The 57,435-nt window shown below is 42.4% G+C and carries 56 protein-coding genes (1 of these 56 only partly in view); 24 read left to right on the top strand and 32 right to left on the bottom strand.

Annotated features, from left to right (window positions below; all coding sequences use genetic code 11):
- Together ACFQZS_RS13610 and ACFQZS_RS13605 are read left to right on the top strand one after the other, a co-directional pair.
- Nucleotides 1-71 carry the 3' portion of a hypothetical protein gene (locus ACFQZS_RS13610; protein ID WP_377101116.1) on the top strand. Its footprint begins 487 nt before the window's first position, so only the last 71 of its 558 coding nucleotides appear in the window; its start codon lies off the left edge, out of view; its stop codon occupies nt 69-71.
- Nucleotides 52-1,236: a hypothetical protein gene (locus ACFQZS_RS13605; protein ID WP_377101115.1), complete on the top strand. Its 1,185-nt coding sequence runs from the start codon at nt 52-54 to the stop codon at nt 1,234-1,236. Before ACFQZS_RS13610 ends, ACFQZS_RS13605 begins: the two co-directional genes overlap by 20 nt.
- Nucleotides 1,237-1,336: 100 nt before the next feature.
- Here the strand turns inward: ACFQZS_RS13605 and ACFQZS_RS13600 are convergent, their stop codons facing one another.
- The 5 genes from ACFQZS_RS13600 to ACFQZS_RS13580 form a co-directional block, all read right to left on the bottom strand.
- A complete protein-coding gene (locus ACFQZS_RS13600; RefSeq protein ID WP_377101113.1) occupies nt 1,337-2,521 on the bottom strand; it encodes a class I SAM-dependent rRNA methyltransferase in 1,185 nt (394 codons plus the stop codon).
- A gap of 115 nt (nt 2,522-2,636) precedes the next feature.
- The gene (gene trpC, locus ACFQZS_RS13595) at nt 2,637-3,461 is read right to left on the bottom strand and encodes an indole-3-glycerol phosphate synthase TrpC (RefSeq protein ID WP_377101111.1); all 825 of its coding nucleotides are present in this window, start codon (nt 3,459-3,461) and stop codon (nt 2,637-2,639) included.
- Nucleotides 3,462-3,529: 68 nt separating this feature from the next.
- A complete protein-coding gene (locus tag ACFQZS_RS13590; RefSeq protein WP_377101110.1) occupies nt 3,530-4,141 on the bottom strand; it encodes an anthranilate synthase component II in 612 nt (203 codons plus the stop codon).
- A gap of 107 nt (nt 4,142-4,248) precedes the next feature.
- Nucleotides 4,249-5,658 carry an anthranilate synthase component I family protein gene (locus tag ACFQZS_RS13585; protein WP_377101109.1) on the bottom strand — a complete coding sequence of 470 codons (1,410 nt, stop codon included), beginning with the start codon at nt 5,656-5,658 and terminating at the stop codon, nt 4,249-4,251.
- A 214-nt stretch (nt 5,659-5,872) separates the two neighbouring features.
- Nucleotides 5,873-6,310, bottom strand: a complete 438-nt coding sequence (locus ACFQZS_RS13580) for a cytochrome B (protein WP_377101107.1) — start codon at nt 6,308-6,310, stop codon at nt 5,873-5,875.
- 146 nt (nt 6,311-6,456) lie between these two features.
- On the opposite strand from ACFQZS_RS13580, the gene ACFQZS_RS13575 reads away from it, so the two are divergent.
- On the top strand, nt 6,457-7,107 hold the full coding sequence (locus ACFQZS_RS13575; RefSeq protein ID WP_377101105.1) for a hypothetical protein: 651 nt from the start codon (nt 6,457-6,459) through the stop codon (nt 7,105-7,107).
- Nucleotides 7,108-7,114: 7 nt separating this feature from the next.
- Here ACFQZS_RS13575 and ACFQZS_RS13570 read toward each other — a convergent pair whose 3' ends face one another.
- On the bottom strand, nt 7,115-8,305 hold the full coding sequence (locus ACFQZS_RS13570) for an anhydro-N-acetylmuramic acid kinase (RefSeq protein WP_377101103.1): 1,191 nt from the start codon (nt 8,303-8,305) through the stop codon (nt 7,115-7,117).
- Between the two features lie 223 nt (nt 8,306-8,528).
- Between ACFQZS_RS13570 and nagB the strand changes: the two genes are divergently transcribed.
- Both nagB and ACFQZS_RS13560 read left to right on the top strand, forming a co-directional pair.
- Nucleotides 8,529-10,448 (top strand): glucosamine-6-phosphate deaminase, encoded by a 1,920-nt coding sequence (nagB, locus tag ACFQZS_RS13565; protein ID WP_377101101.1) that lies wholly within the window; start codon nt 8,529-8,531, stop codon nt 10,446-10,448.
- 291 nt (nt 10,449-10,739) lie between these two features.
- Nucleotides 10,740-12,356, top strand: coding sequence for an alpha/beta hydrolase-fold protein (locus ACFQZS_RS13560; RefSeq protein ID WP_377101099.1), 1,617 nt, complete (start codon nt 10,740-10,742; stop codon nt 12,354-12,356).
- Nucleotides 12,357-12,382: 26 nt separating this feature from the next.
- Here the strand turns inward: ACFQZS_RS13560 and ACFQZS_RS13555 are convergent, their stop codons facing one another.
- Both ACFQZS_RS13555 and ACFQZS_RS13550 read right to left on the bottom strand, forming a co-directional pair.
- On the bottom strand, nt 12,383-13,609 hold the full coding sequence (locus ACFQZS_RS13555; RefSeq protein WP_377101097.1) for a zinc dependent phospholipase C family protein: 1,227 nt from the start codon (nt 13,607-13,609) through the stop codon (nt 12,383-12,385).
- A 306-nt stretch (nt 13,610-13,915) separates the two neighbouring features.
- Nucleotides 13,916-14,956 (bottom strand): carboxypeptidase-like regulatory domain-containing protein, encoded by a 1,041-nt coding sequence (locus ACFQZS_RS13550; protein WP_377101095.1) that lies wholly within the window; start codon nt 14,954-14,956, stop codon nt 13,916-13,918.
- 324 nt (nt 14,957-15,280) lie between these two features.
- Between ACFQZS_RS13550 and ACFQZS_RS13545 the strand changes: the two genes are divergently transcribed.
- On the top strand, nt 15,281-15,643 hold the full coding sequence (locus tag ACFQZS_RS13545; protein ID WP_377101093.1) for a hypothetical protein: 363 nt from the start codon (nt 15,281-15,283) through the stop codon (nt 15,641-15,643).
- Nucleotides 15,644-15,656: 13 nt separating this feature from the next.
- Here ACFQZS_RS13545 and ACFQZS_RS13540 read toward each other — a convergent pair whose 3' ends face one another.
- The 3 genes from ACFQZS_RS13540 to ACFQZS_RS13530 all read right to left on the bottom strand — a co-directional run bounded on the left by ACFQZS_RS13540 (nt 15,657) and on the right by ACFQZS_RS13530 (nt 17,021).
- Entirely contained in the window at nt 15,657-16,130 is a 474-nt protein-coding gene (locus ACFQZS_RS13540; protein WP_377101091.1) for a molybdopterin-dependent oxidoreductase, read from the bottom strand.
- Nucleotides 16,131-16,221: 91 nt separating this feature from the next.
- Entirely contained in the window at nt 16,222-16,569 is a 348-nt protein-coding gene (locus ACFQZS_RS13535; RefSeq protein ID WP_377101089.1) for a winged helix-turn-helix domain-containing protein, read from the bottom strand.
- Nucleotides 16,569-17,021 (bottom strand): VOC family protein, encoded by a 453-nt coding sequence (locus tag ACFQZS_RS13530; RefSeq protein WP_377101087.1) that lies wholly within the window; start codon nt 17,019-17,021, stop codon nt 16,569-16,571. The genes ACFQZS_RS13535 and ACFQZS_RS13530 overlap by 1 nt, the downstream gene beginning before the upstream one ends.
- A 136-nt stretch (nt 17,022-17,157) precedes the next feature.
- On the opposite strand from ACFQZS_RS13530, the gene ACFQZS_RS13525 reads away from it, so the two are divergent.
- Nucleotides 17,158-19,542 (top strand): DUF5686 family protein, encoded by a 2,385-nt coding sequence (locus ACFQZS_RS13525; RefSeq protein WP_377101085.1) that lies wholly within the window; start codon nt 17,158-17,160, stop codon nt 19,540-19,542.
- 50 nt (nt 19,543-19,592) lie between these two features.
- On the opposite strand, the gene ACFQZS_RS13520 is transcribed toward ACFQZS_RS13525, so the two are convergent.
- The 3 genes from ACFQZS_RS13520 to ACFQZS_RS13510 are packed head-to-tail and all read right to left on the bottom strand — an operon-like array spanning nt 19,593 to nt 23,858.
- The gene (locus ACFQZS_RS13520) at nt 19,593-20,285 is read right to left on the bottom strand and encodes a response regulator transcription factor (RefSeq protein WP_377101083.1); all 693 of its coding nucleotides are present in this window, start codon (nt 20,283-20,285) and stop codon (nt 19,593-19,595) included.
- Nucleotides 20,286-20,288: 3 nt separating this feature from the next.
- Nucleotides 20,289-21,935: a sensor histidine kinase gene (locus ACFQZS_RS13515; protein ID WP_377101081.1), complete on the bottom strand. Its 1,647-nt coding sequence runs from the start codon at nt 21,933-21,935 to the stop codon at nt 20,289-20,291.
- A 9-nt stretch (nt 21,936-21,944) separates the two neighbouring features.
- Nucleotides 21,945-23,858: an alpha/beta hydrolase family protein gene (locus tag ACFQZS_RS13510; protein ID WP_377101079.1), complete on the bottom strand. Its 1,914-nt coding sequence runs from the start codon at nt 23,856-23,858 to the stop codon at nt 21,945-21,947.
- 145 nt (nt 23,859-24,003) lie between these two features.
- Here ACFQZS_RS13510 and ACFQZS_RS13505 point away from each other — a divergent pair, with 145 nt between their 5' ends.
- Together ACFQZS_RS13505 and ACFQZS_RS13500 are read left to right on the top strand one after the other, a co-directional pair.
- Nucleotides 24,004-25,812: a tetratricopeptide repeat protein gene (locus ACFQZS_RS13505; protein WP_377101077.1), complete on the top strand. Its 1,809-nt coding sequence runs from the start codon at nt 24,004-24,006 to the stop codon at nt 25,810-25,812.
- 21 nt (nt 25,813-25,833) lie between these two features.
- Nucleotides 25,834-26,136: a DUF4286 family protein gene (locus ACFQZS_RS13500; protein WP_377101075.1), complete on the top strand. Its 303-nt coding sequence runs from the start codon at nt 25,834-25,836 to the stop codon at nt 26,134-26,136.
- Nucleotides 26,137-26,319: 183 nt separating this feature from the next.
- On the opposite strand, the gene ACFQZS_RS13495 is transcribed toward ACFQZS_RS13500, so the two are convergent.
- The 12 genes from ACFQZS_RS13495 to hemC all read right to left on the bottom strand — a co-directional run bounded on the left by ACFQZS_RS13495 (nt 26,320) and on the right by hemC (nt 36,799).
- Nucleotides 26,320-27,168, bottom strand: coding sequence for an OmpA family protein (locus ACFQZS_RS13495; RefSeq protein ID WP_377101073.1), 849 nt, complete (start codon nt 27,166-27,168; stop codon nt 26,320-26,322).
- A 17-nt stretch (nt 27,169-27,185) separates the two neighbouring features.
- Nucleotides 27,186-27,848: a DUF2461 domain-containing protein gene (locus ACFQZS_RS13490; protein ID WP_377101071.1), complete on the bottom strand. Its 663-nt coding sequence runs from the start codon at nt 27,846-27,848 to the stop codon at nt 27,186-27,188.
- On the bottom strand, nt 27,826-28,233 hold the full coding sequence (locus tag ACFQZS_RS13485; RefSeq protein WP_377101070.1) for a DUF983 domain-containing protein: 408 nt from the start codon (nt 28,231-28,233) through the stop codon (nt 27,826-27,828). The genes ACFQZS_RS13490 and ACFQZS_RS13485 overlap by 23 nt, the downstream gene beginning before the upstream one ends.
- Nucleotides 28,234-28,239: 6 nt before the next feature.
- Nucleotides 28,240-28,515 carry a hypothetical protein gene (locus tag ACFQZS_RS13480; protein WP_377101068.1) on the bottom strand — a complete coding sequence of 92 codons (276 nt, stop codon included), beginning with the start codon at nt 28,513-28,515 and terminating at the stop codon, nt 28,240-28,242.
- A 58-nt stretch (nt 28,516-28,573) separates the two neighbouring features.
- Complete coding sequence (locus ACFQZS_RS13475) at nt 28,574-29,113, bottom strand: CopD family protein (protein WP_377101067.1); 540 nt, start codon at nt 29,111-29,113, stop codon at nt 28,574-28,576.
- A gap of 77 nt (nt 29,114-29,190) precedes the next feature.
- Nucleotides 29,191-30,222, bottom strand: a complete 1,032-nt coding sequence (gene hemE, locus ACFQZS_RS13470) for a uroporphyrinogen decarboxylase (protein WP_377101065.1) — start codon at nt 30,220-30,222, stop codon at nt 29,191-29,193.
- A 100-nt stretch (nt 30,223-30,322) separates the two neighbouring features.
- Nucleotides 30,323-30,844 (bottom strand): tetratricopeptide repeat protein, encoded by a 522-nt coding sequence (locus ACFQZS_RS13465; RefSeq protein ID WP_377101063.1) that lies wholly within the window; start codon nt 30,842-30,844, stop codon nt 30,323-30,325.
- Nucleotides 30,844-31,548, bottom strand: coding sequence for a response regulator transcription factor (locus ACFQZS_RS13460; RefSeq protein ID WP_377101061.1), 705 nt, complete (start codon nt 31,546-31,548; stop codon nt 30,844-30,846). The genes ACFQZS_RS13465 and ACFQZS_RS13460 overlap by 1 nt, the downstream gene beginning before the upstream one ends.
- Nucleotides 31,549-31,747: 199 nt before the next feature.
- A complete protein-coding gene (locus ACFQZS_RS13455; RefSeq protein WP_377101059.1) occupies nt 31,748-32,617 on the bottom strand; it encodes a sensor histidine kinase in 870 nt (289 codons plus the stop codon).
- A gap of 78 nt (nt 32,618-32,695) precedes the next feature.
- Nucleotides 32,696-34,063: a glutamate-1-semialdehyde 2,1-aminomutase gene (gene hemL / locus ACFQZS_RS13450; protein WP_377101057.1), complete on the bottom strand. Its 1,368-nt coding sequence runs from the start codon at nt 34,061-34,063 to the stop codon at nt 32,696-32,698.
- Nucleotides 34,064-34,153: 90 nt separating this feature from the next.
- Nucleotides 34,154-35,125 (bottom strand): porphobilinogen synthase, encoded by a 972-nt coding sequence (hemB, locus tag ACFQZS_RS13445; RefSeq protein WP_377101055.1) that lies wholly within the window; start codon nt 35,123-35,125, stop codon nt 34,154-34,156.
- Between the two features lie 93 nt (nt 35,126-35,218).
- Nucleotides 35,219-36,799, bottom strand: coding sequence for a hydroxymethylbilane synthase (gene hemC, locus ACFQZS_RS13440; protein ID WP_377101053.1), 1,581 nt, complete (start codon nt 36,797-36,799; stop codon nt 35,219-35,221).
- 252 nt (nt 36,800-37,051) lie between these two features.
- Here hemC and ACFQZS_RS13435 point away from each other — a divergent pair, with 252 nt between their 5' ends.
- Nucleotides 37,052-39,451 (top strand): ABC transporter permease, encoded by a 2,400-nt coding sequence (locus ACFQZS_RS13435; protein ID WP_377101052.1) that lies wholly within the window; start codon nt 37,052-37,054, stop codon nt 39,449-39,451.
- An 89-nt stretch (nt 39,452-39,540) separates the two neighbouring features.
- Nucleotides 39,541-40,008: a carboxymuconolactone decarboxylase family protein gene (locus tag ACFQZS_RS13430; protein WP_377101051.1), complete on the top strand. Its 468-nt coding sequence runs from the start codon at nt 39,541-39,543 to the stop codon at nt 40,006-40,008.
- A 215-nt stretch (nt 40,009-40,223) separates the two neighbouring features.
- On the opposite strand, the gene hemA is transcribed toward ACFQZS_RS13430, so the two are convergent.
- Complete coding sequence (gene hemA / locus ACFQZS_RS13425) at nt 40,224-41,450, bottom strand: glutamyl-tRNA reductase (protein ID WP_377101049.1); 1,227 nt, start codon at nt 41,448-41,450, stop codon at nt 40,224-40,226.
- A 150-nt stretch (nt 41,451-41,600) separates the two neighbouring features.
- Between hemA and ACFQZS_RS13420 the strand changes: the two genes are divergently transcribed.
- Genes ACFQZS_RS13420 through ACFQZS_RS13405 form a run of 4 tightly spaced genes read left to right on the top strand, consistent with a single transcriptional unit; the run spans nt 41,601 to nt 44,360 of the window.
- Entirely contained in the window at nt 41,601-41,987 is a 387-nt protein-coding gene (locus ACFQZS_RS13420; protein ID WP_377101047.1) for a DoxX family protein, read from the top strand.
- 46 nt (nt 41,988-42,033) lie between these two features.
- On the top strand, nt 42,034-42,486 hold the full coding sequence (locus tag ACFQZS_RS13415; RefSeq protein WP_377101045.1) for an RDD family protein: 453 nt from the start codon (nt 42,034-42,036) through the stop codon (nt 42,484-42,486).
- A 2-nt stretch (nt 42,487-42,488) separates the two neighbouring features.
- The gene (locus ACFQZS_RS13410; protein WP_377101043.1) at nt 42,489-43,319 is read left to right on the top strand and encodes an alpha/beta hydrolase family protein; all 831 of its coding nucleotides are present in this window, start codon (nt 42,489-42,491) and stop codon (nt 43,317-43,319) included.
- Nucleotides 43,320-43,364: 45 nt separating this feature from the next.
- Nucleotides 43,365-44,360 carry an MBL fold metallo-hydrolase gene (locus ACFQZS_RS13405; protein WP_377101041.1) on the top strand — a complete coding sequence of 332 codons (996 nt, stop codon included), beginning with the start codon at nt 43,365-43,367 and terminating at the stop codon, nt 44,358-44,360.
- A gap of 62 nt (nt 44,361-44,422) precedes the next feature.
- Here ACFQZS_RS13405 and ispG read toward each other — a convergent pair whose 3' ends face one another.
- The 4 genes from ispG to ACFQZS_RS13385 all read right to left on the bottom strand — a co-directional run bounded on the left by ispG (nt 44,423) and on the right by ACFQZS_RS13385 (nt 49,554).
- The gene (gene ispG / locus ACFQZS_RS13400; protein ID WP_377101039.1) at nt 44,423-46,426 is read right to left on the bottom strand and encodes a (E)-4-hydroxy-3-methylbut-2-enyl-diphosphate synthase; all 2,004 of its coding nucleotides are present in this window, start codon (nt 46,424-46,426) and stop codon (nt 44,423-44,425) included.
- A 46-nt stretch (nt 46,427-46,472) separates the two neighbouring features.
- Entirely contained in the window at nt 46,473-47,162 is a 690-nt protein-coding gene (locus tag ACFQZS_RS13395; protein WP_377101037.1) for a response regulator transcription factor, read from the bottom strand.
- Nucleotides 47,163-47,249: 87 nt separating this feature from the next.
- Entirely contained in the window at nt 47,250-49,049 is a 1,800-nt protein-coding gene (locus ACFQZS_RS13390; protein ID WP_377101036.1) for a sensor histidine kinase, read from the bottom strand.
- Nucleotides 49,050-49,191: 142 nt separating this feature from the next.
- Nucleotides 49,192-49,554, bottom strand: coding sequence for a DUF3127 domain-containing protein (locus ACFQZS_RS13385; protein WP_377101034.1), 363 nt, complete (start codon nt 49,552-49,554; stop codon nt 49,192-49,194).
- 82 nt (nt 49,555-49,636) lie between these two features.
- Between ACFQZS_RS13385 and ACFQZS_RS13380 the strand changes: the two genes are divergently transcribed.
- From ACFQZS_RS13380 to ACFQZS_RS13365, 4 genes are all read left to right on the top strand, one after another.
- Nucleotides 49,637-50,833, top strand: coding sequence for a THUMP domain-containing class I SAM-dependent RNA methyltransferase (locus ACFQZS_RS13380; protein WP_377101032.1), 1,197 nt, complete (start codon nt 49,637-49,639; stop codon nt 50,831-50,833).
- A gap of 1 nt (nt 50,834) precedes the next feature.
- Nucleotides 50,835-51,329 carry a hypothetical protein gene (locus tag ACFQZS_RS13375; protein WP_377101030.1) on the top strand — a complete coding sequence of 165 codons (495 nt, stop codon included), beginning with the start codon at nt 50,835-50,837 and terminating at the stop codon, nt 51,327-51,329.
- Between the two features lie 72 nt (nt 51,330-51,401).
- On the top strand, nt 51,402-51,626 hold the full coding sequence (locus ACFQZS_RS13370) for a helix-turn-helix domain-containing protein (protein WP_377101028.1): 225 nt from the start codon (nt 51,402-51,404) through the stop codon (nt 51,624-51,626).
- Between the two features lie 56 nt (nt 51,627-51,682).
- Entirely contained in the window at nt 51,683-52,330 is a 648-nt protein-coding gene (locus ACFQZS_RS13365) for an HD domain-containing protein (RefSeq protein WP_377101026.1), read from the top strand.
- 15 nt (nt 52,331-52,345) lie between these two features.
- Here ACFQZS_RS13365 and ACFQZS_RS13360 read toward each other — a convergent pair whose 3' ends face one another.
- Nucleotides 52,346-52,858 (bottom strand): STM3941 family protein, encoded by a 513-nt coding sequence (locus ACFQZS_RS13360; RefSeq protein WP_377101025.1) that lies wholly within the window; start codon nt 52,856-52,858, stop codon nt 52,346-52,348.
- 60 nt (nt 52,859-52,918) lie between these two features.
- On the opposite strand from ACFQZS_RS13360, the gene ACFQZS_RS13355 reads away from it, so the two are divergent.
- The 5 genes from ACFQZS_RS13355 to ACFQZS_RS13335 all read left to right on the top strand — a co-directional run bounded on the left by ACFQZS_RS13355 (nt 52,919) and on the right by ACFQZS_RS13335 (nt 57,345).
- Nucleotides 52,919-53,455 (top strand): YceI family protein, encoded by a 537-nt coding sequence (locus ACFQZS_RS13355; protein ID WP_377101023.1) that lies wholly within the window; start codon nt 52,919-52,921, stop codon nt 53,453-53,455.
- Nucleotides 53,456-53,784: 329 nt separating this feature from the next.
- Nucleotides 53,785-54,849 (top strand): sensor histidine kinase, encoded by a 1,065-nt coding sequence (locus ACFQZS_RS13350; protein ID WP_377101018.1) that lies wholly within the window; start codon nt 53,785-53,787, stop codon nt 54,847-54,849.
- Nucleotides 54,850-54,896: 47 nt separating this feature from the next.
- Nucleotides 54,897-55,547: a DUF47 domain-containing protein gene (locus tag ACFQZS_RS13345; protein WP_377101016.1), complete on the top strand. Its 651-nt coding sequence runs from the start codon at nt 54,897-54,899 to the stop codon at nt 55,545-55,547.
- Nucleotides 55,548-55,562: 15 nt separating this feature from the next.
- Nucleotides 55,563-56,576, top strand: coding sequence for an inorganic phosphate transporter (locus ACFQZS_RS13340; protein WP_377101014.1), 1,014 nt, complete (start codon nt 55,563-55,565; stop codon nt 56,574-56,576).
- Nucleotides 56,577-56,607: 31 nt separating this feature from the next.
- A complete protein-coding gene (locus tag ACFQZS_RS13335) occupies nt 56,608-57,345 on the top strand; it encodes a DUF4197 domain-containing protein (protein WP_377101012.1) in 738 nt (245 codons plus the stop codon).
- Nucleotides 57,346-57,435: the final 90 nt, after the last annotated feature.

Below are 57,435 nucleotides of genomic sequence, written 5' to 3'. Positions count from 1 at the left end.
AGCAGTTAAATATGGTTGAGCAATACAACAAAATGAAATCAGCGCAAAAAAATGAGATCAAAAATATTTAAAGCGTTATCGCTGTGCCTGTTAAGCACCCTTCCTGCTGTTGTATTTGCCCAAGCCATTAATAAGAATGTAATGGCAAAGTATGTTACCATTATAAGTAACGGCTCAGGAGCAGACACAGATACAGGCAGCAACACTGTCTACATTTTTACCACGCCAGAAGTGGCTGATGTTAAAGAATCGGATCCTGATAATCCTGTTGTATACCTATACAATAACGAACGGTCTGTAGACGATAATAATATCGAACTAATAAAAAACTACACCAAAAGCTACACCGTTAGGCCTAATGATAAGCTGGAAATTGATAACCTGTACGGAAAAATAAGTGTAAATACCTGGAACAGGAATGAGATAAAGGTGGAGGTGCAGGTTAAGGTTGCAGCAAAAAACGATGCCGATGCCAGAATACTCCTCAATAAGGTGAGCATCAACAACAAAAAAACAGGCTCAAAGGTCTCGTTTAAAACCAACATAGCTAAAGAAGGTGTTTGGAACCTTATATCTGGTAACAACAAAAACATTTACCGGCGAATTGAGATCAACTACAATATTTACATGCCTACCCGCAACGCGCTCGACATTAGTAACCAATGGGGAATTATCGAGCTACCCGATTTTGAAGGGAAGGTGGTGATCAACTGCTCTTATACCAATCTGATAGCGCAATCGCTATCTAATACGGCCGAAATCCATATTAACAATGGCGACGCTAAGATCGCAAAGTTAAAAATGAGCGATCTGAATATTTCTTATGGCAATTTAAGTCTCGGATCGGCAGATAAGCTCACCGCAGTTGTAAACTTCAGTTCGGCAAAGATCGGGAAGATAAATACCTCGGGCGTAATCAGTATGCAATACGGCACCGGCCTGCAAATTGACGATCTGGATAAAAACATGAAAAATCTATCGGTAAACTCATCATTTTCTAACGTAAACCTGGGTGTAAGTGATACTAAGAACGCCAACTTTAACGTAACGGTGCGCAATGGTAGCTTTAGCTTTAATAATCCCGCAATAAATATGGCAACAAAAAGCCCCGCCGACTCCACCGCAAAAAGCGGGCAATGGCAGGCCGCGCAAAGCTACAGGGGCCATGTAGGTAAAGGCAGCACAACAAAAATTATCAAGATCAACTCAAGCTACGGAAGCGTGAAGTTTAATTAGCCCCCTCCGCCCCCTAAAGGGGGAACTTTTTAAAATTTAAAGACGGGTAAAATAAAGACGAGTTTTTAAAAGTCTCCCCTTTAGGGGAGATTTAGAGGGGCTAAAAAACTCTACAAAGTAACCCCTTCAAATACTCGCCTTCCGGGAATGACGATCTTACCGGATGATCTTCGGGCTGACAAAACTGATGGATAAATTGCACTTGCTTACCGGCATCTAAAGCGGCCCAGGCCAGCACCTGTTTAAAATTTTCCATGTCCATAGCGCCCGAGCAGGAAAAGGTGGCCAATAAGCCCCCGCTGTTAAGCAACAGCATTCCCACACGGTTTAAGTCTTTATAAGCGCGTGCGGCACGGTCAAGCGCTGAGCGCGATGGCGCATATTTGGGCGGATCAAGCACAATAATATCAAACTTCTCTCCGGCATCCTTAAAAGCACGCAATTGCTTGTTTACGTCTGATTGTATGGCAGAATGTATACTTGCATCCAGTTTATTTAGGCTGATGTTTTGCTTAAGCGTTTCAATGGCCAGGGCAGAACTATCTACGCTGGTTACTGATGCCGCACCGTTACGTAGGGCATTAAGTGTGAATCCGCCGGTATAACTAAAGCAATCCAACACTTTTTTACCGGCAGCATGCTCGGCCACAATCCGCCGGTTATCGCGTTGGTCACAGTAAAAGCCCGATTTTTGCCCCTCGGCTATATTGATACTATACACAATGCCGTTCTCTTTTACTTCAACAGAAGCAGGTGGCTCGTCGCCCCATAAAACAACATTATCCGTTTCAAGGCCTTCATGCTGGCGCGATGAGGCATCGCTTTTATCAAATATGCTTAAAGGGTTAAGCAACCGTCTTAGCTCGTCTATTACTACAGGCATCAGCTTTTCAATGCCAGATGTTAGTATTTGTACCGCTAAATGATCGGCGTATTTATCAACTATCAATCCGGGCAAGTAATCGGCCTCGCTAAAAATTAACCGGCAGGTATCGGTACCGGCATTTAATATATTGGCACGTGCATTTACTGCAGCAGCTACCTTCTGTTTTATCCAATCTTCATTAACAGCTGTGTTTTCATCCCACTCCAGTAAACGCAAGGCAACCCGCGATTGGTCGTTATAAAAACCAAAGGCCATAAAATCGCCTTTGTGGTTAAGCAAACGCACAATATCGCCGTTAACAGGCTTACCCTTAACACGGTCTATAGCCCCAGAAAACACCCAGGGATGCCTTTGATTTACAGCTTTCTCTTTATCCTTTTTTAATACAACATCCGTCATGGCTGCAAAAGTATTAATTTAGTTTTGCAAAGGAGTTGCATAACCATGTCAAGATTAACCACAAGCAAAAGGGCTGGTCTTCCGACCAGCCCTTTTTCATTTTCTTAGCCTCCCGTTAACTCAACCCCTTCACAAACTCTTTCATCGCGTCACCCGGATTTTCCTGCTTCATAAAGTTCTCACCTATCAAAAACCCGTTAAAACCGGCCTGCTTTAGCTCGTTAATTACTTTGGTATTGCTGATAGCGCTTTCCGATATCTTCATAAAATCATTAGGGATGTGATCTGCCAGATCAAAAGAAGTTTGTACTGATACGGTAAAATCGGCCAGGTTACGGTTGTTTACCCCTATAGCATCCAGCTTAGGATGAATACTGCGTTGCAATTCTTCCATGTTATGCACCTCCAATAATACATTAAGCCCAAGACTTTTAGCTAATGATGCCAGTGTATCAATTTCCTTAGGCGTAAGTATGGCCGCAATCAGTAATATAATATCAGCGCCCCAGGCTTTGGCTTCCAACACCTGGTACTCGTCTATCATAAAATCTTTACGTAAAATGGGTATCTGGTTTACCGCGCGGGCCTTAGCTATATCCTGCTGCGTACCCATAAAAAAGTCGGTATCTGTTAATACTGACAGTGCCGAAGCTCCCGCGGCCGCGTAGCCAGTAGTAACATCCTCAACACTAACCTTGTCATTTATAATTCCCTTTGACGGCGACCTGCGCTTAAACTCAGCAATAATCCCGGTACGGGCCGGGTCTAATAAAAAATCCTTAAACGAATAAGTTTCTCTATTAAATAAGGCACTGCTTTCCAGTTGTGTAACAGAAACATTTGCCTTTGCCGCCGCTACTTCTTCGCGTTTGCGCTCTACAATTTTATCGAGTATGGTTAGCCCCTTAACCCCCTGAAGGGGGGATGTTTGAATGCTCATTAATTATTAAATTTTTTCAAATATACTTATCCATTTAATATACTCCCCCTTTAGGGGGCCTGGGGGCGTTATTTTGAAATAACCTCTGCCGCTATGGTTTCATTACGTAGCGCCAGCCAGTTCTGCATCATTTCTTTGCCAAACTCAGTCAGGATAGACTCAGGGTGAAACTGAACGCCTCTAACATCATAGTATTTGTGTCTAAGGGCCATTGCAGAATTATCCCGCTCATCAACAGCAGTAACGGTCAATACATCAGGTAGATTTTTTTCGTCAACTACCCATGAGTGGTATCTGCCAACCTTAAATACGTGCGGTAAACCCTGAAAAAGTTTTTCGTTATAGTCTGTAACCTTTATTGGGGTTGCAATGCCGTGCATAGGCTGCTTTAAGTTATAAAGGCTGCCACCAAAGGCCTCGGCAATAGCCTGCTGACCTAAACACACACCGAATATGCTTTTTGTAGCTGCGTATGTTTTAATAACGTCTAACAGCAAGCCTGCTTCGGAGGGTATACCCGGTCCCGGCGAAAGTATGATCTTATCAAAGGCATCCACATCCTCTAACTTGAACTTATCATTGCGCCATACTTCGCATTGCAAGCCAAGTTCGTTAACCAAATGCACCAAATTGTAGGTAAATGAGTCGTAGTTGTCAATAATTAAAATTTTGTTATTCATTTTACACCTCCTGCCCGTCTTTTTATTTTTTAGGGGATTTATGCTTATTACGTTTTGTGATACTGTTAGTTCTGATAAGACATTTTTTATTAGCGATTGTTGCAATGCTACAACTCTGTGGCTAACTCAATTGCTTTTCTTAATGCTGCTATTTTATTATTTACCTCGTTCAGCTCGCTTTCGGCTACAGAACCGGCTACTATACCCGCACCGGCCTGGTAATGCAAAGTGTTATTCTTGCTCAGAAACGACCTGATCATGATGGCGTGATTAAAATCGCCGTTAAAGCCCAAATAGCCAATGGCACCGCTATAAAAACTGCGTTTTATATTCTCGTTCTCATCAATAATCTCCATGGCACGGTACTTTGGCGCGCCGCTCAGCGTTCCTGCCGGGAAGGTATCTGCCACAACATTAAAAGTAGGCACATTGGGCAGCAGCTGCCCGCTCACCTTTGATACCAGGTGTATAAGGTGCGAATAATATTGTACCTCTTTAAATGCTTTCACCTCAACATGATCGCAATGGCGGCTAAGGTCATTACGAGCCAGGTCAACCAGCATAACATGCTCAGATGATTCCTTCGGATCGTTTTTCAGGTTGAATGCAATTTCTGCATCTTTTTCATCATCGCCGCTGCGCTTAAATGTGCCTGCAATTGGGAATATGGTGGCATGCCGATCCTTTATAGTGATCTGCGCCTCCGGCGATGATCCGAAGATCCTGAAATCGCCAAAATCAAAATAGAACAGATAAGGCGATGGATTGATGGAGCGCAAGGCCCGATACACATTAAACTCGTCGCCGGTGAATTGTTTAGAAAAAGCACGAGACGGCACTATCTGGAAAACATCGCCCCGATAAATGTGCTGCTTCATCTTTTCAACTATGGCCATAAAACCTTCGTCGCTCAGATTGGAGCTTTCCTCGGCATTGCTTTGAAAGCTGTATTGCGGGAAGTTCTTATTCTTGATCAGATCCTCTATGCGCCTTATGCCCGATCCATCATTAACATCTTCGGTAGCGTTGTGGAATATATACAACTCGTTTTTAAAGTGATCTATAGCTATAATATACCTGTAAAGGTGATACTGCATAACGGGTATTTTCCGGCTGGTATCATCGCTCTTTTTTAAAGAGATGGTTTCAAAATGCTCAACCGCTTCATGAGTAAAATAACCGAACAAGCCGTTTGATGTTATTTTAAGTGGAATCTCCGTCGTTTCAAAACTCGAAATAAAGCCACTTATCCGGTCAATCAGTTCAAAGTCGCCTTGTTTTAATTCCTCTTTTGTTCCATCGGGATACGTGGTTGTTAGCGTGTCATCATTCAATAAAATGCCTGCAAATGGCTGGCAGCAAACAAAACTGTGGCTGTTTTCCCGGCTGTGATAGTCTGAGCTTTCCAGCAGCAGCGAATTAGGAAATACGTCGCGCAGGCGCAGGTATATGCTTACCGGCGTTGTGGTATCGGCAAGTAGCTTTTTATAAGTGGTTGTAATTTTAAATTTTTTCATTTGGTATTAAATATGACATAAAACAAAAAACCCGGCAGATTGGGGCTCGCCGGGTTTTTGTAATAGGTTTACAATTGATTAGTCTTGCTGATCACAACTAACTCCGGCTGCCCAATTTAATGGGTGCCACCAGTAGTTTCTATTGTTGTTTTTGATCATTGTGGTCACAAATTTATAAAGAAAATTGAATTAGCAAAATTTTTATGCGCTTTTTTTAACTGGTGCCAAATAATCCACGGCCACTTTGAAGTATTGCCACCACAATAACCAATAAGGCCAGCGAATACGAAATAGCTATAGCGCGGAATTTTGCTTCGTGCAATACCGCCTTTTTTGACCGGGAGTGGCCAACTGTTATTAATATAATGGCAAAGAGCATCATAACGGCATGTTCCATTGTCCAGTACCGGGCGGTAGCATCTTTCATGGTATTGCTTGTAAATTGTACAAACGGACTAACAAAATATAATATCAACCCGATTAAAAACTGCGTGTGCACAGATATCATAGCAAACAAATTTAACTTACGGTTGCCATCGATATATGATTTTTTACCAAACCAGCCAACAAAAGCTACCAATATAGCTACTACCACCAGCAGCATTACTAAATACCTGAACCCGGAGTGCAGATGTAAAAGGAAATTGTACATGATTTAAATTTTTTGCAATATACGAGAAAGGGAATTTGGTTGTATGTTGTAAGTTGTGGGTTTTCTTTTGTCGATTATATATCAAAGTTTAAGGACCTACTTAAAGTGGTGCTTAATTTTTAGTTTTATACCAACTTAAATAAACAATGCTCTCAAGTTTTATTTCTTACGATGGATTGCCTTTAAAATCAGGAGGTGCGCATATGATAAATAATGCAGATAGGCTGCAAACTTACAACACACTATCTGCTTTTTTTGAATCCATGACAACCAATCCATCTTGTGTTAATACTATCGAACTTGATATCTTCAGCAGAGAAGAAGAGTCAAAAGCCAAATTTTGGTACATGGTTAGAACATTCGGTTTGCCTAACTGGTCATTTTTTGGCAGCAGTAGGGGTGGATTCATTTGGACCTTTAATGTTGATGAAAAGCAAATGCTTAAAGCTATTGAATTAACCAAAAAATTTGGGAATGTAGCATTACGCCTTGTATGGCGTTTTCAATTTGTTGATATCGATACTAAAGAAATTCTTAACGGCCAAAATGAGATTCCTGTAATTGATGAAAGGAAATATAATTCTGAGATATATGTAAGATTGGCCAAAAACGCCTCGATTTCTTTATGGCTTACGCTACCATTTGGTCACCTTGACGAAAAAACTGCCAGTTACATTGATTTATTGAAAGCCAAATTACCAGTCAAACTCTCTAATAATCACTGGAAGATTTGGACTTTATCAAAAAACGGAACTTGGATGGGTCGCAAGTTAGATGTCTCGGGTATTGTGCAATAGATAAAACCTAGGACGCAAAACTAAACTTTCCCAAAAGCACCGACAAATTATTACCCACCGATAAAGGCTCACCCGCAAGCGCTTCGTTTCCTAACAAGGCGAATAATATAGCCTCTTTAGCGTCAGGATTGATTCCCAGGCTTTCGGTATCATTAATTTCTGTGCGATACAAACGCTTTTTCAAATAATCTACTACAAACGGGTTTTTTGCCCCGCCGCCACTCACAAACATTTTTGCTCCTTTGGGCATGTAAGCCCGTGTAAAATCGGCAATAGCTTTGGCGGTAAAGGCGCTTAGGGTGCTTATCACATCTTCGTGCGCTATATGGCTGGTGCCAGAACGTTCCTGAGCAGCGCGTACATATTCTTCATTAAACAATTCAGGTCCGGTGGTTTTAGGTGGCGTTTCCTGAAAGAAGGGATGCTTAAGCAAAGAATTTAGCAAGGCCTCATTTACCGTACCCGAATTAGCAATGGCCGAATCCTCATCAAAAGCCTTATTAAAAAACTTACGACTAAAGGTATCTATCAACGTATTACCCGGTCCAATGTCTGAGCAAAGTATCCTGTCGCTATCGCCATCTGCAGGCAGGTAAGTCAGATTGGATATTCCGCCAATATTAACAAGTATCCTATCCTCGCCCGGTTTACTACCTAATATCACATCACCATACAAAGCTAAAGGAGCACCTTCTCCACCAGCCGCAACATGTTTTTGCCTGAAATCTGATATGGTCAATATACCCGTTTTTATCGCCAGATGATCCCCATCCCCTATTTGCAGGGTAGCATTGGGGTAGCCATCCTGTTTGTGCAGCCGTTGCGGCGCATGGTAAATAGTTTGGCCATGACTGGCTATAAAATCTACATCGGTTGCTGCCACCTTCCAATTTCCTAAAGCTTCTAAAACTAAACCGGCGTGATAGCTGCCTATGTAAGCATTTAGTAAGCACACCTTCTCTAATTCAACCTGCTTTTTAGAGAAAACGGTGCGCACTTCATCTTTAAATTTATCGCCGTAAGGCACAGTAGTGAAGTTGAGCAGTTCAAACTGAGTTTCCAGACCGTTGCCGGTAAATTTACACAGGGCTATGTCTAAACCATCAAGCGAGGTGCCCGACATTAAACCTATGCCCAGCCGCGATGGCTTTTGAGCGATATCCACCAGTTGTTGCAAGTTTTTGTTCAGTAGCTGCATATAGCGTAGTTATAGTGAAGATGCAAGAATTAAGAGTCAGGATGCAAGAGTCAAGAACCAAGACTTAGCGTAAAAGAGATCTTGATTCTTGTTTCTTAACTCTTGATTCTAAAGAAAAGCTGTTGCTTTAAAATTAGCTATTTGCCCTTGCAACAACAAAAGTTAAATCAATAAATGTTGATATTTGTTGGAGCACATAGCTACCAATATAACCTGCTGCACCATGGCCCGATTGAATTTATTAGAAGAAACCCGTTACGAAAAGCTGCCTGTTACTGTTTATACCACACCTGCCGAAGCGTCTGTTGCTGTAGCTGCCCGAATTGCCCATCTGATACGCGATAAGCAAGCAAAAGGCGAAACCGCGGTGCTTGGCCTGGCAACCGGGGTAACACCAGTACGAGTTTATGCTGAGCTGGTGCGCCTGCATAAAGAGGAAGACCTGAGTTTTAAAAATGTCATCACCTTTAATCTGGATGAGTATTACCCAATGCAGCCGGGAGCAGCGCAAAGTTATGTGCGCTTTATGAATGAGCAGTTGTTTGATCATATAGATATCGATCGCGCCAATATTCATATACCCGATGGAACGCTTGCTGAGGGTGAGATAATAGACTTTTGCCTTAATTATGAAAGGCAGATAGAAGAACTGGGCGGCCTGGACCTGCAGATATTAGGCATAGGCCGTACAGGCCATATCGGCTTCAACGAACCCGGCTCGGCACCCAACTCAGGCACACGCCTGGTAACGCTGGATGATATGACCCGCGCCGATGCCGCCCGCGACTTTGGTGGCAAGCAGAACGTGCCCGCCAAGGCTATTACTATGGGCATAGGCACCATATTTAAGGCGCGGGAGATAATATTAATGGCTTGGAACAGCAAGAAAGCGCCAATTGTAAAAAAGGCGGTAGAGGGCGATATCTCATCAGAAGTGCCGGCCACCTACCTGCAGCTTTCTGATAATGTGGAGTTTATTTTAGATGAACCGGCCGCTTCTGAACTTACCCGCTTTAAAACGCCATGGCTGGTAAAGGATTGCGTGTGGGATGATGAACTAAAGAAAAAAGCCGTGATATGGCTGGCCGAACACGCAAGCAAGCCCATTTTAAAACTGGTTGCCGATGATTATAATAACAACGGTATGGCCCAATTAGCCGTGGCCCATGGCCCTGTTTACGATATTAACATTGCTGTTTTTAACCAGATACAACATACCATTACCGGTTGGCCGGGCGGCAAACCGGGTGCAGACGACAGTCAGCGGCCGGAGCGGGCTGAGCCGGCTAAAAAACGCACGGTGATCTTCTCTCCGCACCCTGATGATGATGTGATATCCATGGGCGGTACTTTTATGCGTTTGGTTGATCAGGGGAATGATGTGCATGTGGCTTACCAAACATCAGGCAATACGGCGGTTTGGGATGATGATGTACTACGCTACGTTGAGTTTGCCATTGACTTTGATGAGCGGATGGGAACCAATGCGGCTAAGCTGCACGCTACTTATGATGATATGCGCACCTTCATCGCTCAGAAACAACCTAACCAGCCTGACACCCCTGAAATACGTGATGTGAAGGGCTTTATACGCAAAACAGAAGCGATAGCAGGTGCCAGGTACGCGGGCTTAAATGACGATCATATCCATTTTATGGCGCTGCCGTTTTACGAGACGGGCAAGGTGAAAAAGAACCCTGTAAGCGATGAGGATATCCGCCTTACCATGGAACTGTTGCAGGAGATAAAGCCGCACCAGGTATTTGCAGCCGGCGACTTTGCCGACCCGCACGGCACCCACATTGTCTGCTTTAATATTGTTGTTGAGGCGTTGCGACGCCTGGCTAAAACCGAAGCCTGGGTGGCCGACTGCTGGCTGTGGATGTACCGCGGTGCCTGGTTCGAGTTTGATATCCACGAGATTGAGATGGCCGTTCCCATATCGCCTGATGAGGTTTTGCGGAAGCGTTATGCCATATTTAAGCACCAATCGCAGAAGGACCCGGCGGTTTTTCCGGGGGAGGACCGGCGCGAGTTTTGGGTACGCGCCGAGGACCGCAACCGCGAAACTGCTGAGCGCTACGACGGTTTAGGCTTTGCTGAATACGCGGCAATGGAGGCGTTTAAACGGTATCACTTTTAGCATGTTTGTCCCGCGTGGGTGTGAGACAAAGTGGGACAGGTTGGGACAAATTTTTTATTAATTGGTTGGCAGTAAGCAGTTTGCAGTTTTGCGGTGGGACAAAGTGAGACAACTTATAAGTCAGGAAAATTAGCTGTAAAATGCAATTAAATAACTCATAATCAATTAATTGCAAATTAGCTATTTTTTGTCTCGCTTTGTATATCTATTTCAGGACAAATCATTGTTACACTAAATGTTAAAGCATGTTAAAGTTTATGCTATGTTCTAACAGTTGCTCTACTTTTAGTTATGCAAGCAAAAGCCATAACTCTTCTTCTTTTCATTTTTGGATACACCCTTTCTGCATTTTGCCAGACTAAACTTGAAGGGCAAATAGTCAATTCAGCAAGTAAAAGTGGCCTGCGGTATGTTAATATTGGCATTAAAGGCAGGAATATCGGCACCATCTCTAAGGAAAATGGGTTCTTCGCTATTAACATACCTCCCGAAAATATAACAGATACGTTAACATTTTCGCTTATCGGCTATGGTGAACTTTCAATTCCCTTGCAGCAGTTAACTTCTAACGAAAAAATAAAGATTCAGTTAGTTGAGAACACCACCATGCTGAAAGAGGCATTGATCAGGAGTGATAAATTGGTAGAAAGGAAGTTTGGCATAAGGAATACCGGAGCACTTCTCCATTTTACAGATGGCATCTTCAAGAAAGATGATAGCTTTGAAATTGGGCAGGTAATTGATTTGGGTGCCAGGCCCGGCAAAATCACCTCTCTGAATATTCATATCAATTCATCCAGGCCGGATAGTGCCACTTTCAGGATAAATTTCTACCAATTTGATGAGGATCATAACACACCGGGGCCTCGCATATTTAATAAAAGCATTGTGCAAAGACACCCAATAAAAGAGGGTTGGCTGAAGTTTGATGTCTCAGAATATAACATCCGTTTGAAGGGGAAGGTATTTGCATCAATAGAGTTTATTCCTGAAAACAAAGATGTTAACAGGATAATATACGAAGTTAAACTTGGAGGTGCATCTAAAAGTTTCTTCCGGAAAAGCAGTCTTGGGCAATGGACCAGACCACCTCATCATTATTGCATCTATGTTACGGCTTTAACAGACAAGAATGTAACCGATGAATATGAAGTTAGTGAGACTGCTCCAACAATAGTATTACAGTCAGATTTTTCTGCAGAAAAATTCAACATCTATGTAAAATTACCTAAAGGATATGCAAAAGAAACGAAAGCCGCTTACCCTGTAATTTACCTTTTAGATGGCAATGCCTATTTTGATCAGATGGCCGTTTCAATAGACCAGCTTTTTAAAAAGAAGAAATTAAGAAGTGATGCTATACTGGTAGGTATTGGCTACGAGAATGCTTACGTTATGGATTCGCTGAGAGCAAGGGATTACACGTTTCCAACTTCGCCCCCGCCTGATAATTTCGGGATAAGCGGCCAGGGAGCTAATTTCTACAATTTTATAAAGTTAAAGCTTATAACGGAAATAGACACCAGATACAGAACTGATAAAGCTAACCGTACCATAATGGGACATTCGCTTGGAGGCTATTTCGTTCTCTTTAGTTTGCTACATGGTTCTGCAGATACAGCGGTATTTAACAATTATATAGCTGCAAGTCCATCATTATCCTATCATGATGGGTATCTTTTTAAACAGTTTGAAGCGCGAAATACTGATTTGACCGGCAAAAGCCTGTATTTGACGATGGGAGAGCTGGAGATCAAAGAGGATAAGGACAATAGCTTTACCAACTTATCCGGGTTATTAAAAAGTAGAACTCTGAAAATAAAGCCTCAATTATACAATGGTTTGGCACACATGGGAACTGCAATTCCTTCTTTTGAGGACGGTATAGCGTTTGTTTTAGGCAAGTAAGCTTTAGGTAATGCCGATAGATCTCACTATTCGCTTATCGCTGCATCTGTATTATTTAAAACGCTTAAAACAACAGCGGGCGCGGTAACCCTTTTTTCGTCGCTATGGTTTACGGCCAAATGCTGTATCTCCGCCTTATTATAAAAGGCCAGTATATTTTGCAATAGCGTGGGCGTAATTATAGCCTGCTTATCGCTTTGCAGTTTAGCTACCCACTCCTTATAAGTTGAATCAGCAAGTGCATACTCGTTCAGTATAGTTGGCTTGCCGGTATCATAGTCAATATTAACCAGCATAAGCCTGCTGTTTCCTGCTGCAGCCAATGCCGCATCATAGTTAACCATAATACTATCCATGCTTTGTAAAAACAGCTCCTCGCAGGTTACGCCGGGGTATTTAAAGCCCATATTTTTTAGCGGACCAATTTTTGGCAGTCGTTGTACCAAACGGGCCAGGCCCCGTGCAACAACACCGGTATGGGCGTATGCTTTGCCGTATTGCTTACTGAAAGCGCCGGGCTCCATGCGGCTGCTAAAGTTTTGGCGCGTAACACCCCGGCGCGATATTGCTATGCCTTTTTTATCAGATTGCCAGGCTACACGGGCCAGTTCCGGAAAAAGATCGCGCACACCCCACCGGAAATGAGCGATAGATGATTGAAAATTAGGGAAAACTATGCTTAGGTCCTGTCCGTAGGTTTTCAGGAAGGCCCGCTGCAAAACAGGTGTCGCTATTTCAAAACCAATAAAGTTGTGGTAAGCAACGCTTGCATAGTTACCCTTAACGGTTTGGATCACATCAAAAGCAAACTCCATCCTGCTGTGTGATGAATGATCATCATCGTAGGTAACCACATCGCCAAATTTCTTTTGCAGTTCGGGATAATCAATGGCTACAGACAGATTGGTAGCCAGCGAATGACCGTACTTATCGGCCATATAATGCGATAGCGCACCCAGGGCAAAGGCATATTCATTAACATTTTCCGCTTCGGCAAGCATTGTGGTAACAAAATCGCCGCTGCGCACATAATGCAGCAAGTTGGTAAAATAAGGACTACCGAAAGGCATATAGCCCATGTCGGCAACCAGGCTGCCGCCGTAACAGTAGGCATAGGCCTGCTTTAGTTCTACGTCGGCTGTTGAAGGATATTTTTTTAGTAGCAGGGGCTTTATCTGGCCCGCCCAGGCGGCATCTATTATGGCTTCGTGCGCCAGGATAGAAAAGGCGCGGACAGGAGTGAAGACGACCATGCAGCACAGTATTAGAAAGGCTTGTCTGCATTGGTACATCTGTTTCATTTTAAATGTACCGTTGTATATGTTCGTACCCTAATCACGCTTACAAATATCACTACGGCACATTAAGCCGGGCTGTGTATTGCATTAAAAGTGTGTTAAATAAAAAAGTGATTTATTGGATGCGTTTACTTTTGGTTAACAAAAAGCAAAGCATAGGATAACATTTAGTTAAATTAAACTCAATGTATTATCAAGTTGTCAATAAATATTAAATCTATCCATGTTGCGCAATGCATAAATCAGTAAAAATAAATGATTTTACTTACTTGTGTTTGACAGCTGCTCTGAAGGCTCAAAATCAACAGGTAACAGCTCACTTACCCGTTGCCCGCCCATTCTACCACTCCATATAAGTTGACTATTGTTATAACTACCTGGAGTTAGCCGCAAATCTTTAGTCCCGTTTTCAAAACTTAGGTGAGACTCATTACCGCCGTTGTACTTAATAATCATACAAGGAAATTCCAAAAAGTGATTTATGCCTTTCACAAGGTTGATAGTGGATGTGTCGCTTAATAATTGTTCTCTATTCGCTCTTATATTATTAAAGGCAAAATTTGTGTTCGCGTAGCCGTAAAAAAAATTGTTTCCTTTCAGATCGTTAGCCCATACCGAACGTAAAAAATGCATCCTTGATCCATAATAGGCCTTATCGCGGGCCTTGAGGATTGTTTTTATCTCGTCGGGTGGTAGGGCCAGCGTGTCCTCCGCAAAAAAATAATCCCCTTTATATGATGTTTTCTTAGGAGTTGAACTTCGCAAATATGAAAAAGCTGACAGAAAACAGGTGATGTTGTAGCCCAGTTTTTTATTGTGAATGATCAAGGGCTGGCTTGCGTTAGCAGCTAAAGTTCTTGTTTTTCTGTTATAAGTAAATTTGATAACTTCCGGGTTGACTATTGTACAATCTTCATCGCGCGAACCGATAAATTGGGTTATAAATATTTTCATATACTTTGCCCGGCTCTTGTCGCCAATAACCACCTCGCGTAGAACCTGGTTACGTGGGCTTAATTTTACAGCCAGGGTTTTACCGTTGTAATTATTTATTGTATCTGATTGATAACCAACGTAACTTATTATCAATGGTATTGTGCTTTCGCCAGTGTTTAATGTAAACTCGCCCTGTGCATTTGAGATTGTGCCTTTAGACAAGCCCTTTAAATAAACGCTGGCATTTGAAATAGGGCTGCCGGTTATAGCATCAACCACCTTACCCTTAACTGACTGCGCGTTAACAACAGGTGATATCAATAAAAACGCGGTAAAAAAACACCCTATCAATAATTGCTTCTTCATTTATTTAACACCAAAACATTCTTTAATCTGATTGGTAATTGGTTTGACCGGCACCAATCTACGAAAACTTCGTAACCAAACAAGGGTCAAATATTTTTTTACACGCTAACGCCATCTCTATCCGGCAAAAGCATTTGAGCTGTTACCCTTTAATGCACCGCCGGTTTTTTCTAATCCCGAACAAAACGTGCCTGATTTGAAATAGCGGTTTATTAAGGGCGACGGAGGAGGATCATAAAAAATTCAAAATATTTTTACGTTTTATATCTTATTGTATTATCTTTAAGCAAGTTAACCACTTATAGACCCCCTAATCTTTTCTCAATGAAACATTTTATACTATTATTAAGCGCAGCATTTATTTTGCTGGTTGCACCCGCCGCCCACGCGCAGCAAAAATCCCGAAAAATAGAAGGAAAAATTGTTAACGGACACCAACAACCTGTAGGTGGAGCAGTAATTATGGTATATGGCAGTTACGATGCTATTTTGAGCGATGGCAGTGGTGCCTTTACGCTTACCCTACCTACTGATAGGGTTGCTTACGTAAGAGTTAGGGTTAAAGACGACGAAAATATAATCAAGGTAAAACCCCATGACAAAACCATTAATCTTACTTGGGACAAAGCTGCAACCGCTGCCACGCTTGTTAACCTTGTGGAAATAAAAACGAACGGAAACTTGTAGTACCCACGACCAATTATTTAGCGAAAGCAACCTTTAACGCGGTAACCTGTCTTATACTTCTGGCTGCTTTTTTCTCGTCTGGCACAATAATTCTGAAATGGCCTTCGGTTGCGGGCAAGGCGTTTCCATCCACGCTATCAGCCAGAATTATCTGCTTGTCAGTAAATTCCTGGTCCAGTTCAACCAACGCGAAGACAACTTTGTAACCGTCTGCCGCCTCAGCCATAACATATTTGGTAAGGTTTTCCCCTCTTAGGGCTGCTCCTAATGTTACACCCGCTTTTTTTAAAATATCTGTCAACGCGACGCCCGAGTAAGTATGTTGTTTACCGCTTTTATCTTTATAAACTACTGAAACCAGCTTGAATTTTTGGAATTCGGCTTTGTCTAGCGTGAAAGGCGTAGCCACTTCTCCGGTCACCTTAACAGATTGCGCGCTTGCTAAAGTGCCTACCAGAATAAAAAGAGTCAATAACAGTTTTTTCATCGTTATATTTTTAAAAACATAACGCCAAGATAGGCAAAATTTATCCGGGTGAAAACCCTGTGTCAATCATTTTAAAATTAGTGCTAAACGATTAATGAAAATCGATAATTCCGCTGTTTTGCTTTAAAAATTCAGCAAGGCGGCCTTGCATCTTATGAAATTCCTGGATGAGTTTAAGCCCTTCATCTGTAACAGTTGCCTTACCCCCACCCTTGCCGCCGCGCTGCGAGATCACTATTGGCTCTTCGAAATGCGAATTGATATGATGAATAAGATCCCAGGCTTGCTTGTATGACATTTTCATTTGCAGCGCGGCCTGCCTGATGGAGCCGGAAGCATGTATACGCTCCAGCAGCTCAACGCGGCCGTGGCCAAGCACCTTTTCGCCGTTCACCTCCAGCCATATGCGGCCGTTCAAATTAAATTGAGGGTTTGCCATTATTTCTTTCCCAACTCCTCCGCCAAACCAACCAAAAGCCCGTCTGCACTGCGCAGGTAGCAAAGCTTGTATACGTTTTCATAGTTAACAATTTCACCAACCAAATTAGCGCCCTTGCTGATCAATCTTGCTACCAATTCATCAATGTCCTCAACGGTAAACATGGCGCGCAGGTAACCAAGCGCGTTAACCGGTGCCGCCCGGTGATCTTCTATAACAGCAGGAGCAATAAAGCGGGAAATTTCGAGCTTGCTATGGCCATCGGGGGTAACCATCATGGCCACCTCAACGTTCTGATTGCCAAGTCCGGTAACTTTACCGGCCCACTCCCCTTCTATATTACCCCGCCACTGCAATTCAAGCCCTATCTCGGTAAAAAAGGCAATAGCGTTATCAAGAGATTCTACAACAATACCCATATTGTCCATCCGCAGTAGTTTGTTTTTTGCCATGATACTAATTTTTTTTCCGGTTATAATTTATGTCCCTCTATCCAAATTTACGGTATTTTTTCAATGGTAATTTAAGGCCGGATAATATTGTAGGGGCCATTTAAAAACATATACGCAATACATAGGTTAACTACAAATGCGTTGGCGTATTTGGTTTTTTATTGGTTTTTTATTGATGTGTTTAAGGGCCGCGGCGCAAACGGTGGTAACCGGGCAGGTTGTGGATGCGGCTAGCGGGCAACCACTGTCTGCAGTATCTGTTAGTTTTGGGACAAACGGTTCAGGAACACGTGCTGATTCGGTAGGGCGGTTTAGGTTATCCGCTAACGGAAGTTTTACGCAGGTAGCTTTTTCGCATGTGGGATATTTACCTGCCGTTAAAACAATAGTGCCGGGGCAGGCAAACCGGCTGCAGGTACTGTTGGAGCGGGATGTGGCCGAGTTAGAAGGAGTAACAATTAGTTCGGGCAAGGGTGGGCGCTACAGAAACAAAGGCAACCCCGCGGTTGAATTGATACAGAAAGTTATCGATCATAAAAAAGAAAATCGTTCGGGAGAGTACCTGCAATATGAGCAGTACGAACGCATGGGGCTGTCTCTGTTTAATTTGCCGCCAAGTTTAGTAGAAAGTAAGTTTTTTAGTCAATACCGGTTTATGCTGGATACCGTGCAGGGGCAAACCTTTTTGCCGGTGTTGCTGGAAGAGAAGTTGTCTGACGTATACCGCAAACAAGCCGTACAGAAGGCTTACAAAGGGGTTAATATTTTACAGTTTATTGATACCGCTGGGGTTAAACTCTATGTTAACCAGTTATACGGGCACCAGATAGATATTTATGAGAACAATGTATTTATCCTGGCCAACCAGTTTTTAAGTCCGATAGCAGATCATTCGCCAAATTATTATAAGTTTTTTATTACCGACACCATTGATAACCAGGTACAACTCAGTTTTACACCGCGGTACAAAGGCGACCTATTATTTGAGGGCAAACTGAGCGTCAGCCTGGATGGGCATTACGCTGTAACGGCTTGCGAACTGCGGCTGAACCGGCAGATCAACGCGAATTTTGTGCGGAGCTTTGATGTGTTATTGAATTTTGCGCCGCAAGGCGATGGGCGTTACCTGCTAACGCAGAGCAGCGTAAAGGCAGATTTTGGATTGACCAAAAAAGGCTGGGGCATATTTGGCGACCGCACCGTAGTGTACCGCAATTACCGTAATGATCCGGTACGGACAATCAGACCCGCCAATGGCTTTGATACGCTGAGCAAGGGAACGGCACAGGTTTATGCCAAGCTGTATAAGCTGGAACAAATGCCATCGTATAAACGGACGATGTGGGGGCTAACAACCCTGACATCCGGCTATGCCGACACAGGGCCGGTACAAATTGGACCGTTGGCCCAGTCCCTGTCATTCAATGCCCAGGAAGGACTGAAGCCCGAAATTGGATTCAGGACGACACCTAAGCTGGACAGCACCGTTTATTTTGAGGGTTTTTTATCCTACGGCATTAAGGACCACCAGATAAAGCGCAACTTGACAACCTATATCTCATTAAATAAGGTAGCGCCTTACCGTTTCCCGAATGATTATTTTAAGGCGAGCTATTTGTATGATGTGGATGTACCGGGGCATACTTTCTCGGTGACCAACAGATCTACCACTTTGTCATCGCTTCAAATTGGAAGAACGGATTACTGGCTCTATAGCAGGATAATTCAATTTGAATATGTTAAAGACTTTGAAAACCATTTTTCTTACCGGGTAGGTTACAAAAACTGGCAGCAATCCCCGGCAAAGGCCCTGGTTTTTCAGCTTGATAATGGTACTACCATTCCCAGCCTCACCACCAGCGAGGTCAACATACATCTGCGCTATGCCCCAAACGAGGAAATCATACAGGGCGCCCGCAACCGCCACAGCATCCATAACCCCTATCCTATTTATGATCTGCAATTTAACCGTAGCATTGGTGGTACTTACAGCTATACCGATTTCGGCATTAATATTTATAAAAGGTTTTATTTTTCGCAGGCGGGTTTTGCAGACGTTACGCTATTAGGCGGTTATGTGTTGGGTAAAGTGCCTTTCCCGCTGCTTAACATCAGCCCTGCTAACCAATCGCTGGCTTATAAAAGGGATTCCTATAATGCCATGAATTACCTTGAATTTGTGAGCGACCATTATGCCGGCCTTAACTTTACCCACACCTTCAATGGTTTCTTCCTCAATAAGATTCCGCTGATAAAACGCCTTAAATGGCGTGAATTTGTATCAGCCAAAATATTATACGGCGGCCTGCGTGCCGAGAACGACCCGGCGCAAAGCAAAGATCTGTACCGCTTTCCTGCTGCGGTGTACGCCCTGGGCAATACGCCTTATGTTGAAGCGGGCGTGGGCATAGCCAATATCTTTAAATTTTTCAGGGTTGACCTGATCAGGCGCTTTAATTACCTGGACCACCCTAATGCACGGGAGTATGGGATAAAATTCAGCTTTCAGCCGGAGTTTTAAAACAAAAAAGGCGCTTCATAAGCGCCTTTAATTATATCGTTAAACAAGCGTTACGCCTGGTAAGCAAACTTATACCCTATCCCCCGCACTGTTTGCAAATACTGCGGATAATCAGGGTTGGTTTCTATTTTTTTACGCAGGCGCACAATGTGCATATCCAGCGTGCGGGTGTTTACATCAGCATTGTAGCCCCAAACTTCCATCATCAGCTCTTCGCGGTTTATTACTTTGTTTTTGTTCTTTAAAAAGTAAAGTAATATACGGTTCTCTAATATGGTCAGCTCTATTTTACGGCCATCCTTCACCAGCAGGTGGGTGTTAGGGTGGTGCTCCATATTAGCGAAACTGTAGGTTTCAGATTTTTCATTATTAAGCTGAAATTTGATCTTATTATCTATCAGCGCCACCAGCACATCCATATTAAATGGTTTGGTAATGTAATCAGACACGCCAAAGCCGTAAGCGTCAATCTTGTCAATATCCTGCTGTTTGGCTGTGGTCATTATTATCAGCTTATCAAAGCCTTTGGCTCGCACATTAGCGCAAACTTCTGATCCCTGTTTACCCGGCAGCATCCAATCTAATAAAACTATATCCGGCTGTTGCGAAATAATTATTTCTTCGGCATCGTCGCCATTGCTGGCTTCTAAAACCTTATATCCTTCTGATTCCAGGCGCTCAGCCACTAAAAAACGCAGGTTTTCATCGTCTTCAACCAGCGCTATTTTAATCTCTTTGTTCATGATCTAATTTTCATACGGCAGCGTTATGGTAAATTCCGATCCTTCGTTAACCTTGCTTTTAACTATAATGGTGCCGTTCATAAAATTCACCAGTTCTTTGCAAAAAGCTAAACCCAGGCCTACGCTTCCGTTTTTGTTATATTGGTTCTCTAATCTATAAAATTTCCTAAAGATATTGTTTAATTCACTTTTTGGTATGCCAATACCATTGTCAATAAACGAAAATATAATATTACGCTTTTCTACACTTACATTTATAAAAAGCGTTTTTTGTTGCGGGTGCGAGTATTTATACGCGTTCTCCATCAGGTTCTGAAAAATACTCCCCAATAAAACCGCGTCGGTCTCAAAATATTGCGCGTTCTTAATTTTATAATCCAGCTTAAAATCGGGGTATTTAATGGTAAAGGTATCAATATAGCTTTTTACAAAATCAGTTACGTTTATCTTATCTTTTTTGATCTTTATTGATTTGTTTTCCAGTTGCGTAAACGATAGCAGTTTATTCATCAACTCGTTCAGCTTATCTGCTTCTTCATCCAATATCTTGCCGTAGTGCTTTCGTTGCCGCTCGGTCAATTCGTTATCGCCCCGCAGGTTTGAGCCCGCAATTTTTATTACGCTTACCGGTGTTTTAAACTCGTGGGTAAAGTTGTTTATAAAATCATACTGTAGCTTAAACAGCTTTAGGTTTACGTTAAGGTTGCGATAGATGAGCCATCCTATCAGCACAAAAAAGAAATAAACCAGCACAATTATGCCACCAGCGGGTGCAAACCGGCGGTTGGCTTCGGCCCGTAAATGGCTTCTTGAGGTTTTGAAATAGAGTTTATAGTCTGACATTGCGCCAGACAATGCAACCTCATCTGTTAATACCTGTGTCCGGTCAATATCCGGCGGATCATAAACAAATTGCTTGATAGAAATATCCTCGTACAGCTCAGGGTTGGTATTTATTATCCTGAGGTATTGCGGATCAAGGTAAAAAGTAAACATGTTCTGCTTGTAATAAGCAGGCGAATAACCGCTCCTTTGCAGATCATGATAAACTTTAAGGTCTTCGTTATTGGGTATATTTAAAAAGCTGACCTTTCCGGGCCGGGTTAAATAAAATTTAGCCTGATCTTCATTACGTGCACCGCGCGAGGTATCATAAGCGGCTATATAATCACTCAGCCTGTCGGCCATCTGCCTAAAATCGTTCTCGTTTATGGTAGCCTCGTTCTTTTCGGCCGGCACCCTTTGGCCGGGCGGGTAATATTGATGGATGGCGTTAAACCTCATACCCAGGTTGTTCGCCTTTTTTTTTGAGCTGGGAGGATTGCCCACCGTAATTTGAAAGAAAACTATTTTACGGACAAAGGAAAAATTACTGAAAATTGTATCGGCATACTCCAATGCCAGGACAGAATCAAGCGAGCCGCTGTAAGAAGTTATAATGGGTATTCTGTTTTTATAAAGATCGTTATACGGGTTTACAAAGGTTCTTTCTGCAACCCGGTTTTTCTTGGATGCAAAATCGTTCTCTACGTTTTGGGCCGTTATCTGGTACGCCACATACAGCGCGACAAAAAGCGTTACCGATACCAGTATTAAAAAAGCTACTATCAGCGAGAAATTTTTCCGGTAAGAGGTGTTGGGGGCCCGCATTACACAAGCTTACGGTTTAGCCAGCATATTATCATGCAGAAATTTTTCAATTTTCTGATACATCTGCGTTCTGCTGCTGTCTGATGATCCGGACCGTCTTTCCTTGTTACTGCTGTTATATTCAACCGGTACATTACGACGACGCAAATTGCTGATGTAATGGCTCATTTCGCTGGTATTTAAGCTTTGATCCATGCCTGCCTGAAAAATAATAACAGGCGACTTTACCTTGCTATGATTAAAAACCGGCGATATAGCCTTTAATCGCTCCGCATCTTTTTCCGGGTCGCCAAACATTTCATATCGCCGCTGCATAATAGGCTTTAAAAACGATGGCAGCTCTTTTACATAGGTAAAAGCGTTTATAGGCGCGTCAATTGCTACGGCGCAAGCATATTTATGCGGAAAAAAAGACACCCCATACAAGGCCGAGAAGCCGCCAAAACGGCGCCCTACTATGGCTACTTTGGCCGGGTTGGCAATTTTATTCTGAATAAGCCAGTTTACACCATCCAATATATCCTGTTGAATTTTTCCGCCCTGTTCTTTAAAGCCGCTGTTACTAAACTCCTTGCCATAACCCGATGAACCCCGGTAATTTACCTGTAGTACGGCATATCCCCTGCTGGCAAAAAACTGCGTTTCGGCCTTGTATCCCCATTGATCTCGCTGCTCAAATGGCCCGTCGTGCGGCATCACAATTACAGGTAAATTAGTTCTATCATTGCCCTGCGGATAGGTAACATAACCATTAATAACCAAACCATCTGTAGCATGGTAGCTTATTGGTTCCATCGCGCACATATCCTCAGGGTTGGGTTTTGGGTTGTCATTAAGCTTGCTTAGCTTATTTTGCTTGCGCTCATATAAATAAACCGCTCCCCTGCTTCTGTCCCTGGATGCTGTCACAATAAATTTCTGCTCGGCAGTATCCCTGCTTGACAGGTTTATCTCGCTACCAGCCAATTGCGCGCTTACATCCTGGTACACTTTTCCCAAACCTTTATCAAAAAAATGCTTTTTTGGCTTATCTTCTTCCCAGGCAACAGATTCAATACGGTGCTTGCTTCTTGTAAAATCAACACGTTGCATATCGGCCTTATCGCTGGCGTAAACAACGCGCTGTTCCTTGCCATCTTCGGCATTAATTTCAACAATTGCCATTTTATCCCTGCCCACGTTTGACGAGGCGTAGAAATAATTTTTTACGCCACTAAATATTATAGGGCGCACTGAATTGCGGAAATTGTTTTTAATGATCAGTTTAAACGGGGCACCCTCGCCGGAACGGTAAAAAATGCTTTCATCGGCACCTTCGGTAGCTTTAGCCAGACGTATGCTTCCATCAGCTTCAACAAACCACTCTGTTATATTACCCGGGTTGGTTAAATAAAGTTTTGCTTCGCCGGTTTTTAAGTTAAGGTTATATACGTCGCTTTGCGCCGAGTCCGCAGTGTTCATTGTGCGCTTGTTCATTGTAATGGACAATACATCGGGCGTAAGGCGATTGGTATTTAATATCCACGTTCTAACTTTCGGTTCAGATTTAAACAACACACTTGTTTTTAAGGTCTGCACATCAAGCTTAAAAATTTGGTGCGGCCCTTTAGCGCTAAAATTTTCTATGCTAAACAATATCTGGTTATCAAACGTCCAAAGATAATCGCCGCGTACGTTACCATCGGTGTACGAAGTAGCTTGCTCTTCGCTTCCGTCTTCCAGTTTTTTTATAAACAGATTTTGCTTGTCGTTATAGCGTTTCAGGTAAGCAACATATTCGCCATTAGGAGAAATTTTGAAATTGGTTTTCTCTGCCGACGTGAAAAAATCGCTCACAGGAATACCATCCGCCTTTTTATCCTTGCAACCAGAAAAAGCGATCAGTAGATAGAATAAAAGTAAAAGTCTCCGGCTCCTTATCATTTGTATTTTACTTCAAATTATAGCAGCTTAAAATAATGAAATATGTAGCCGTGTTTTTCTTTGTCACCACAATTTTACCCTTACAAGGCGTTACTAAATGTTAATTCGCAACACATCAACAATATAAATAATTAATTTTAACGCTATGAAACGCTTTTTAGGATTTTTATTTGTGGTTTTACTTTGCTCTGCAAGGCTATTGGCCCAAGGCAATGAGTTTGCGCTGGCCCGCCAGTATACAGCCAATGGCGAGCCGGAAAAAGCCCTTGAGCTTTATGATAAACTATACAAACAAGATGCCGAGGCGTATTTTTCATTTTATTTGAACACTCTTTTTGAACTGCAAAAATTTGATATTGCCGAAACCGCGGCCAAAAAAATGGTTAAACAATATCCTAAAAATAACAAATATGTTATTGCATTGGGTGGTGTTTACACCAAAAAAAATGAAAAAGAAAAGGCGAATTTGTTATATGATGACCTAATAAAGGGCATACCCGCAAACCCGAGCGAGATAAGTAATGTGGCATCGCAATTTTACCAGGCGGGCAATGTTGATTATGCTATTAAAACCTTTTTACAAGGGCGAAAGAAGATAGGCAAAGACGAACTTTTTGCCAACGAACTGATAACGCTGTACCGCTATAAACGCGATAAAATAAATATAACAGAAGAGTTTCTTAATTTTTTACCAACAAACGCGGGCTATTTGGGGCAGGCGCAATACACCTTGTCAACCTTGTACGAGGGCGATGAGGATTACGACATGTTGCGTACAGCTCTTTTAAAAAGGATACAAAAGGACCCGCAGCAGATCATCTTTATTAATATGCTGACGTGGATGTACATGCAGCAAAAGGATTACGACCAGGCACTTAACCAAACCCTGGCGCTTAGCCGCCGCACCAACAGCGACGGCGGTGATGTTTACGACCTGTGCCGCACCCTGGTAATTAACGAAGCCTATGATGCTGCCATACGCGGCTACGAATTTGTTATAAACAAGGGTAAAACCCAGCCATGGTACACATCGGCAAAAATTGAGTTAATAGATGCTAAGAATCTGAAAATAACCAGCGGCAAATATGTTTTTAACGACCTGGTAGGGCTGGAAAAAGACTACCTGGATCTGTTAACCGAACTGGGCCGAAACTCATCAACCGTATATGCCATGCAAAGGCTGGCAAAGCTGGAGGCATTTAAATTGCACAAGCTGGACGACGCGCAGAAACTTTTAGAAGAAGTAGGTAAAATGCCCAACGTACGTGCAGAGCTGGCAGCTTCCTGCAAGCTGGATCTGGCAGATATTTACTTGTTAAACAAGCTGCCCTGGGAAGCTACATTGCTATACAGCCAGGTAGAAAAAGACAATCCCAATACCGCTATGGGTCAGGATGCCAAGTTCAGGAATGCAAAATTTTCTTACTACACCGGCGATTTTGCCTTTGCTAAAAGCCAGTTAATGGTATTGAAATCAGCAACCTCGCAGCTGATAGCTAATGACGCGTTGAACCTGTCATTACTGGTTACTGATAACCTGTCGGCAGATAGCGCAGGCAGCGCGTTAAAAGTATACGCAAAAGCAGATCTGTTAATATTTTCGCAGGAGCCGGAGAAGGCTATGGTTGTGCTGGATAGCATTAATGTTTTGTATCCGAATAATATCCTTACTGATGATATATTGATGTCTAAAGCAAGGATATATATTCAGCAAAAAAATTATACCGAGGCCATAGTTCAGCTTAAAAAAATATTTACAGAAAACCCAACTGAGCTTTGGGCTGATGACGCGGTTTACATGCTGGCCGATATTTATGATAATCAGTTGAATGATAAAGAGCAGGCTAAAACTTTGTATCAGAAAATAATTACTGATTACCCGGGCAGCCTTTGGATAAATGATGCACGCAAACGCTTCCGTATTTTACGCGGCGACAACACAGAGAACCTGTAATATATTCCCTACTTTTGCGGCATGATCGTGTATAACGAAACCGTAATTGTAGATGAAGCCATACACAGGCAATGGCTAAGCTGGATGCAGCAGGAATATATTCCGCAGGTAATGGCTACCGGGCATTTTAAGCGCTTTACCATTTTAAACGTACTTGATTCGCCTAACGAAGGGGTAACCTTTTGTATACAATATTTTGCGGATAGCAGGGAGAACTACAACAAATTTGCAGCTGTGCATCTTCAGCAATTACAAGCGCTCCACTTTCAAAAATTTGAAAATCAATTTGTGATGTTTAATACGCTGATGAAAGCGGTGGATTAAGATAAAGTATTAAACAAGAAAGGCCTGGATTTTATCCGGGCCTTTTGCTTTTATTGCTAATTAACTCCTATGTCATCTCGACCTAAGGAGAGATCTATACACACGCTAAGCACGGCGGAATATCAATGTATAGATTTCTCGCTGTTGCTCGAAATGACACAGTTAAGTTGTATCTCTATAAACTTACTTCGTTATCAAATTATATAACTCATCCAACTTCGGACTCAATACAATCTCTATACGTCTGTTTTTAGATAATGCTTCAGGGGTGTTGGCAACGTCAACCGGTTGAAACTCGCCTTTACCTGTAGCCGTTAACCTTTTCGGGTCTATCTTTTCTACTTCGGTTAAATAACGGGTTACTGACGTAGCGCGCAGCACACTCAGGTCCCAGTTGTCTTTTATCTGCCCCAGGTTAATTATCTTTTTATTGTCGGTATGGCCCTCAACAGCCATGTTAATATCCGGCTCTTTTTGCATTACCAGCGCCAATTGCTTTAAAGCGGCTTTACCACGGTCATCAATAACTATACTGCCTGATGGGAACAGCAACTTATCAGTTAAGGATACATAAACCTTTCCGTTTTTAATATCAACAGAAAGCCCATTTTGCTGGAAACCCAATAAGGCTTTTTGCAGTTTATCCTTCAGTGCATTGGTTGCTTCATCACGCTTTTTCAGGATGTCTTCTACCTCTTTTAAACGCTGCTCGCGCTTTTGCAGATCTGAAGATAACTGGCTAACCCTTGATGTTGACGAATTATAACTGGTATTCAGCGCTCCGTACTTATCGTTAAGCGTGTTGTAATTTCCCTGTAAAGCGGCAATATCCCGGCGCAGGCCTGCAATATCGCGGTGTAGTTTCGCGGTATCGCCTTCTAAACGGACAACCTGATCTTCAAGGGTGCCGGTTCGGGTAGATAATGAGTCGCGCTGGGCCAACAGGCCTTTGTATTTTTTTGGCGATAATACAACGCACGAGTGCAGTGTTGTTGCTAAAATGGTCGCCAAAACAAAATACTTTATCTTCATACTATTAAGGTTATGTGTTAAACAATTGCGTTGCGTAAAAAAACATTAAGCGGATAGATCTTGCTGCATATAGCAGTTATCTTTTCTACCAGGTCCGCTTTCATCAGGTCCTTATCTTTTAGCTGGTGCCAGGCTATAAAACTTTTCAGTTTTAACAGTTCAATATTTTCATTGTCAGCGCTATAGTCGCGCGGCAGCGTTTTTAATTTATCCTGATCTCTAAATTTACCGAATAATTTAACAAAACCGGCATCGTCTACTATGGTTTTCAGGTCGTGCCCGTTATAGTCTATTTCCTGGCGTATGGCTTTAAGGTGGGCCGCTTCGGGCATCCAATAGCCACCGGCAATAAAAGATTTTCCGGGCTGCACCTGAAAATAATATTCTGCTCCGCCCGCCTTTACCCCGGTAGTAGGTAAGCTTATGCCAAAGTTATTTTTATAAGGGGTTTTGTTTTTACTGAAGCGTACGTCGCGGTAAATGCGCAGCACGCATTTCTTAGGGTCGAGCTCTATCGATACAGCCGGATCAATTTTGTGCATTTCTGTTATCAGGTTACCGGCAAAATCAATAACATTTTCGCGGGCGGCATCATGGCGTTGCTTGTTATCCATAAACCACTCGCGGTTGTTATTATCTGCAAGTTCTGCTAAAAACTCAAATGTTTGCTTTTGTATCATCAGTATCCAGGTAGGGTTGATAACGTATTTTAGGCGACAACCAATATAATAATAATACGCGTGATGCCCTGAAAATTACCGGCCCCAATAAAACACACCCTCCAATTATAACGCCTATATATAACCAGGGCGACGTGGTATTATTGGTAAGCAAATACGTTATGAGCGCTAAAGTAGCAGATAAACCAACGTTTAAAGCATAACTAACATACATAGCCGCGTAAAAATAGCCGGGCTCTATCTCAAAATATAAATTGCAATGGGGGCAGTTAAGATGAATTTTGTTGAAGCCAAGGTTGTAAACTCCGCCGCTAAACATATCGCCCCGGCGGCAACGCGGGCATTTGGCATGCAGCATTGCCCACAGTTTTGATGTGTTAGCCATAAGCTATTAGTTTAAATGCAGCTTCTCGTTGCGCATTTCCATAGGGATATCCTTTTTACGGTATTTTTTGTACCATATATAGCCAACTACAGCCACAGCCAGGTAAGGTGCCGCTAAAAGGTACATTATGCCATTATTGAGGCCGCTGGTTGCACCACCGCCGTTAGCATTGCTGGTTTCAACTGTAGCGCTGCACATGGCGCATTGCGCGTTGGCTTGCGTAACCACAAATACCAGTAAACCAAGTGCCAGGAATGTAAGTAAAACTTTAGAGCCTTTCATTGCTGCAAAAATAACTATTTAATAATGAAAACGATGGCTTGGCCATTATATTACAAGCCTATTTCTTTTCGCGGAAGTGCTTGTAGATCTTTACCGCGCACATTAATACAATGGCGAATGCCACTATGCCCACAACACCGAATATCCAGTTAAGTGAGTTTTTTAATACCACCAAAAAAACTATGGCAAAAAGAATCAGTGTAGCCAGCTCATTCCATAAACGTAACTGAATTGATGACCATTTATAAATACCCTTTCGCATCTGCAACATTTTATGCTGGCAGATGAAATGGTAGGCAATTAAAACAGCAACAAAAGTTAGTTTTATGTGCATCCAGGGCTGTGTTAACCATTCGCTTAAACATAGCATAGCAATACCCGCTGCCAGCACCAGGTACATGGACGGTGTGGCTATTACCCACCACAATTTACTTTCCATTATTTCAAACTGTTTAGAAAGGATGGTGCGGTCCGGCTCGGGTTTGGCTTGCGCTTCGGTGTGGTAAATAAAAAGGCGCACAATATAAAACAGCCCCGCCATCCAGCAGACTACAAAGATGATGTGTATGGAAAGGATGTAATAGTAATATTGGCCCATGCCCCCTAACCCCCTAAAGGGGGAACTCAAAGTTTAAAAATTTTCTATTCAATGCCTAACCCGCCATTGTTCCCCCTTCAGGGGGTTAGGGGGTACTCTTTTATAACCTCTACCGCGTACTTCACATTATCAAACGGAATATCGGGCATAATGCCGTGACCCAGGTTGAAGATGTAACCATTCTCACCTTTCATGTGCTCAAATAAGCGGTGAATACGCTCCTTAATTACTTTTTTATCAGCATACAATATATGCGGATCTAAATTGCCCTGCACGGCTACTCCTTGCGGCAAACGCTTTTTCATATCCAGCAGGTCAACGTTCCAGTCGATAGAAATAACATCGGGCTTAGCCTCTGCCATTAGCGGTGCAAAAACTGAACTTCCTTTACAGAATGATATAACCGGAATATCTTTTCTGTTTAATTTGCTGATGATCTCAGTGATATATCTGTGCGAAAACTCTTTATAATCATCCCATGCTAAAGCCTGCGCCCAGCTATCAAATATTTGTACGGCATTTACACCGGCAGCTATCTGCATATTCAAATAATCGGCCGTAACCGTTGCAATTTTTGATAACAGCTGATGCGCCATTTCCGGCTCATTATGTAGCATCAGTTTAGTGCGTTTAAAATCTTTTGATGACCCACCCTCAACCAGGTAACTCATCACAGTAAATGGCGCGCCTGCAAAACCAATCAGCGGGATGCGGCCATTCAACCGTTGCTGAATTACTTTGATGGCATCGGCAACGTATTGCAATTTATCAATGCAATCCACATTTAAATTATCAATATCAGCCTTGGTACGTACAGGGTTGGCAAACCGCGGACCAATATTAGCCTCAAAGCTCAGGTCGCCGCCCATGGCTTCGCCGGTTACCAATATATCCGAAAATAAAATGGCTCCGTCAATATCCAACAGATCAACCGGCAGCATAGTAACGTCTGCGGCAATCTCCGGCGTTTTGCACATTTCTAAAAAGGAGTACTTGTTCTTTATCTCCCAGTATTGCGGCATAAACCGCCCTGCCTGGCGCATCATCCATACGGGTGGGCGTTCGGTTGCCTCAGAAAATGCTGCTTTTATTAATAGTGAATCTCTCATTTTTTGTCTTCAACGTCATGCTGACTTTGTTTCAGCATCCCACGGACAGGCTAACCCGCGTAATGGGATGCCGAAACAAGTTCGGCATGACGGTTATTCTTTATTTCTTATCCAGCTCTTGATGAAGTTTCTTAATTACTTCCTTCATTTTGGCTGTTGTCTTTGCTTCGTGCTGATCTGTTAGCTGTAAATAAGCTTTCGCTTTTTCAAAATTACCTAAACGAATGTTAATATTGGCCACATGCACCAGTGCCGCAACATGGTCATTTGCCGACCGCAACGGATATTGAGCCGCTAACTCGTAATGCCTTCCTGCCTCTTCAAAATCCTGCCGTTGCAGCTTAATGCCGCCCATTATAAACTCGTAAAAACCGCGGCGCTGTTTGCTTAGCCATTCGGGTTTGCCTATTTGGCTTAGTAATCCTTCGGCCCGGTCGTAATTTTTATTATGGAACGCTTTGGCTGCCATAATAACCGTGCCTTCTTTAAAGTAGCCATATATCAGCAAGCCTATAAACATCACAATAACGCCTACCAACTCGTAAACCCGCCACTGCAATGCAACCGCCAATAATACTAAAAATGCCCCTGTAACAAGTATGCGTGCCCGGTTGGTAAACATTAATGCTGATCTGTGAATTTATAGCCTACCCCACGTATAGAGTGAAAGTAAACCGGGTTTTTCGGATCGGGTTCAAAATATTTACGGAAGGTTAGGATAAAATTGTCAATGGTGCGGGTTGATGGATAAACATCATAGTTCCACACGGTTTCCAATATCTGCTCGCGCGATACAGCCTCGTTACGGCGCTCTATCAGCAGTTTTAACAACATGGTCTCTTTTTTGGTAAGCGGCGTGATAGATGCATCGCCATTAACCAATTCAAACGAGTTAAAATGGATGGTTTTATCGCCAATTTTATAGCTGTTAAACTCTTTCAGGTCATCGCCTTTTAAGCTGCGTTTTACCAGGTTGTTAACGCGTAAAATCAGCTCTTCCAGGTTAAAAGGTTTGGTAAGGTAATCGTCCGCGCCTTTCTTCAATCCGGCAATTTTGTCCTCGTTGGTGTTTTTAGCGGTAAGGAACATAATAGGCACCTCTGAGTTTTCCAGCCTGATGGTTTCAGCAACCACAAAACCGTCAATCTCCGGCATCATTACATCTAATATAACCAGGTTAAAACGTTCCTCTTTAAATATTTGTAAAGCTTTTTTGCCATTATTGGCGGTTGATACTTTGTAGCCTTCAAGCTCAAGGTTAAGCTTTATAGCCTCTAAAAGATGATCCTCATCTTCGGCTAACAGAATTCTTTTTTTGGTTTGCATGTGAGTTGTGTTTATGCAGTAAATTTTTTCTTAACGTTATGCAGACCTTGTTTTGGCATCCCATACGCTAAGCGGCTTTGCTTGGTTTGTGAGGTGCTGAAACAACTTCAGCATGACAACTTTTTATCCCTCATAATCAATAATCGTGCAGAGTTACCAAAATTCCCAATTATCCCTGCAATCCCATTGTCATATCTTTTTACCCGAACACTACCTCAAAAATGCTCCCCACCGGGCGATTATCTTTAACCTTTATACTGGCTTCGTGCTTATCCAACACCTGCTTCACTATATACAAGCCTAAACCTGTACCTTTTGTATTTCTTGTATCTTCACTACCTACACGGTAAAACCTGTCAAAAATTCTAACCTTCTCGGCATCGGCTATACCAATACCGTGATCGGCCACTTTAAAATGTATGCGCCCATCCTTCGCAAACAGCTTAACCTCAACGGTTTCGCAGGGTTTTGAATACTTTATAGCGTTCTCTATCAGGTTGGTAACTACTGATGTAAGTGCAAATTTGTCTCCCGTTATTTCAATTTTTGGTTCAATTTCCGCATCAATTATCTGTTGGTTACCATCACATCTGGTTATTTGCAGGCGGTTAACAATGCTATCCACCAACACCGATAAATTGAACTTAGCTTTAGGGAACGTATACGAACTGTTTTCAATTTTTGAGGCCAGCAGCATGTTTTCTACCATATCGTCTAAGCGCTCAATATCCAGCAGAGATTTATCTATAAAATCTAATATCTGCACTTTTGTCAGGTCGCGTTTTTGGATGGTTTGAAGCAATAGCTTTATTGACGCCAGCGGCGACTTCAACTCATGCGTTACAGAAAGCAGGAAGTTCTTTTTCTGCTCCTGTAATTTACGCTCACGCGCCAATGATTTATGCATGTAAAACGCTCCCGCTAACAGCACCAAACCAAACATCATGCCCTCGCTCATGATCATGCCTTTACGCTCCGGCTGCATCTTTACCAGCATATATCCCCACCATACCAATTCGGCAACGGCGTAGATAATAATGGCGTAAAATATTACTAATGGCTTTTTCATTCAGGTTGCAGTATACAGTTCTCAGTTTGCAGATTTTTGCAGCCGGCTCACTGCCAACTGCTAACTACAAACTGCCAACTATTTTTTAAATACCAGATCTAAACTATCAAATATAGCTCTTTTTGTTTTTTCAAGGTCTATCTTGTTGTGGGCCGATGATATAAAGCCAACCTCGTAGCCCGATGGACCGAAATATATCCCCCGATTGATCAGCTCGCGGTGCATTACTTTAAATTTCTCCATGCTGGCCGGGTCAATTTCGTCGGCGTTGCTAATGCTTGCCTTATCAGTAAACGCGAACCAGAAGATAGAGCCGATGCTGAAAACTTTAAATTTATAACTACGGGCCGTGGCAAAACGCTGTATAGCATCTACAAATTCCTGCGTTTTGTTATTCAGGTCCTTATAAAAACTTGATTTAAGCAGTTCTGTCAATTGCGCTATGCCGGCCGCCATAGCCACCGGATTACCGGATAGTGTACCTGCCTGGTAAACACCGCCATCAGGCGAAACATGACCCATTATTTCGGCAGATGCGCCATACATGCCTACAGGTAAACCACCGCCAATAATTTTTCCGTAAGTAATGATGTCGGGTTTAATTTGATAATGCCCGGCAGCTCCTTCAAAGCCCACGCGGAAGCCTGAAATTACTTCATCAAATATCAGCAGCGCACCATTGGCGGTACATACATCGCGCAGGGTTTGCAGGTATTCTTTGCTTTGCAGCAATAAGCCATTATTGGCCGGTATAGGCTCAATAATAATCGCGGCTATCTGGCCTTTAAAATCAGCAAATGCTTTATTAAGGGCATCAACATCATTTAGGCCGATAACAATGGTCTCGTCTGCAAAAGACTTAGGTACACCGGCGGAAGATGTCTCGCCGAAGGTAACCAGGCCAGAGCCTGCCTTAACCAGTAATGAATCTGAGTGGCCATGGTAACAGCCCTCAAACTTTAATATTTTATCGCGCTTAGTATAACCACGGGCAAGCCTGATAGCCGACATCACAGCTTCTGTCCCCGAGCTTACAAAGCGCAGTTTTTCAATAAATTTATTGTTTTTAAGGATCAGCTCAGCCAGCTCGTTTTCAAGCGCGGTAGGCGCGCCAAATGACATGCCGTTCTGCATTACCTCTATCACTTTATCCTTGACCTTGGGATGGTTATGGCCCAAAATAAGCGGCCCCCATGAGCAGCAAAAATCAATAAACTCGTTATCGTCAGCATCCCACAACCGGCAGCCATCGCCTTTTTTAATAAAAAGCGGTGTACCATAAACCGACTTGAAAGCCCTTACCGGCGAGTTTACCCCACCCGGAAAAAACGTTTTTGCCTTAGCATATAATTCTGCCGATTTTTCCCTGCTGATATCCGGTTTGCCTGTTGTGCTTACCGCGACATCCTCATCCCCCGAAAACATTTTTTTTATACTGTCTAACATTTGCCCCCCAACCCCCTAAAGGGGGAGTTTACATTTCTATTTATTATTTATTATTACCCGCCATAGTTCCCCCTTTAGGGGGTTAGGGGGTTACAACCATTTATTCTCCAACACCTCTTTAGCATGATAAGTTAATATCGCGCTTGCACCCGCACGGCGTATGCCCATTAATACTTCTGTTACTGCCCGCTGCTCGTTTAACCAGCCGTTGCGTACCGCTGCTTTTAACATGGCGTATTCGCCGCTTACATTATAGGCTGCAACAGGCAGTTGGGTATTATCTTTTAATAATTTTATAACGTCTAAATAAGCCAAAGCAGGTTTCACCATTAAAAAATCAGCTCCTTCTGTCTCATCTAAACGTGCCTCTATCAATGCCTCCTGCTGGTTGGCAGGGTTCATCTGGTAAGTTTTTTTATCGCCAAACTTAGGTGCCGAGTTTAACGCATCCCTGAAAGGCCCATAAAACGCGCTGGCATATTTAGCGGTGTATGACATGATGGAAACGTTGGTAAAACCATTATCGTCTAACACCTTGCGGATATATCCCACACGGCCATCCATCATATCGCTTGGTGCAATAATATCGGCACCGCATTGCGCATGTGCCAAAGCCATTTTGCCTAAAACTTCCAGTGTTTCATCATTCAATATCTGGCCGTTCTCCACAATGCCATCGTGCCCGTCAATACTGTAAGGGTCCATTGCCACATCGGTAACCACACAAGCCTCCGGAAAGTTTGCCTTAACTTCTCTGATGGCGCGTAAATACAAGGTTTCTTCGCGGTAGCTTTCGGTAGCGTACTTGTCTTTAAGTTCCTCGTTTACATTAGGAAAAAGGTCGAAAGAATACAATCCCAGTTTAAGGCAGCTCTCTATCTCGCGCAGCAGGTTATCTATTGAATACCTGTACAAACCCGGCATAGAAGCAACCTCCGTTTTTTGATTTACGCCATCAACTATAAACAGCGGAAATATCAGATTAGCCGCGCTGATATGCGTTTCCTGCACCATCTGGCGGATAATTTCGCTTTTTCTATTTCTTCTTGGTCGTTGGTTCATGCTTTTAGTCCATGGTCCATAGTCGATGGTCCATGGTATTCTTATAATAAAAATTTAAACAACAGCCATGGACTATGGACCATTGTCTATGGACTAATTAATCCCAAACACCGCCTCTGCCAACCCCACCTCGTCCGGCGAGAACGGCAGCCTGTACTTAACACCCATTTCTTCAAATTTCATTCCGGTTGATTTGCCTATGGCGATTACCTTTTGGTAGGGGTCAAGCAGGTTATCAACAAAATAAGCATCTACGTTTGATGGGCTGGTAAACACCAGCACCTCAGCGCCCGATGCTTCTACATCGTCTTCTAATACGGTCTCATAAATAGGCAGGTCTATCACTTTAACATCGGCAGATAAACCCTTTTGCACCGTTTTTAAAGAATCCTTCGCTCCCGGGAACATAACGGTATCACCCGTGGTTACCAGTTTTGCAAACTCTTCGGCTATTTCGGTAGTATCGTTTCCAACTCCTACATAATCAGCAAAATAGCCTTTTCTGCGCAGCATCTCTTCAGACCCTGCTCCTACCACACCAAACTTAACATTTTTAGGTAATTGGGGTTGCAGTTGAAAGAAATACTCCACCGCATTCTTGCTGCTGAAAAAAAGCCAGTCGACATGTTTTAAGATGTACGAATCAAGCTTGGTTATAATAGGTACGGTACGTATAAGCGAGCGGCCATCTATATGTATATTATGTTTTGCCAGCGCACGGCGGAAGTAGCTTTGCTCAGATACCTCTCGTGATATAAAAACACTTGAAGGTAATTTGCGGCCCTCTTCAAAATAACTGAATACCTTTTTAGCAAGCCCCTCCGTAGTAGGTGCTTCAATAAACAGCCTATCCGGAAATTGGTCACCCTCATCAGCTTTCGAGGTAAACACCTGGTATTGGTCGTCTTCCTTGCGGCAATAACAGCCCAAAGGCAAATGGCAGCCACCGCCAAACATTTTTAGCAAAGTGCGCTCAACAGACAATTCTTCGGCTACATCTGCATGGTGCAGGATCTGTAAAGCCTCAAATAGCTCAGTATCGCTTTCGCGGATCTGTATAGCCAGCGCTCCCTGCGCGGGTGCGGGTATCAATTCATTCGGAGTAAGCTCTTCCACATGAAACTCGCTCAGATCAATGCCTAACCTATGCACGCCGGCTTTAGCCAGCATAATGGCGTCATAGCTTTCGTCGCGCAGTTTTTGTATGCGGGTAGGCACATTGCCACGCAATTCTTCAATTTCCAGATCGGGGCGATAAGCCAGTAACTGCGCCTTACGACGGTTAGAGGACGTACCTACAATAGCACCATATTTTACAGACAGCTTTTGCTTCACATCAACACAGTCCTTCAATATCAGCAGCAGTTCAGACGGGTCCTCGCGCTCTGAAACAGCCGCGATGATCAATCCTTCCGGGTTCTCTGTAGGCAGATCTTTATGCGAATGCACGGCCAGGTCAATTGTTCCGGCCAGCAACTCTTCCTCCAATTCTTTGGTAAAAAAGCCCTTGCCTTCCAGCTTGTCAAAACTTAAATTCAGAATACGGTCGCCCTGCGTTTTAATGATCTTCAGTTCGGCTACTATGTTGTGTTTTGCCAAACTATCCTGCACAAAATGCGCCTGCCATAAAGCAAGTTCGCTGCCGCGTGTTCCTATTATTAGTGTTCTTTCCAATTGCCTTGAATATTTGCAACCGCAAATTTAATTTTTTAATGCGATGATAATAACATTAATTGAGGATATGAATGTTAAGTGACCAAGCGTGTTACGTTGTGAGCAAATAGTTTTTTAACATTGTATCATAACCAAACAAATACTGTATCAGTTACGAACAGCAGATCAACTAAATTTTTACATAAAATACTGTTAGTTAGCTATTTATAAAAACGGCGCGTATTTTATCCCTATGAAATAAAAATTACAGACATGCTGAAGAATTATTTTAAGGTAGCCTTCCGAAATATCAAAAAGCAAAGATCATTTTCTTTTATAAACATCTTTGGCCTTGCCGTGGGTATTGCGGCATTTTGGCTTATCACACTATATGTTACTGATGAGTGGAGCTATGACCGATATAATACCAAAGCCGCACGGATATTCCGCGTGGTGCAGCATGGGCAGTGGAACGGTGGTAAATTTGATTTGGCAATTACCTCTGCGCCATACGCACCAACCTTAAAAGCAGATTTTGCGCAGGTAGAAGAAGCCATACGTATAAATGCCGAGGGCGGCGGTAATATTACGTACAGCGATAAAAAAATTAACGAGGGAAACATGTTATTTACTGATGCCGCCTTCTTTAATGTTTTTACACATCAATTTTTATATGGCGATGGTAATACAGCTTTACAAAAACCACAAAGTATTGTATTAACAAAATCCCTGGCCGAAACCATATTTGGCCGGGCCGAAACGGCACTAAACCAACTGATACAGATAGACGGCAACGCCACCACGGTTACAGGGGTAATAGCAGATGCGCCCTTAAACTCGCATTTTACGTTTAAGGCGTTGCGCAGTATGCCGGCTGGTGATAACGGCGCTACTGGAAACTGGGGAAACTCGGGCCTGTACACTTATGTGCTTTTAAAAAATCCCGGCGATAATAAACAGATTGAAGCCATGGGTGGAGATTTTTTTAACCGCCATATTAAGGCCTATTTAGGCCCTATGAACTTTAAGCTTGAATTGCAGCCGCTTACTGATATACATTTACACTCTAACTTAGGCTACGAGTTTGGAGCAAACGGTAATATTACCTATGTGTATGTGTTTAGCATAACCGCGTTACTTATACTGGTTATAGCTATTATAAATTACGTTAATCTAACTACTGCGCGGTCATCTATCCGCATTAAGGAGGTTGCGGTACGTAAAGTTATTGGCTCGGGCAGGCAGCAATTAATGTTATTATTTTTTGTTGAGTGCATTGTATTAACTTTTATAGCCACTATTACAGCCTTAGCGCTTATCTATTTCGCACTACCCTACTTTAATCATTTATCGGGTAAAACATTGGTATTGCTGCAATTTGGCGCAGTAAAAACCATAACATTATTTGCTGTTTTTGCATTGTTTACGGGTATTCTGTGCGGTATTTATCCGGCTTTATTCCTGTCGGGATTTAAAACAATACCTGCGATGAAGGGGCAGTTGGGCAACCAGATCTCTACAATTATTTTCCGCAAATCGTTGGTTACCTTCCAGTTTGTTATTACGATTATAATGATATCCGGTTCGGTTATCATCTACAAACAGCTTAACTATTTTTCAAATAAGGATCTGGGCTTTAATAAAGCGCAAACCCTTACTTTCCATATTAATAACCGCAATGTACGCGGCCAAACAGACGCGCTAAAGCAACAGCTATTGCAAAACCCCAATATTGAAAGTGTAGGTGTAGCCGGAAACCCCATTGGCAACAACAACATAGGCGGCGGAGATTTTAACCTGGGGGCAGATGGCAAAACAACTTCAGGATCAAAAATAGTACAGAACTTAATTATTGATGCCGATTTTATCCCCACCCTTCAGATAAAAATGGCAGCAGGTCGAAATTTTTCGGCAGGCAATTCAACGGATATAACTAATGCCATTATTGTAAACGAAACCCTGGTTAAAGAACTGGGCTGGACCAACGCCGTAGGCAAACAAGTACGCACCGGAGTAGATGAAAAAGGGAATGTGATAACGCAAACTATAATAGGTGTAGTTAAAGATTTTAACACCTATTCACTTCAGCATAAAATATCACCTATGGTATTAAATATGCCCACTACGGCCGGCGACAAGGACAATCTGTATGTTAGGATAAGGAGCGGAAATACGCAGGCATCTTTAAACTATATAACGCAGGTATTTGACAAATTTGATAACGAAAACAAACCCGAATTCCATTTCCTTGATCAAAATTTCGCCGCCCAATACCAAACCGAGCAAAAGCAAGGCACTATATTACTAACATTCACCGTGCTTGCTGTAAGCATTGCCTGTTTAGGTTTATTTGGCCTTGTAACGTTTTCTACAGAGCAACGTGTTAAAGAAATAGGCATCCGCAAAACATTAGGTGCAAGCGTAGCCAGTATTGTACAGTTGTTATCAACAGATTTGATGCGGCTTGTTGCAATAGCCGCGCTTATTGCCTGCCCCATTGCCTGGCTTGTTATGGATAAATGGTTACAGGACTTTGCTTATAAGATCAATATAAACATTTGGGTTTTTGTTTTTGCGGGAGGTATAGCCGCGATAGTGGCGCTTGCCACTATAAGCATACAATCGGTAAAAGCGGCTTTGGCCAATCCTGTAAAAAGTTTAAAAGGAGAGTAAGTATAGCTTAAAGTGATTAAGTAAGACTCGATTGTCCAATTCTGTTTATGCCGGTCGTTAATGGCATATAAATAAAATAACAGAATATAATGGAACAACGAATTAATGCTTTTCAAAAAGCACCGGGTGCTTTGCAGGCACTATATGGCATACGTGCCTATTTAGCAAAAACAGCACTTGATGATAATCTTTTGCACTTGCTCTACTTCAGGGTATCGCAAATTAACGGCTGCGCTTTTTGCCTTGACATGCACGCTAAAGACCTGCGTGCGAACGGTGAAACCGAGCAACGGCTTTATATGATATCCGCCTGGCGCGAAGCGCTTGTGTATACTGATAAGGAACGTGCCGCGCTGGCTTGGGCAGAAGCCGTTACAAAACTTACCAATTGTGATGTGCCCGACGAGGTTTTTAACCATGCCGTTAAACATTTTACAGAAACAGAACTGGTAGACCTTACTTTAGCAATAACTACCATTAACACTTTTAATCGTCTTAATGTCGCTTTCCGTACGCCCGGAGGTAATTACAGGGTAGGGCAGTTTGGTGGGCATTAAAGGCAAATAAATTGGGGGGGGGGCGGTAAAGCCGTATTGTCATTTCGACGAACAGCACGGGGTTGAGCTGGTGAGTGAGGAGAAATCTTTTCGAGTATATAATGCCTTAGCCGCTTTGAAAAGATTTCTCGTCGCCCCCGGCCTTATGCCATTTCTTCGCTTCTTCGAAATGACAACAGATGAGATATTAAAAACGTTAAGGGAAGAAAGCGGTTTTAATTACCGTTGATCAATATATCCTTAGCCATTACCATTGGTACGCTGATATATTTTTTCTCCATGTAGTTGATAACGCGCTCCAGCACCTCACGAGATTGCTCGTCCATGCCCTGCACTTCATCAGCAAAAACACTGTTGATGGCAGTATTGCGGATCTCTTTGATCTTTTCGGGAACGCAACGCATGGCCAGTTCAACACGGCGTTGTTTAAGCTGCTGCAAAAACTCGCACATGTTATCCTCAATAATAGCTTCGGCATGCACCAGCTCCTGGTAGCGTTCCTGCAGGTTGCGTTTAGCTACCTCGCTAAGCGAGTGCACTTCTATAAAATTTACCGGGAACTGCTCCAATACTTCCGGAGCGGTATCGTTAGGAATGGCCAGATCCACAATGGTTTTGCGGGTAGTTTCGCCGTTTAATAGTGAGGTATATATTTCCGGGGTAATAATGGGCTCAACTGCAGATGTGCAGGTGATTATTACATCAAACCCTTTGTTATAGCTTTTTAAAGCATCCAGATCAAAAGCTTCACCGTTCAGATCAGCAGCCAGTTTCTGGGCTTTTGCCAAAGTGCGGTTAAACACCGCGAAGTTAGAAAACTTGTGCTTTTGAAGGTATTTTGAAATGTTTTGGTTGGTTTCGCCTGCGCCGATGATGAGGATTCGCGCATTGGAGCAGAGTTTAAGGTTGTTAAGCTTACGGTAAGCCAGTGATACAACCGAGATGGGGTTTTTTGAAATGTTGGTATTGGTGTAAACCTCTTTAGCGGTTTTGACGACACAAGCCATAAACATTCGCATACCATCGCCGGTTAGGCCCACCTCGCGACACTGCTCATAAGCTTTACGCAGTTGCGCAAGGATCTCTTTTTCGCCCACAACCAAACTCTCTAAAGAACATGAAGTTCTGAGCAAGTGGTTAAGCGCTTCCTTGTCTTCGTATATCAAAGCGGCATCAACAAAGGTGCCCATATAGTGCGAGCAAAGGCCAATGTTAAGCTTGTCAATAAATTTTGCGGCAAATGCTTTGTCAACCGTTTGCGGGGTAAGCATAACAAACTCAACACGGTTGCAGGTGGCCAGGTAAAATATTTCGGATATACCGAATTCAGCTTTTACCTCATGCAGTTTATCGGCCAGGTTTTCCTGACAAATAACCAGCTTGCCCAACTCCTTCAGCTCAATCTGTTTATGCGTAAAAGCTATTACCTTTAAATACTTCAAAGCAAGTTTAAAATTAACCCAACAAAAATAATATCCTGTAGCACAACCTCTGTCAACACTTTGTCATACCGGAGTATTTAGAATGTATATAAATAGCCCGAAATCGAATTCGTAAACAACTGAAATACAATATAAAACGTTGATAGGCTTATGACTGTCACAAAAAAGATAAGTTTAATCTTGCTGATAATTGGCTACATAGCTGCAGGTATCAATCATTTTAGGGTGCCTGAGTTTTATATCGCTATCATTCCGCATTACATACCTTACCCACAATTTATGAATGCAGCGGCAGGTATATTTGAAATATTATTCGGGCTGGGTTTAGCATTCAAAATTACCCGGAAATTAGCCGCCTGGGGGATAGTTTTAATGCTCTTGGCCTTTTTACCGGTGCACATCACTATGATAACAGATGCGCCGTTTAAAGTTGGCAATACAACTGTAACTTTGCTCCTTGCCTGGCTGCGATTAGCCTTGCAACCGGTTTTAATAGCATGGGCATGGTGGCATACAAAGGATAACAAAGTGCTTTAAATTTGCTACTTTTAAACTCCTGATTCCCCCTCATAATTTAAAGGCAATGAAGTTTTATACCGTACATACGAAGCCCTACCTCAAACTGCGCATAATAGCTACATTGATAGATTACATTATATTTTTTGTGTTGTATTACGTATTTCTTTATGCGATGGGTGAAAATCAAGGAAATGGGAAATATGTTGTTTACGGATGGCCCGCTTTGTTGATACCAATATTTTGGACAATATATTTTGTGGTAACTGAAGCTACCAATCAAGCTACCCCCGGCCATGATATTTGTAAACTAAAGGTCTATAAAACAAACTGTCAAAAACCAGGGTTTACAGATGCTTTTAAAAGACGAATGTGTGACCCTATTGATATTTTTATTTATGGATTACCCGCTTTGATCTGCATATTAAAAACTCCAAAACATCAACGTCTTGGCGACCTTTTTGCAGATACCGTAGTTGTTAAGGCATCAGACGTTGAAGGAAAGGAAGTTGAGTTTTAGTTATGATAAAAAAAGAAACCTTTACCCTGCCCGGCGCTAAGGGCCGCGGTATGCTTGCCGATCTGACTTATGACGATGCCAACAAGGCCGCGCCGCTTATAATTTTTGCGCATGGCTTTAAGGGGTTTAAAGATTGGGGTACGCATAATCTGCTGGCAAATTATTTCGCGCAAAATGGTTTCCGTTTTTTAAAGTTCAACTTCTCGCACAACGGCACCACGCCGGATCATCCGGTTGATTTTACCGACCTGATAGCTTTTGCCGACAACACTTTTTCAATAGAGTTGGATGATTTGGGTACTGTGATTGATTTCGCTTGCAACGGCCCGTCAATGCCGCGCGCTAATGGCGTTTACCTTATGGGGCACAGCATGGGCGGCGGCATAAGTATTATAAAAGCGGCCGAAGATAAGCGTGTAAAAAAACTGATAACCTTAGGGTCTGTAGCAAGTTTCCGCAATCTTTGGCCAAAACAGGCCGAAGATCAATGGCGACTGCAAGGCATAATATATATGTATAACAGTCGCACCGGGCAGCAAATGCCAATAAAAAGTACCTTGCTTGATGATCTGGACAAAAACACCAATCGTTTAGATATAATAGCAAAGGCAGCCGCGGTAAATTGCCCCTGGCTAATTGTGCATGGCGATGCCGACCCAACTGTAAATGTTAGCCATGCAAAGGATCTGAAAAAGGCGCAAACTAATGCCGTGTTGATTGTTGTTAAAGATGGAGACCACACTTTGGGCGGTAAACACCCCTATCAGCAGGATTTTTTACCGCCTGATTTGAAGGCCTTTGCTGAAGAATCTGTTTCTTTTTTAAAAAAATAAAATATTTTTCGCTGTCAGTCGTCTGTTTAATTACGTACATATAATATGAGTTTAGAAAGGCCTGTCAAAAAAGGCAGCAAATACATGAATACCCTGCCTACAGACGATGCAGGTTTTGATAAAATGATTCCCATTATGCGGGAGTACATGAACAACAAGGCCGAGGTGGTTCCTACAAAAACTATGGGGCCTTTTAAAACAGATACTTCTGTTTATAATACACCGCCTCAAAATGGCTTGCGGGTAACCTGGGTGGGGCATTCCAGTTTATTGATAGAGATAGATGGCTGTACTATACTTACTGATCCGGTTTGGAGCAACCGCGTATCGTTTACCCAATTAATGGGTCCGAAGCGTTTTTTTCAACCGCCAATAGCTTTAAAAGATCTGCCGCCAATAGATGCTATCATCTGCTCGCACGATCATTACGACCATTTGGATACCGCTACTATTCAATTTTTTGCGGGCAGCAAAATACCCTTTTATTGCTCATTAGGCGTTGGCCAGTATTTAGAAAAATGGGGAATATTAAAAAATTACATTAGTGAAATGGATTGGGGCGACAGCGTTATGCTAAGCCATGATTGTGTGATAACAGCTGCCCCGGCAAGGCATTTTTCTGGGCGGGGGATATTAAACCGTAATGAGACTTTGTGGTCCTCATTTATAATTAAAGGGCCAAAACATAAAATTTATTTCGGTGCCGATTCTGGCTGGCACCCGCAGTTTGAAGAGATAGGCGAAGCATATGGGCCCTTTGACCTGACTATGCTGGAGATTGGTGCTTACGGCAAATATTGGCCGGATATACACATGGGACCAGACCATGCAAGTAATGCCCACAAGGCCTTAAAAGGAAAACTAATGATGCCAATACATTGGGGCACATTTAACCTGGCCCTGCACGATTGGTACGAGCCCATTGAACTGCTGATAGAATACGCCCGCGAAAAGAATATCGAGCTGTTTGTACCCGAACCCGGCAAACCGACTGAAGTTAACGGCGCGTTTAATTCTGAATGGTGGCGGAGGTTTATGTAGTTGACAGTTTACAGTTCGCAGTAAAGAGCGCCTGCTAACTGCCAACCGTGAACTGCAAACTGTTAAGCCGGCTCTATCCAGTTACCGTCCTCGCGGATAATGCCTATCAGTTCATCCAATGCGTTGACAGAGTTGATGTTCTTTTTCACCGCTTCTTTACCACGATAAAGTGTGATCTTATCTGTACCCGAACCTACATAACCATAATCTGCATCGGCCATTTCGCCGGGGCCATTAACTATGCAGCCCATAATGCCAATTTTTAAGCCTTTTAAATGACTGGTGCGGCTGCGGATCATCTGGGTGGTAACCATCAGATCAAACAACGTACGCCCGCAGCTTGGGCAACTTATATATTCCGTTTTTGATATGCGTGAGCGGGTGGCTTGTAAAATTCCGAATGCTGTAGAGGTAATGGTTTTAGTATCCACCTCAGGGGCATCAATCCATATTCCATCGACAAAACCATCTATTAATAGTGCACCTAAGTCTGTTGATGCAAAGAGTTGTAAGTTCTGAGTTGTAAGTTGTAAGTCGGAATTATCAAAAGTATATGACCTTTTAATAATGACAGGAACTTCCAGTCCCAACTCTTCCATTTTGAAGAAGAAGGTGCGTTGATCTGCCATGCCGTGCAGGGCATCAGTTTCTAAAACAAATATCAACGTATTGCTGAAAGGTAACGCGCCAAACTCTTCCGAATCGATATCAGCCGGCTTTAATCTAACCAGGTTTAACGCGGATGAACGGTCAACATCGCCAATAAATTCCTGCAGGGTAAAAACAGGATGGCAAAGTGTTTTATTTGCCAGCTTACGCCAGGTGTTGTAGTTATATAATTGTTTTAAGTTGCCCGGTAAGTTAAATGATGGCAGCTCATCAGCCAGATAAACAAAATCAACAGACTGTTCGCCCATGTTATACTTATCCAACAGCGGCGAATAGATATATCCCGCATCATTTAAAACAGCCGGGTCTTTCAGGTTAGATCTTGACAAGTCTACAACTACCCGTGGCACCATATGCCCGCCAATAAAAGCATTTGCTTCGTAAGTGTGGCGTTTTTTGTACTCGTAGGGATTGTGAGCTGTTTGTCCATGGTCCATGGTCCATGGTCTATGGTCTTTTGCTACTTTCTGCTTTTCACTTTCTGCTTTTCGCGTCGCATAGCGATTAACCAAAGCAATCGCCACCGGTGCCTCTGCTTCGGGTTCTTCGGTTAGGGATACACGTACGGTATCGCCAAGGCCATCCTCCAATAAGGTGCCAATGCCTACTGCAGATTTGATCCGGCCATCTTCGCCGTCGCCGGCTTCGGTAACGCCTAAATGCAGCGGATAGTTCATACCCTCGGCAACCATGGTTTCAACCAATAAACGATACGCCTGCACCATAACCTGCGGATTGCTTGATTTCATGGAAACCACTAGGTTATAGTAATTCAGTGTTTCGCACATCCGCATAAACTCCATTGCCGACTCTACCATTCCTTGCGGCGTATCGCCATAGCGGCTCATAATACGATCACTTAAAGAGCCGTGGTTGGTGCCAATGCGCATGGCGGTGCCATACTCTTTGCACACCTTTACCAGTGGTGCAAATTTTTGATAAATGCGCTCCAATTCGCCTTTATATTCAAGGTCAGTATAATCTATCTGGTCAAATTTCTTTTTATCGGCATAGTTACCGGGGTTTACCCGCACTTTCTCAACTATACGCGCCGCAACTTCCGCCGCGTTAGGTGTAAAATGGATGTCGGCTACCAGTGGTGCTGTGTAACCGCGACTGCGCAGTTCTTTTTTTATGGCTGCCAGGTTTTGCGCTTCTTTAATACTTGGGGCTGTGATTCGCACTAATTCGCAGCCCGCCTCAATCATGCGGATAGACTGCTCTACCGTACCAACAGTGTCCATGGTATCAGTAGTCGTCATACTTTGTATGCGGATGGGGTTATTACCGCCCATAGGCACATCACCTATAAAAACTTCGCGGGTAACAAAACGCGAGTATTCTGTTAACGAGTTACAATAACGACCGGGTAATGATTTAATAGCAGCTTGGCTCATGTGGTGCAAATTTAGTGATTTTAAAAATGTCGCTGTACACAACTTTTTAATTCACCAACAGCTTATACCCCCTGCCATGCACATTGATGATCTCCACCGATGGATCGTCTTTTAAATACTTACGGATCTTGCTTAAAAAAACATCCATGCTGCGGCCGTTAAAGTAGTTATCATCATGCCATATGTTAAGCAGGGCCTCTTCGCGGGTTAGCACTTCGTTTTGTTTAAGGCACAGCAGGCGCAAAAGTTCTGCCTCCTTAGTTGATAGTTTCTGTTGCGTTCCATTTATCGCAATAACCTGCGCCGAATAATCAAAATCATAAGCGCCTATTTTAAAAACAGACTGCTTGTCTTCGCGGCGCCCGGTACTTTCTGCACGTTTTAATAAGGCATTAATACGCAGCAGCAGCTCTTCAATACGGAAGGGTTTGGTAATGTAATCGTCGCCCCCTAAGTTATAGGCCTGGGTTTTATCCTCGATCATGCCCTTTGCTGTCGCGAAAATAATAGGCACATCCTGATTTATTTTCCGGATATCCTTACCCAAAGTAAACCCATCTTTCTTTGGCATCATTACATCCAGTATCAGCAGATCAAAGCTTTGTTTGGTAAAAGCGCGCAAACCCTCCTCCCCGTCGGCACATAAAACAACATCGAACTTGCCTTTCAGCTGCAGGTAATCCTGTGTAAGCAGACCCAGGTTTGGATCGTCTTCAACCAGTAATATTTTTTTCATATGCTGATTTATTTTGTCCGGAAGTCCGGAAAGCCGGCAAGTCCGAAAGGTTTGGTTAGTATAGTTTGTGTTATTATTATAGGTTGGTTAGGCCGTGGCAAACTTTAATTCAAATTCTGATCCTTTATCCTTTTCAGACCGCACGCTTATGGATCCGTTTAACCTTTTCACTATCGTATTTACATAGCTTAAACCCAAACCAAAACCTTTAACATTATGTACGTTGCCGGTTGGTATACGATAAAACTGTTCAAAAATTTTAGTTTGCTGGTCGCGGCTCATTCCAATGCCTTCGTCGGCCACTTTTATAACCACCTGCCCCGTTTTATTAAAACTGCTTATAGTTATCCTGGGTTTTCCTTCGCTGTACTTTATCGCATTGTCTACCAAATTATAAAGCACGTTAGAAAAATGCAGCTCATCGGCTATAATTACAGGATTTTCTGCACTTAACTCTAACTTAATATCGGCGTCGCATTTTTGCAGTTTAAGCTCCATGCTATCCAAAACAATGGCTATAAGGTCGTTTATATTTACCGGTTTATTCTCCAGCTTAAAGTCGTTTTTATCAATACGGGCAACATTAAGTACACGTTCTATATGGCTGCCCAGGCGGGCATTCTCTTCGTAAATAATATTGGCCAATCGTGTTATACGGCTTCTGTCGGCACTTATTTCCGGGTCGCGTAATGATTCGCTGGCTATCATAATTGTAGACACGGGAGTTTTAAACTCGTGGGTCATATTATTGATAAAATCAGTCTTCATTTCTGATATCTTCTTCTGCCTGATAATAGTCATCAAGGTATAGGCAAAGCAGAATATCAACACAAAAAGTAGCCCCGCTGTGGTAGCCATAGACTCTTTTAAGTGCCCCAGAACAAATGAATTCTTTTCAGGGAAACTAACTTTCAGCATGCCGGGGTCGTTAACAACATCTTTTGTAAAGATTGCCGTTTTATAAGTATTGTCCGCTGTAAACTGAGGCTTTTTCCCGTCAGCTACACTGCTAAATATCAGCGAATCGTTGTTGGCATTGGTTACATCGTAATTATAAGCCAGGTCAATCCCACGGCCCTGCAGCTCTGATTTTAGTAATGAGTCTATCCATTGCTTGTCAAGACGCTTTTTTAACGGCTCTCCGGAGCGCTGGTATTCAGCCAACAGGTTTTCCATAGAGGTTGCGTTGCCTGCAAGAGCAGCCGCTTTCTTTAAAGAATCTTCTGTCATCTCGCTGATCATTCGCTTAACCTGCCTTATACTGCGTTCCTTTTTCTTACGCATTTGCTCCTTTTCCCAAAACTCATTAAGTTGTAGCTGCGCAACTATCTGTGGACCGTATAATGGGTCTGTATACGAGATGAAAGTAGTATCGTATTTACTGATCTTTCCGTTTGGTTTAACGGATCTAGGCTGGGGCAACGCGGTTACACGGCCCTGCATGTTACCAAAATTGTCAAAATCGAAATTTATCTTCAGTTTACCGGAAAACGCTTCGTCGAATTTCTGACTTAGAATTAAGCGCTGCAGGCTATCTGTCAGCAAATCCATACGTTTTTTACGGGCTATAGAAGCACTGCTTTGTAAGGTATCGTTTGAAATTATTTTGATTTTTGGCTCGTATTGTTGGCTTACAGCATTGTCAACCTCTGCGTTAAAGCGGTAGTGCGCATTTGAATTACCGGTAGCTTTTTTCGCCAGGAACCTGTCGGCATCATGCCTGCTTAATTTGTCAACAACATTATTTAGCGCACCGTTAACTGTACTGTCAAACAATTCAGACTGCATATTAAAGCTTTGCACCAGGAAATACAACTGCATGGTAATAACACCAAGCAATGCAAAGCTCATCAGCCCAATAATAATGCGTATGTTTCTTCTTTTCAAATTGACGAATCAGTAAGAGGCTCTTATAAATCCACTGCCCACACAAAAATATTTCAAATAATTCTTTCCGGCGGGTATTTAACAATTTTTAACAAAAAAGCCCCGCAATTGCGAGGCTTTTTAATTTCATACTTTTTTCCAATTAAAACGGCAGATCATCGTCTTCTGCTGCCGAGCTTATATCAGCCGGTGGAGCGTACTCTGGCGTTGCACTGCTGCCGGCGCCGCTTAACACATTAATGCGCCAAAGCTGCATAGAGTTAAAATAGCTCTTTTTACCGGATTTATCAGTCCACGGGCGGCCACGCAGGTTAAAAAAAACCTCTACATCATCACCCACTTTAACGCTATCTAACAGGTTGCACCTATCTTGTATTGCCTCAAACTTTAAGTATTCCGGATATTGAGGATTTTCAACATATTCAACAATTAGTTCTCTCTTTTTTAGCGAATCGGTAACCTGTGCGGTAGCGCCAATTTCGTGTACTTTGCCTTTAATATCCATTCTTATAAAAAAATTTAAATGTAAAGTTAATAGATGTAAAGTAAAATTAGGGTTTATTAATTCATAAATTCGCCAAATTATTATGCAAGTTTTCCACACCGAGAGTAAGATAGTTATAACCTGTAATAAAAGGCTGTCGCCTTATTTACAGCAAGAAGTTGAGCAGCTGGGCTTTACCCCCGTTCGCGTATTTCAAACTGGCGTTGAATTAAAAGGTACAGTTACCGATACCATCCCGCTAAACTTAAATTTACGCTGCGGCAGCCAGATCCTCTACCTGTTAAAAAGCTTTACAGCTGCTAATCCGCAGGAGCTTTATGATAACCTGGTACAGATAGAATGGGAGCAGCTGATTGATTTTAGCGGATATTTCTCGGTAACATCAAATGTTAATAATGAGCATATACTAACGCCACTTTTTGCCAACGTTAAGGTAAAAGATGCCATTGTTGATCGTATTAAATCTGTTAAAGGCATAAGGCCAAACTCTGGTGCTGATGCCAACAAAACCGTGATACACCTTTACTGGCAGGATGATAAGGCAGAGATATTTATAGATACATCAGGCGAAACTTTGGCTAAACACGGCTATCGCAAAATTCCGGGTAAGGCACCCATGTTGGAAGCTTTGGCAGCCTCGGTAATTATGGCAACCAACTGGGATAGGAACAGTCCTTTTATTAATCCCATGTGCGGGTCGGGCACGCTGGCTATTGAAGCGGCACTGCTTGCTACCGAAAAACACCCGGGCCTGTTTAGAATGAACTATGGGTTTATGCACATTATGGGTTATGATGAGCAGGAGTTTTTTACGGAACGCCGCAAACTGAAAGACAAAGCAAAAAAAGATATTGCATTTAAAATTATAGCTACAGATATATCTGCTGATGCTGTAGATGTAGCAAAAAAGAATGCTAACACCGCAGGGGTAGAACATTTAATTGATTTTGCTGTTTGTGATTTTGCCGACACTGAAGTGCCTGAAGAACCGGGTGTAGTAGTTTTTAACCCGGAATATGGTGAGCGTTTAGGTACGCACACCAAACTGGAAGCTACCTACAAACGCATGGGCGATTTTATGAAGCAGAAATGCAAGGGCTACCAGGGTTACATATTTACAGGCAACCCTGATCTGGCCAAGAAAATAGGCTTACGTGCGGCACGCAGAATAGAATTTTATAATGGTAAATTAGATTGCCGCCTGCTTGCATACGAATTGTATGATGGCACCAGGAGGCAACCTGAAGAACCCGAGCAATATCCCGGAGGATTAAAATAACATGAAAAAGATAACCTTACTTTTTATAGCTACCCTAATTACTGCATCCTGCTTTGCGCAGCAGGAACTGGCATTTCCGTTTCAGGGTGGTAAGGATGTAATGAACAAGTTCTTTAAGGATAATATTGATGTTTCATCAGATATGGTAAAAAGAAAAGTAACCGGTACAGCTGTTTTTAAGTTTACGTCTGATACTACCGGTGCCATCAAAAAAATAATTATTTATTACGCTGATGATGTATCATTAGTTACCCCGATTATTGAGGCGCTAAAAAAATCAGATGGCAAATGGATAGTTCCGTTCAGAGAAAAAACGCACGATTTTTTAATTCCCTTTAGTGTGAATTTTTCCCCTCCGGCTAATGCAGGAGCATCTTTACAAAAAGCTGTTTATGACTTTGACCGTGCGCGTAAGCCGGTGCTTGCTACCAACCAGATTCCGCTGGATATGGTTACTTTATTACCTGCTGTTGTAATAAATTATCAAATAAATTAATGTTATTAATACACTTTTAAATCTGACCATCTAAAATTTTCGTAGATGCAAAAAAACTGATACGACAATTTTATGACGAACGCCATAGGTTTAAAGATAAAGGCTATCGCCGCCAACATTAGGGCTACAAGAGAAAAGAAAAACTACACACAAGAATACCTGGCCTACAAACTAAATATATCGCAAAACGCTTACAGCAAAATAGAGCTGGGTTATACTAAAATAACGTTGGAGCGCCTGTTCCAGATAGCTGATATATTAGAGATCGACGCTGTTTCGTTAATAAATTTACATTAGCTGCCTATTTAAAAAAATTGACCCCGCTTTAAAACCATTGCCGTAATATTGCAGCCATGGAGCATGCTGATATTATTAATAAAACCGTACTTTTTGTTAAAGAAACGCTTAAAGATGCCGAGGGCGGACACGACTGGCACCACATTGAGCGCGTTTATAACAATGCAAAGAATATAGCCGAAACCGAAGATGCCGATTTATTAATAGTTGAACTGGCAGCGCTATTGCATGATATTGCCGACCCCAAGTTTAACAACGGCGATGAAGAAAAAGGCCCCGCGCTGGCGGCAGATTTTTTACCCGGCCTTGGCGTTGATTCGGCAACAATAACTCACGTTCAAAACATCATAAGGTATATGTCGTTCAAATCATCGTTTGACGAACCTACGTTTACCTCTATAGAAATGCAAATAGTGCAGGATGCCGACAGGTTGGATGCTATGGGCGCTATAGGCATAGCGCGCGCGTTTAATTACGGCGGGCACAAAGGCCGCGCTATTTATGATCCGGCTATTAAGCCTGAAACCCACACCAATAAAGCAACTTACAAAAACTCAACCGCGCCTACTATAAACCATTTTTACGAAAAGCTGCTGCTGCTTAAAGATAAAATGAACACAGAAACAGGCATGCGGCTGGCGCAGCAACGCCACAACTTTATGCTGGTTTACCTTGATCAGTTTTATAAGGAAGTTAACGCGTGAACTATGCTGTATCCCTCACTCGGATTGAGGCCAATAAGTATTTATTGAGTCGATAACATCTTCCTTTTTGCCATTTATAAAAGATAATTTAATTGCGACATCTGCTGAGGTGAAGTATTTCCTGACCTTGTAAAAGATCTTTTGTATTGGTGTTTTACAAAAATATAAATCCGGGGCTCGAAGGTTTACAACAAGGTTGCTACCTGCAAATCTTCCTTCTTCCGTCATATAAATTTCAGATACATCACGCCATTTTATTGAAAAATCATTTAAGTTATCAGTAATCCCATCTTTACTTATAACAAGCGCGGGCCACCCTTTCAACATTCTAAAGCTAATTTTTACAATTTTAAAGATCGGCCACAAAGTCAGCGCAAGCATACTTAACATCCAAAATGAGATGGCATCAATTTTTGAGTACGAAATAAATCCATCTACAAAGCAATAAATTAAATAAACAATCAATAAGTCTAAAATAATTAACCATACAGGCTTAAACTTATATTTAACTTCTTCGTCTATGTTCATTAAATGTAAAAGATGTAGTATATACTTATTACTCTTAAGTAAATATCGTTATTTAGCTATATGAAAAGAATACCCCTAATTGCATTAATAATCATTTTTTCGGTAGGCCTTGGTTTTGCACAGGGTGGTTCCACAGTCACCAGGTCAGGCATTAAATTTCAGATAAAGAATTTGGGCATAAACACGGGCGGAACCATAGGCGGTGTAAAAGCTACCATTCACTTTAACCCTGCCCAACTGGAAACCAGCAGCATTGAGGCTACTGCAGATGTTGCCACCATTAATACCGATAACGATGAACGCGATACGCATTTAAAAAGCGCCGACTTTTTTGAAGTGCAGCGGTACCCGCATATCACCATGAAGTCGGTATCGTTTAAACACAAAAGCGGGGCGAACTATGTTGGCCGGTTTAACGTCACTATAAAAGATAAAACCAAGCCTTTTGACGTACCTTTTACCTATACAGAAAACGGCAATACCGCCGCCATTACAGGTACACTTAAGCTTAACCGGCTTGATTTTGGCGTAGGCAGTTCAAGCCTGGTGCTGTCTAATGATGTAACCGCTACCATTACCGTAGAGATGAACAAGTAATTACACGGTGTTGCAGGAATATACACAACGCTTTGCAACACTTGCAACACCATTTTTTGCAACTATTTGATTATTAAAATTTTGTAATTATTACATGTTGTAACTTGCAACACTTGCAACACCAACATCTTCACATTTTATAATACTATCTTCGCATTTTTGATGTTAAATAGCTGTAAATAAATCGTTTACAATTTATCCTCCTACAACAAGCGCTGCAACACTGCAACGGACCTAAAAATCACTGGGTTGTTAGTTCCGTTTTAAACTTAACCTTTCCATATTATACTGTTAAACTATTGCGTTAGTAATTTCATACTTTTATTGTTATGAAATTCAGGGTACTTATTTTGATCAACGCGGGCGCGGTTGCTGTTACCATGGCAGCAGTTAATTACTATTTTCAGCGCAACATGTATGATATGGCCATCACCTTCGCGGCTACATTAGTTACCAGCTTTATTGTTTTTTATTATCTGATAGAAAAATACATCTACTCAAAAATAATTCTGATTTATAAGCTGATACACAACCTTAAACTGGGCCGCGACCTGCGCGATGCACTGGGTGAGCATACCAGTGCCGACCCTATTAATGATGTTGAAAAAGAAGTTAAGGAGTGGGCCCGGCAAAAGAAAACCGAAATAGACGCGCTAAAAACGCAGGAGAAATTCAGGCGCGATTTTTTATCCAACATCTCGCACGAGTTTAAAACACCTTTGTTTGCCATACAAGGGTATATAGAGGCCGTGCAGGATGATGATCTGGAAGATAAAGTAATGGCCCGCCAGTTTTTAGACAAGGCATCAAAAAATGTGGATCGCCTTAGCTACCTGATCAAGGATCTTGATGAGATCTCAAAGCTTGAATCGGGCGAGCTGCCTATTAATTATACCAAATTTAAAATTAACGACCTGATAAAGGAAGTAATGGACGGCCTGGAGCTAAAGGCTAAGCAGCATAATATTAAGTTAAGCTTTAAGCAGAAATATGATGAACCCACCATGGTAACTGCCGATAGAGACAAAATTACACAGGTGCTGGTTAATTTACTGGATAACTCTTTTAAATATGGTAAAGAAGACGGCACAACTTCCGTAACCTTGTTTGATCTGCACGATACCGTGTTGATAGAAGTAACGGATGATGGAATAGGTATTGAAGAAAAATACCTGCCACGCCTTTTTGAACGCTTTTTCCGCACAGATGCAAGCCGTTCAAGGCAAATAGGCGGATCTGGCCTTGGTTTAGCCATTGTTAAGCACATAATAGAAGCGCACCAACAAACTATTAATGTGCGCAGTACCGAAGGATTAGGATCTACTTTCGGTTTTACGTTACAGAAGATTAAGCAAGGGTTACCATTTGTAGCGTTACCAATATTAAAAAGTTAACATTAACTTAACATTGCGAATGTACCTTTGAGCCAAATAATATTAAAATGTCATTAAACAGTATCTTCCAGTATTTTGTCCCCAAGGATAAAAAGATCTTTTTTCCGCTATTTGAGCAAGCCGCAAACAATGCAGTTGTAATGTCAACCTTACTGGTTGAGGCAGTTAACTCAAATAATCCGGCAACACGCGAAGAACTGTTTAAGCAAATTGATAAGCTTGAAAACAAAGGCGACGAGATAACTCACCAGGTTTTTTTAGAGCTGGGCAAAAATTTTATCACACCTTTTGACAGGGAAGACATCCACTCGCTTACCAGCGCTGTTGATGACGTAGCCGATTATATACAAGGTGCTGCCAACCGCATGAACCTATATCGCATTGACGATTACAACGAACATATACGCAAACTTTGCGAACTGTGCCTGCAAGGTACCACCGAGTTGGAAAAAGCCGTGCGCGAATTAAAGGACCTGCGTAATGTACGTGCCATTGCCGATTCATGCATCCGTATAAACAGCGTAGAAAATCAGGCCGACTATGTGTTTGACCGCGCCGTTGCCGATCTGTTCCTGTACGAAAAAGATGCCATCCGCCTTATAAAATACAAAGAAATATACGCCGCGTTAGAAACAGCTACTGATATGTGCGAGGATGCTGCCGACGTTATGGAATCCATTTTAGTTAAAAACGCCTAATTCTTTATAAGTTAAATGGTTACCACCCTTTTAGTTATTGTAGTTGCCCTTGCGCTAATTTTTGATTACACCAACGGTTTTCATGATGCGGCCAACTCAATAGCCACCGTTGTTTCAACTAAAGTGTTAACCCCTTTCCAGGCAGTAGTTTGGGCAGCAGCGTTTAACTTTTTAGCTTATTTTGTTGTTACCGACCATAAAGTAGCCAATACCGTAGCCAAAATTGTAATTATGGACTACGTTAATATCCATGTATTGCTTGCAGGCTTATCGGCTGCCATTACCTGGAACTTAATTACCTGGTGGTTTGGTATCCCTTCAAGTTCGTCGCATACGCTTATAGGTGGCTTTGCAGGCGCCGGAATAACTAATGCAATGTTTATGGGCGCTGCACCGCTTGATGCTGTTAATATGCATTATATTACAACCATAATAATGTACATAGTACTGGCCCCTATTATAGGTTTAACCATTGGCTACATTATAACAGTTATTATAATGTGGATATGCAAAAATTCCAGACCCGCCGTTGCCGAACGTTGGTTTAAGATACTACAACTGGCAACATCTGCATTATTGAGTTTTGCCCACGGTACTAATGACGCGCAAAAGGTAATGGGGATATTATACGTAGCCATGGTAGCTGAAAAAGTTATACTACCAGATGCGGTAATGCCTGAATGGATACCATTGGCCTGTTACTCAGCAATTGCTTTAGGTACAATGTCCGGAGGATGGAAGATCGTTAAAACCATGGGTAGCAAGATCACCAAGATCACTTCGCTGGAAGGCGTAAGTGCCGAAACCGCTGCTGCCATCACCTTAAAAATAACCGAGCATTTTGGTATACCTGTTTCAACAACGCATACCATTACCGGCTCAATTATAGGTGTAGGCCTAACCAAACGTATATCTGCTGTAAGGTGGGGCGTTACTATTCCGCTAATGTGGGCCTGGGTAATTACCATTCCCATATCAGCTATAATAGCAGGCACAGTATTTATGCTGCTACGCGTTTTCGGGGTTTAAAACTCTTTTGCAATTTCAACGTTCTAAGGGTATGAAAAGATCTCTGTACCTGCTGCTTTCGTTATTGCTAATTTCCTTACCTTTTTCAGGCTGTGATGTTGCTCAACAGGCCGCCAGTGCGGTTATTAACTCGCAGGGCCAGCCAACTACGCTGGAGATAACATCGGCTTTAAAACAAGCGCTTGAGCAGGGCTCAACTAACGGTACAAATCAGCTATCAGCAGTTGATGGTTTTTTTGCTAATGCTGCTATAAAAATATTATTTCCGCCGGAAGCGCGAAAAGCCGAAAGTACATTACGCAGTATAGGTTTAGGTAAATTGGCCGACAACGTTATACTGTCGCTTAACAGGGCTGCCGAAGATGCCGCCAAACAAGCCAAGCCCATATTTGTGAACGCGGTTAAGCAAATGACCCTGCAGGATGTTACCGGTATTTTGTTAGGCAGCCAGGATGCCGCAACACAATATTTTAAACGCACAACCAAGCCTGATCTGTTGAGTAAATTTGCACCCGTTATACAGGCCAGTATAAGTAAAGTTGGCGCTACCCGTTACTATAGCGATGCTGTGAATGCTTATAATAAAATACCATTGGTTACCAAACTTAACCCGGATATTGCCGATTATGTTACCCAAAAAGCGATAGACGGCGTTTTTTACCAAATAGCGCAGGAAGAGCTGAAAATACGCCAGAATATAGGCTTCCGTACAACGCCGTTAATGCAAAAGGTATTTGCTTACGCGGATAGAACTAAAAACTCACGATAAGAAAAGATTGTCATTGCTGTAAGGGTTTAGTAATTCGATGACAGAATAGCGGTTTATTTTTGGTTGTTTAGGGTTACCATATCGATAGGT

The sequence above is a fragment of the Mucilaginibacter calamicampi genome, from assembly GCF_042676765.1.
Taxonomy (GTDB): Bacteria; Bacteroidota; Bacteroidia; order Sphingobacteriales; family Sphingobacteriaceae; genus Mucilaginibacter; species Mucilaginibacter calamicampi.
This window is presented reverse-complemented; position numbering and strand designations above follow the sequence as displayed.

Excerpts from the sequence above, each read along its gene's own strand:
- ACFQZS_RS13605 (WP_377101115.1), top strand. The coding sequence starts at position 52 with ATGAGATCAAAAATATTTAAAGCGTTATCGCTGTGCCTGTTAAGCACC.
- ACFQZS_RS13600 (WP_377101113.1), bottom strand. The coding sequence starts at position 2,521 with ATGACGGATGTTGTATTAAAAAAGGATAAAGAGAAAGCTGTAAATCAA.
- trpC (WP_377101111.1), bottom strand. The coding sequence starts at position 3,461 with ATGAGCATTCAAACATCCCCCCTTCAGGGGGTTAAGGGGCTAACCATA.
- ACFQZS_RS13590 (WP_377101110.1), bottom strand. The coding sequence starts at position 4,141 with ATGAATAACAAAATTTTAATTATTGACAACTACGACTCATTTACCTAC.
- ACFQZS_RS13585 (WP_377101109.1), bottom strand. The coding sequence starts at position 5,658 with ATGAAAAAATTTAAAATTACAACCACTTATAAAAAGCTACTTGCCGAT.
- ACFQZS_RS13580 (WP_377101107.1), bottom strand. The coding sequence starts at position 6,310 with ATGTACAATTTCCTTTTACATCTGCACTCCGGGTTCAGGTATTTAGTA.
- ACFQZS_RS13575 (WP_377101105.1), top strand. The coding sequence starts at position 6,457 with ATGCTCTCAAGTTTTATTTCTTACGATGGATTGCCTTTAAAATCAGGA.
- ACFQZS_RS13570 (WP_377101103.1), bottom strand. The coding sequence starts at position 8,305 with ATGCAGCTACTGAACAAAAACTTGCAACAACTGGTGGATATCGCTCAA.
- nagB (WP_377101101.1), top strand. The coding sequence starts at position 8,529 with ATGGCCCGATTGAATTTATTAGAAGAAACCCGTTACGAAAAGCTGCCT.
- ACFQZS_RS13560 (WP_377101099.1), top strand. The coding sequence starts at position 10,740 with ATGCAAGCAAAAGCCATAACTCTTCTTCTTTTCATTTTTGGATACACC.
- ACFQZS_RS13555 (WP_377101097.1), bottom strand. The coding sequence starts at position 13,609 with ATGGTCGTCTTCACTCCTGTCCGCGCCTTTTCTATCCTGGCGCACGAA.
- ACFQZS_RS13550 (WP_377101095.1), bottom strand. The coding sequence starts at position 14,956 with ATGAAGAAGCAATTATTGATAGGGTGTTTTTTTACCGCGTTTTTATTG.
- ACFQZS_RS13545 (WP_377101093.1), top strand. The coding sequence starts at position 15,281 with ATGAAACATTTTATACTATTATTAAGCGCAGCATTTATTTTGCTGGTT.
- ACFQZS_RS13540 (WP_377101091.1), bottom strand. The coding sequence starts at position 16,130 with ATGAAAAAACTGTTATTGACTCTTTTTATTCTGGTAGGCACTTTAGCA.
- ACFQZS_RS13535 (WP_377101089.1), bottom strand. The coding sequence starts at position 16,569 with ATGGCAAACCCTCAATTTAATTTGAACGGCCGCATATGGCTGGAGGTG.
- ACFQZS_RS13530 (WP_377101087.1), bottom strand. The coding sequence starts at position 17,021 with ATGGCAAAAAACAAACTACTGCGGATGGACAATATGGGTATTGTTGTA.
- ACFQZS_RS13525 (WP_377101085.1), top strand. The coding sequence starts at position 17,158 with ATGCGTTGGCGTATTTGGTTTTTTATTGGTTTTTTATTGATGTGTTTA.
- ACFQZS_RS13520 (WP_377101083.1), bottom strand. The coding sequence starts at position 20,285 with ATGAACAAAGAGATTAAAATAGCGCTGGTTGAAGACGATGAAAACCTG.
- ACFQZS_RS13515 (WP_377101081.1), bottom strand. The coding sequence starts at position 21,935 with ATGCGGGCCCCCAACACCTCTTACCGGAAAAATTTCTCGCTGATAGTA.
- ACFQZS_RS13510 (WP_377101079.1), bottom strand. The coding sequence starts at position 23,858 with ATGATAAGGAGCCGGAGACTTTTACTTTTATTCTATCTACTGATCGCT.
- ACFQZS_RS13505 (WP_377101077.1), top strand. The coding sequence starts at position 24,004 with ATGAAACGCTTTTTAGGATTTTTATTTGTGGTTTTACTTTGCTCTGCA.
- ACFQZS_RS13500 (WP_377101075.1), top strand. The coding sequence starts at position 25,834 with ATGATCGTGTATAACGAAACCGTAATTGTAGATGAAGCCATACACAGG.
- ACFQZS_RS13495 (WP_377101073.1), bottom strand. The coding sequence starts at position 27,168 with ATGAAGATAAAGTATTTTGTTTTGGCGACCATTTTAGCAACAACACTG.
- ACFQZS_RS13490 (WP_377101071.1), bottom strand. The coding sequence starts at position 27,848 with ATGATACAAAAGCAAACATTTGAGTTTTTAGCAGAACTTGCAGATAAT.
- ACFQZS_RS13485 (WP_377101070.1), bottom strand. The coding sequence starts at position 28,233 with ATGGCTAACACATCAAAACTGTGGGCAATGCTGCATGCCAAATGCCCG.
- ACFQZS_RS13480 (WP_377101068.1), bottom strand. The coding sequence starts at position 28,515 with ATGAAAGGCTCTAAAGTTTTACTTACATTCCTGGCACTTGGTTTACTG.
- ACFQZS_RS13475 (WP_377101067.1), bottom strand. The coding sequence starts at position 29,113 with ATGGGCCAATATTACTATTACATCCTTTCCATACACATCATCTTTGTA.
- hemE (WP_377101065.1), bottom strand. The coding sequence starts at position 30,222 with ATGAGAGATTCACTATTAATAAAAGCAGCATTTTCTGAGGCAACCGAA.
- ACFQZS_RS13465 (WP_377101063.1), bottom strand. The coding sequence starts at position 30,844 with ATGTTTACCAACCGGGCACGCATACTTGTTACAGGGGCATTTTTAGTA.
- ACFQZS_RS13460 (WP_377101061.1), bottom strand. The coding sequence starts at position 31,548 with ATGCAAACCAAAAAAAGAATTCTGTTAGCCGAAGATGAGGATCATCTT.
- ACFQZS_RS13455 (WP_377101059.1), bottom strand. The coding sequence starts at position 32,617 with ATGAAAAAGCCATTAGTAATATTTTACGCCATTATTATCTACGCCGTT.
- hemL (WP_377101057.1), bottom strand. The coding sequence starts at position 34,063 with ATGTTAGACAGTATAAAAAAAATGTTTTCGGGGGATGAGGATGTCGCG.
- hemB (WP_377101055.1), bottom strand. The coding sequence starts at position 35,125 with ATGAACCAACGACCAAGAAGAAATAGAAAAAGCGAAATTATCCGCCAG.
- ACFQZS_RS13435 (WP_377101052.1), top strand. The coding sequence starts at position 37,052 with ATGCTGAAGAATTATTTTAAGGTAGCCTTCCGAAATATCAAAAAGCAA.
- ACFQZS_RS13430 (WP_377101051.1), top strand. The coding sequence starts at position 39,541 with ATGGAACAACGAATTAATGCTTTTCAAAAAGCACCGGGTGCTTTGCAG.
- ACFQZS_RS13420 (WP_377101047.1), top strand. The coding sequence starts at position 41,601 with ATGACTGTCACAAAAAAGATAAGTTTAATCTTGCTGATAATTGGCTAC.
- ACFQZS_RS13415 (WP_377101045.1), top strand. The coding sequence starts at position 42,034 with ATGAAGTTTTATACCGTACATACGAAGCCCTACCTCAAACTGCGCATA.
- ACFQZS_RS13410 (WP_377101043.1), top strand. The coding sequence starts at position 42,489 with ATGATAAAAAAAGAAACCTTTACCCTGCCCGGCGCTAAGGGCCGCGGT.
- ACFQZS_RS13405 (WP_377101041.1), top strand. The coding sequence starts at position 43,365 with ATGAGTTTAGAAAGGCCTGTCAAAAAAGGCAGCAAATACATGAATACC.
- ispG (WP_377101039.1), bottom strand. The coding sequence starts at position 46,426 with ATGAGCCAAGCTGCTATTAAATCATTACCCGGTCGTTATTGTAACTCG.
- ACFQZS_RS13395 (WP_377101037.1), bottom strand. The coding sequence starts at position 47,162 with ATGAAAAAAATATTACTGGTTGAAGACGATCCAAACCTGGGTCTGCTT.
- ACFQZS_RS13385 (WP_377101034.1), bottom strand. The coding sequence starts at position 49,554 with ATGGATATTAAAGGCAAAGTACACGAAATTGGCGCTACCGCACAGGTT.
- ACFQZS_RS13380 (WP_377101032.1), top strand. The coding sequence starts at position 49,637 with ATGCAAGTTTTCCACACCGAGAGTAAGATAGTTATAACCTGTAATAAA.
- ACFQZS_RS13375 (WP_377101030.1), top strand. The coding sequence starts at position 50,835 with ATGAAAAAGATAACCTTACTTTTTATAGCTACCCTAATTACTGCATCC.
- ACFQZS_RS13370 (WP_377101028.1), top strand. The coding sequence starts at position 51,402 with ATGACGAACGCCATAGGTTTAAAGATAAAGGCTATCGCCGCCAACATT.
- ACFQZS_RS13365 (WP_377101026.1), top strand. The coding sequence starts at position 51,683 with ATGGAGCATGCTGATATTATTAATAAAACCGTACTTTTTGTTAAAGAA.
- ACFQZS_RS13360 (WP_377101025.1), bottom strand. The coding sequence starts at position 52,858 with ATGAACATAGACGAAGAAGTTAAATATAAGTTTAAGCCTGTATGGTTA.
- ACFQZS_RS13355 (WP_377101023.1), top strand. The coding sequence starts at position 52,919 with ATGAAAAGAATACCCCTAATTGCATTAATAATCATTTTTTCGGTAGGC.
- ACFQZS_RS13350 (WP_377101018.1), top strand. The coding sequence starts at position 53,785 with ATGAAATTCAGGGTACTTATTTTGATCAACGCGGGCGCGGTTGCTGTT.
- ACFQZS_RS13345 (WP_377101016.1), top strand. The coding sequence starts at position 54,897 with ATGTCATTAAACAGTATCTTCCAGTATTTTGTCCCCAAGGATAAAAAG.
- ACFQZS_RS13340 (WP_377101014.1), top strand. The coding sequence starts at position 55,563 with ATGGTTACCACCCTTTTAGTTATTGTAGTTGCCCTTGCGCTAATTTTT.
- ACFQZS_RS13335 (WP_377101012.1), top strand. The coding sequence starts at position 56,608 with ATGAAAAGATCTCTGTACCTGCTGCTTTCGTTATTGCTAATTTCCTTA.